The sequence below is a fragment of the Chitinophaga cymbidii genome (assembly GCF_007992715.1).
GTDB classification, from domain to species: domain Bacteria; phylum Bacteroidota; class Bacteroidia; order Chitinophagales; family Chitinophagaceae; genus Chitinophaga; species Chitinophaga cymbidii.
The window spans coordinates 1-57671 of the sequence record NZ_BKAU01000009.1; the positions used below are offsets into that span (position 1 = coordinate 1).

The window sequence follows — 57671 nt, forward strand, 5'->3', positions numbered from 1 at the left end:
GCTGGTTTTTTAGCAGCAGCTTTCTTTTTAGGAGCAGCTTTTTTAGCAGCGGCTTTCTTTTTAGGTGCGGCTTTTTTAGCAGCAGCTTTCTTAATTGTTGCCATTGTTTTTTGAATTTTGGGTTAGTAATTAAAATTGGGTATTAAAAAAAACTTTATGGCAAACACTGCATTAAGCTTCCGCCTGTGCAGTGGTGTCAAATGATTTTACGGAAACGAAAGTTTTGTTCTCGCGGCCTTTTCTGAACTCCACAACACCATCAGTCAGCGCGTAGATGGTAAAATCTTTACCGATACCTACGTTAGAACCTGCGTGATAAACTGTGCCACGCTGGCGGATAATGATATTACCAGCTACAGCTACCTGGCCACCGAAGATTTTAACCCCGAGCCTTTTGCTGGCGGAGTCTCTACCATTCTTTACACTACCTTCACCTTTTTTATGTGCCATTGTATTATTACTTTATTACTATTAGATGATGAATTTAAGCAATTTCGTTGATCTTGATCTTGGTAAAGTGTGTACGATGACCTACTTTCTTTCTGAAGCCTTTTCTTCTCTTCATTTTGAAAGCGATCACCTTGTCACCCTGAACATGACCCAGGATCTCTGCCTTGATTACTGATTTTACATCAGTGCCAACGGCGATCTTGCCGTCGGTGTCGGTCAGCAGAACTTCAGAAAATTCCACTTTATCTCCAACATTCCCAGACAATTGTTGCACGAAGATCTCCTGATCTTTCTGTACTTTGAATTGCTGACCTGCGATTTTTACAACTGCGAACATAATATTCCAAAAATAATTTCCTGCAAAGGTATTACTTTGTTTTTTAATCAACAAAGAATTTAATACTTTTTGCAGGTTTCCGGCTCCCGGGAGGGGGCGTTTGTATTGAAAAATAGCTTTTTACATATCAAAGATACGGAGTTTTTACAATTTTAGTTTTTTTTAACAATTGTTTAGCATCCTTACCCCGCCTGCCGCCGGAAACCGCCATTGGCCAACATCCGCCATAGCCGCTGCTTATAACGGTCCGCTTAAATGCTGTTATCTTGGATACAATTGTATACTTTTGTTTTTTATGTTTATCCATTAAAATAACGGGGCATGAAGTTTAAATCACTGCTGGCCAAACCATTTGCTTCAATCATTGCCAACAAGGTGAAGAAGGAAATGCAAAGGGCGGTGGAAGATCAGGAATCGATCTGGCAAGAGTTGATAAAAACAGGCAGGAAGACGGAATTCGGGAGGGATCACAAGTTCGATCAGATCACGTCCTACGAAAACTATAAACAGGCAGTGCCCATCAGGGACTACGAGCAGTTCAGGCCGTATATTGACAGGATAAAGGAAGGCAAGCATAATATATTATGGAAAGGCCAGCCTATCTACTTCGCCAAGACCTCCGGCACTACCAGCGGGGTCAAGTACATCCCGATCTCCAAAGATTCTATCGATCATCATTTTAATACCTCCCGCAACGCGGTCTTCTGCAATGTTGTGGAAATCGGCGACAGCACAGCGTTTGACGGCAAGCTGATCTTTCTCTCCGGCTCCCCCGAGCTGGAAAGGGTAGGCGGCATCCCCACCGGGCGCCTCAGCGGCATCGCCAACCACCAGATCCCCCGCTACCTGCGCACCAACCAGCTGCCCACTTACGAAACCAATTGTATCGAAGACTGGGAAACCAAGCTGGGCAAGATCGTGGAGGAAACCCTCCGGCAGGACATGCGCCTGATCAGCGGCATCCCGCCATGGATGCAGATGTACTTCGACCAGCTCATTGAAAAAGGCGGCAAGCCCGTAGGCGAGCTGTTCCCCAATTTCAACCTGCTCGTACACGGCGGCGTGAACTTTGAGCCCTACCGGGCGAAGCTGATGGACTCCATCGGCCGGAAAGTGCATACCATCGAAACCTATCCCGCGTCAGAAGGCTTCTTCGCCTTCCAGGACTCGCAGGAAACAGAAGGGCTTTTGCTCAACACCAACGCCGGCATCTTCTATGAATTCATACCGGCCGCAGAAATATTCGACGAAAATCCTACCCGCATCTCCCTCAAAGATGTGCAGGTGGGCGTGAACTACGCCCTGATCGTCAGCACCAACGCAGGCTTGTGGGCCTATAACATCGGGGATACGGTGAAGTTTTTGTCCACTTCCCCTTACCGCATTGTAGTAACAGGCCGCACCAAGCATTTCATTTCCGCCTTCGGCGAGCACGTGATAGGGGAGGAAGTGGAGCACAGCCTGATGTCCGTTGCAGCGGACAGCGGGGTGCGCATCACCGAGTTCACCGTGGCCCCGCGCATCCAGGTCAGCGGTGAGCTGCCCTACCATGAATGGTTCGTGGAGTTCGAGCAGGTGCCGGAGAACATGGCAGCCTTTGCCGGCGAAGTGGACCGCCAGCTGCGGAACAAGAATATTTATTACGACGATCTGTTAACCGGTAATATTTTGCAGACACTCAAGATCCGCCCCGTACGCAAAGGCGGTTTCATCGACTACATGAAGTCCATCGGCAAACTGGGAGGCCAGAACAAAGTGCCCCGCCTCAGCAACGACCGCCGTATTGCCGATGAAATGGAAAAGTACCTGGACGGGCGCTGACCGGGACTGCTCCTTCGCAAAAGGCTTTCCCGCAAACGGGAGAAGCCGGTTTTCGCACGCATAATTGAAAAATCTGTTTAAATTTAATCGCAGGAGATATTCTGTTTGATCATGAGTAAAAAACGAATTGGCATATTTGGTTCTACCGGCTCCGTTGGCCGGCAGGCACTGGACGTGATCGCCGCACATCCGGAGCGGTTTGAAGTGGAAGTGCTGACCGCGCAGCAGAACGCGGACCTGCTCATAGAGCAGGCGCTGATCTTTAAACCCAATGCAGTAGTGATCGGTGATGAAGGGAAATATGAAGCTGTAAAAGCAGTATTGTTCGATAAAGGTATCAAGGTGTTTGCCGGCGCTGCCGCCATGGTGGAAGTGGCCGCCTGGGATTCCATAGACCTGGTGCTGGCCTCCATTGTGGGATTCGCCGGCCTCGCGCCCACGCTCTCCGCGCTCGAACAGGGCACGCCCGTGGCGCTGGCCAACAAGGAAACGCTGGTAGTAGCCGGTGACATTGTGATGGCCACCGCCCGCAGGAAGAACGTGCCCATCATCCCGGTGGACTCCGAACATTCCGCCATCTTCCAGTGCCTCCGGGGCGAGCCCGGCGCCAGCCTGGAAAAAGTGATACTGACCGCCTCCGGCGGGCCTTTCCTCGGAAAGAAGACCAATTATCTCATCAACGTAAAAAAAGACCACGCCCTGCAACACCCCAACTGGAGCATGGGCGCCAAGATCAGCATCGATTCGGCCACCCTCATGAACAAAGGGCTGGAAATGATCGAAGCAAAATGGCTGTTCGGCCTGGATGCGGACCAGATCGAGGTGATCATCCACCCGCAATCCATCATCCATTCCATGGTAGAATTTACCGATGGCTCGCTGAAAGCCCAGATGGGCCTGCCAGACATGAAACTGCCCATCCAGTATGCCCTGGGTTACCCCGACCGTTTGTCCAACGATTTTCCCCGCTTTTCTTTCAAGAATTACCCCTCGCTTACTTTTGAGCAGCCGGATACCAAAACATTCCGTAACCTTGCCATCGCTACAGAGGTGTTGAAAAAGGGCGGAAATGCAGCCTGCATCATGAACGCAGCCAACGAAGAGGTAGTGAACGCTTTCCTGAAAAACCGTATCGGCTTCCTGCAAATGACGGAAGTGATAGAGGAAACGCTCGCGAAGATCCCGTTTGTGGAAAAGCCCACCCTGCAGCAGTATTACGAGGCAGATGCCACTGCCCGCGAACACGCCGCAGAGCTGATCCATAGCTTAACCTGACCAGTAATAACAATATATATCCAATAGAAATACATGACAACACAGGAAATATTAGTAAAAGCAGGGCAATTGATTTTGTCATTGTCGATTTTGGTGGTCCTGCACGAATTGGGGCATTTTATCCCGGCCAAATTGTTTAAGACGAAAGTAGAGAAGTTCTACCTGTTCTTCGATCCCTGGTTTTCCCTCTTCAAATTCAAAAAAGGCGATACAGAATACGGCGTAGGCTGGCTGCCGCTCGGCGGATATGTGAAAATATCCGGCATGATCGACGAAAGCATGGACCGCGAGCAGATGAACAAACCGCCCCAGCCCTGGGAGTTCCGCGCCAAACCGGCCTGGCAGCGGCTGATCATCATGATCGGCGGGGTAACGGTGAACCTGATCCTCGGTTTTCTCATCTATACCATGATCCTCTGGCATTACGGCGAAGAATACCTGCCCACCCAAAGCGTGAAATACGGTATCGCAACAGATTCGCTGGCGCAGAGCATCGGCCTGCGGGACGGTGACAAGCTGCTGGCCGTAGCAGGCAAGCCCGTGGAAAACTTTGATGCGTTCCCCGGAGAGATCATCCTCAGCGAGGCCAAGACGATACAGATAGAGCGCGACGGGCAGCCGATGGATATTACCATCCCCGCCGGATTCGTAAATAAAGTGATCAAAAGAAAAGGCCATTTCGTGGACCCACGCATGAATCCCGTGCTGGACACCGTACTGCAGGAACGCGATGGCTATAAAATGGGCTTCCGCCAGGGCGACCGGGTGGTAAGCTTTAATGGCGCCCCGATTTCCTACATGCACGAATTTTCCAAAGCTGTCAAGCAGGACACCGGCAAAGCTTTCACCGCACAACTGCTGCGTGGCGCGGACACCGTAGTGGTGAGTGGCACCGTCCCCTCCAAAGGGTTTGGCGTGGCGGCGCTCATGTATAAACAGCTGGAAATCGCGAAGCGGGAATATACATTCGGACAGGCCATCCCCGCCGGTTTCAACAGGGCGATATCCACCCTCGTAAAATATGTGCAGCAGCTGCGCCTGATTTTCGTATCCGAAGAAGTAAAAGCCAGCGAGTCCCTCGGCGGCTTCATGACCATCGGCAACCTGTTCCCCTCCGTGTGGGACTGGCAGAGCTTCTGGACGCTGACGGCCCTGCTGAGCATCATCCTGGCGTTTATGAACATCCTGCCAATACCCGCGCTTGACGGCGGTCACGTTATATTCCTCAGTTATGAAATGGTCACCGGGCGCAAACCCAGTGAGAAGTTCATGGAGTATGCGCAGATCGTGGGCATGGTGATCCTGTTCGCCTTACTGCTGTTCGCGAACGGTCTGGATGTATGGCGTTGGATTACCTCGAAATTTTAGCGTATCTTTGCGGAGCAAAAATACCGGGGCTGACCGGTTTTGACAGCATAGGTCTTTGAAAGTGTAAGCATGTCGTGCGTTGGATAATTAGCACGTAAATCTGAATACCCGAACTTTAATTGGCGAATCTAACTACGCCATGGCTGCCTAATTAAATTAGGTACCCATTATAGCCGCCTGAGTTGTGACCCGCTACGACTCTCGCCGCTGAATCAAAACCATAGCGGGATAGGTACACATGGTTTCTGTGAGTGTGTAATGAAAATCTAAACGGATACGAACGAGGTTGGTTTGTTCTGCCCCTGCCGAGTTCCGACAAATCAATGCAGAAATAAACATGTAGAAAGCTTTTGGAGGATGTGTTTGGACAGGGGTTCGACTCCCCTCAGCTCCACATAGGAAAATCCTATATTTTTCCCAGATGGGAGAAATATTAACAGCTACCAGGTTTCTGGTAGCTGTTAGTGTTTTATGGATAACGGGTTTGTAATCATGGCATGGCAGTCTTCCTGATTGATTATGTGTATTTCTGATAAGCCCAGCTTTTCCTTTTTAACTAGTTGATTGTACGCGAAGCTTTCTGCTGAGCAAGGCTACAGTTATTCCGCATTGGTTTTGCGAATATCTTTTGTCCTGTTAAAAGCTGCCAGACAGCTATCCAGCGATTTGCCTTCTTTATAAATACAATCGCAAAACTCGCAGGCCCCGGGGACTTTATCACATTGATTTCTGCACTCAGCTTCAGAGTTGCCAGGTCCAATCTCCCATAAATAGGAAGTACCAATTATTACAAAAGCCAAAAGTGCGAAACAAGCTCCAAAGAACATGACCCGAAGACGGACTCCCAAGGGCTTTGGTAACGCAGGAGGTTCGATTTTAGGCTGCTTGAAAGGCAAAAGAAATTTTAAACGGTCATAATTCCAAATTAATAAAAACAAACATGCTAACAACAGCATAGTATTTGCCCGGGTGCCTGCAAAGCGAGTAGCATATGTCAGCACACATATATTCACTATCATGGGAAAATACATAAGCACACCAAGAAAAGAAGTTCTTGGAATCAGAATTAATATTGCAACTATGACTTGAGCAATTCCGATAAATGTATAGTAATACCCGGTTAAACTTAATGCGTCGAAGTAATGCCCCAAGGGATTATTAGACGGCAATCCTTCAGCGAAACGCTCACCCATGATTTTGACTAAACCAGTCGGAATAAAACTTGCAGCCAATACTATACGACAAAAAAAGGCGAACCCCTGAAACCATTTATCAGACTTTGCTTCATGATATATTTCTTCAATCCTAGTCATATCGTTTATTAATAATGCTTACACCAGGCATTTGAATTAACTTTTAACTGATAAAACTCATGCTTTTTTACGGTTGGATAGGAGACCGAGCAAAAAATGAAGAACTAAAGCAATGGCAGTCCAGTAAATAGCAAACGCAACCAACGGTACGGGAGGTGCCCCATCGGGGTCTTGCGCTAGAAATGACAATGGTTCCACCAAAATGTATTTGACGGGGTATATAATAGCGCCCACTATGTTTTTCCAGGCTATTGGCGAGCCAACCCCCGGATACCACTCACCGTTATGCGGAAAGAGCCCAATTTCAGTTCCTAATACTGAATTGGAGATAAATTGAAAGGCAAATGCTGAAATTAGGAAAGTAATGACAAATTTTTTTCTTGAAATCTTCATACTGATAAGTTATATGATAGATTAAAAGTACTTTGAAACACAAAGTAAAATCAAATATTTTGAATTTCAAAACATTTAAAGTAAAATCCTGGCCAGTCCACGCAAGGGGGGACCGTTCCCGACAAAGCCGTTTCACTAGCAATAGCAAAACGGGTTGCTTTTGTCATGGAATTTACTTGGAAAACATTCAGGCTAAGCGGACATCCACCACTTTATAAGAGCCTTGTGAATACATTGGGTTTGGAATTTATCACCAGTGGCAAAAAGGCAAGACAAGAACCCGGCTGCAAGATATTTATATCCATAGAACAGGGATTATTGCAAATGAAAGAATAAAGAACTGCTACTATCGCCAATACGCGCTGATCGGCCAGGACGGGCCTGCCGGTAAGTATTTCAGCGAAGAACATTTCCGGGCACAGTTTGCCCTGGTAATCAGCTAAAAGCCTGACGAAATTCCAGCGGCGATAAATTCGTCTTCTTTTTGAAAAGCGAGCTAAAAGATTGCGCATGCTCAAAGCCCAGGGCATAGGCGATCTCGCTGACTGAAAGACTGGTCGTGGAAAGTTTTTCTTTGGCTTTCGCGATCAGTTTTTCATGAATATGCTGCTGTGTGTTCTGCCCGGTATGAACCCGAAGCAGGTCGCTCAGGTAGTTCGGCGACAGGTTCATTTGCGCAGCAATATATTGTACCGTGAGCAAACCCTGTACGTCGCTGTTAAAGTAGTCATCGATTAACTGTTCCAACCTGGTCAGCAGCGCCGAATTATTATTCTTGCGGGTCAAAAACTGCCGCTCATAAAAACGGTTGGAGTATTTTAGCAGGCTCTCGATCTGCGTCAGAATGATCTCCTGGGTATGCTTATCGATATGCTGGCACTCCTTATCAATTTTATGGAGGATCGTGATCAGGTCATCTTCTTCCTCGGCCGACAGGTGCAGCGCTTCGTTAACCGCGTAATCGAAAAAACCGTAGCGATGAATGCTGTTCGCCAACGTATGCTTTAACAGGAAGTCCGGGTGAAAGATCAGAAGATAGCCGGACCCGCATTCCATATTTTGCAGGTCCAGTTGTTGTACCTGGTTAGGCGCGGTAAAACTTAGTACTCCTTTATCGTAATCATAATGCTGCTGTCCGTACCTGATCTTGCCTTTAGCTTCACGTTTGAGCGCCACACAATAAAAGCGGTTAACGAAACCTTTCCATATCTGGTCTTCCAAAAAAACACTTTCCGCCAGATTGATCACACTCACCAGCGGGTGGCGAGGTTCGGGCAATGACAGCAACCGGTGAAATTCTGATATGGAATTGATGGCGTTCATAAACAAAATTAATCAATTAAGCCCATACTGAACTCATCATAAGGCGCGCCCGTGTCCGTACCCAAAGGCACGATGCTTTCCAGTTGTGAAAGATCCGCCTTTGTCAACTCAATGGTAGTCGCCGCAAGATTTTGCTCCACGTACTTTCTGCGTTTCGTTCCCGGGATCGGTACAATCCCCTTACTCATAATCCAGGCCAAAGCCAGCTGTGAAGAAGTGACGTTCTTTGCTTCAGCCATCGCTTCAATCGCCTTAACCAATTCAATATTCTTGTTAAACATTTCGCCCTGGAAACGCGGGATCGCTCTGCGGAAATCGTTCTCCGGCAGGTCATCGATGCTTTTGATCTGTCCCGATAAAAACCCACGGCCCAATGGTGAGTAAGCTACAAACCCGATATTCAGTTCATTTAATGTTGCTAACACCCCGCGTTCTTCCACCGTTCGCTCAAATAAAGAGTACTCGCTTTGTACTGCGGTGACCGGGTGCACGGCATGCGCCCGCTTAACCGTTTCAGACGATACTTCCGACAGACCGATATAACCTACTTTACCTTCTTTCACCAGCTTGCCCATGGCTTCAACTGTTTCCTCAACCGGCGTGTTTTTATCCAGGCGGTGCAGGTAGTACAGATCGATGTAATCGGTATGGAGGTTCTTTAACGAACGCTCTAAAGATTTCTTTACATAGTCCTTTTTACCATTGATGGCCCAGGTCACTTTATTGTTGTCATCGATTTCCCAGCCAAACTTGGTGGCCAGAATATACCGATCGCGTTTACCGCTGATCGCTTTCGCAATGAGCTGCTCATTTTTCAGCGGCCCGTACAGATCGGCAGTGTCCAAAAAATTACCGCCCAACTCGAGCGAACGGTGAATCGTGGCGATGGCTTCCCGCTCATCCGCCGGGCCGTACATATGTGCTTCTTCAAAACCCGTCATTCCCATACAACCCAGGCCGATCATGGGCACAACCAAACCCTGGTTGCCTAATGCTATTTGTTTTATTTCCATGATCTAAAGGTCGGTAAACCCGATCGTGCGCATGTATGCAAACCTCTGAAACTTGTAAGCGAATCAGGAATGATTTTTTAAATATCTATCGTTTCGCCTTATGGAAGGGCCTGGCTTACCTTTCTAAAGCAAATGTGCCGCAATACTTTGCGGGCATAGCCTAAAACCTGGCTTTGAAAAAAACATGCGATAAATCCCGGACTAAAAATAACCTGCTGCGCAGCCAGATCAGGATTAATTTTTAGGATTATTTCTTAACAATGTGCAGTTATAGCAGGACGACACAGACGGCTATTCCTTCGCTCCGCCAGTGAAAATTGACTGAAAAAGCGAAGGATGAGTATACGATCAGGCAGGAAACAGGCATTTCGTATTCCTCTTTTTTCTTCTATATTTGCCTCAAACGACCAAAATCTCTTTGCCCGCTAACCCGCCATATGAAGAAGCAATCAAGGTGCAATTGATAGCGGATGGTGACGAAAAGACCTTTTTTGAGTTTTATAACCACCATGCCAACCTCCTTCGCCCTTTCCTGCTGAAATACAGCCGTTCTGAAACGGATGTGGAGGATATTATACAGGAAACCTTCATCAAAATATGGCTTCACCGCGACCAGCTCCCTGAAATTGTAAACATCCGGGCCTGGATCAACCGCATCGCTTCCAGGATCTACCTGGATCATATCGACCGCGACCTGCGGAGCCGGGAACGCCGGGAGTCCGTCAGCCACGACTGGTACGGTGCGGGTGAGGTGGCTTCCGAAGAGCGTACCCGCCTCCTGGAAATCCGCCAGAATATCCATGATGCGGTAGATGGGCTTTCGGAGCAGAAAAGAAAAGTCTTTCACCTCAACCGCGAACTGGGCATGAAGCCGGCCCAGATCGCTGAAATGCTTGATATCCCCGTCGGCACCGTCAAGAACCAGCTTTCGGCCGCGCTCCGCCAGGTCCGGGATCAGCTGATCGCTTCCGGATTAGGACCGTTGACCTTCCTGTGGCTGATTTCCCCTTTTTTATAAAAAAATACAGTTAGGCCGTGACGTTTTGCCGCCGGCTCCGTCTTCTTTATACAGGGCCTCCCGAAAGCGGCCATCATTCCCCATGGATCAGCATCGTATCAACCAGATATTGAAACAGTACGCCGCCGGCGCATTGACAGAAGAAGAAAAAAAAGAACTTGAACAGCTGCTTGCGCAACCGGGCAGAGACGCGCTGGCGGAACGCATCGCCGCGCTGATGGGCGAGGAAAGTGATACATCATACACCATCACAGCAGGAAAAAACCTGGAAACATTTGCCCGCATTATGGCGGCGGACAAGCCCCTGCGCCCGAAACTCAAACCTGTGGCCCGCTGGTGGTGGGCCGCTGCGGCTGCGGTGTTCCTGTGCCTCGCCGCCGGCGCTTATTTCCTGCTGAACCCCGGCAGGCAGTCCGCGCAAACGGCGCAGCAGCAACAGGTGACGCCGGAGAAAGACCCCGGCCGCAACACCGCTGTGCTCTACCTGGAAGATAACTCGGCCGTGGAGCTGGACAGTGCGGGCAACGGCTTCCTGACCAACCAGGGCGGCGCCCGGGTAACGCTGGCCAACGGCGAACTGGCCTATGAGCCGCAACCGGCGGAAGGCCCGCTGGCGGTCACCTATAACCGTATTGCCACGCCACGTGGCGGGGAATTCTCCATCGTACTGCCGGACGGCACGAAGGTATGGCTGAACGCCGCTTCTTCCCTGCGGTTCCCGACCGCATTCAACGGGGAAAAAAGGGAAGTGGAATTGACGGGGGAAGCATATCTGCAGGTGGCGGAAGACAAGGCGCGTCCTTTTGAAGTAAAGATCAGGGACGTTAACATCGCCGTACTGGGCACGCAGTTTAACATCATGGGTTATGAGGATGAAGCGGGTATTGTTACCACGCTGGTGTCCGGCTCGGTGCGCGTAACCGCTCAGGGACACCCGTCCCGGCTGCTGGTTCCCGGCCAGCATGCGGTGGTGGAGAACAAGACCGGCGCGTTGTATGTGCAAAAGGCCGATGTAGCGGAGGAAATTGCCTGGAAAAACGGGAGCATACACTTCGAAAGTGTGAACATCCGGCAGATCATGCGGCAGGTCTCCCGCTGGTATGATGTGGACGTGGAGTACCGGGGGAATGTGGCCGATATGGATTTTACCTGTACCGTTTCGCGGAGGGACAAGCTGTCCAAACTGTTAACCCTGCTGGAAATGACCGCAGCTGTGCATTTTACAATGGAAGGAAATACGATCATCGTTCAACCATAAATCTAATACATGCTACAACACTGACAATGAGCCTTCTCCCGGCACATAGGGAGCCTGGTCCCTGAATAAAAAACCGGTGATGTTGGCGCATCACCGGTGGAAAATATCGGATCAACATTCGCATTACACATTCGGCAAACATTAAATCCAACAACGCTAAAGTATGAAAATTACTGCTTATGGGAGCGTCCCACCTATGCGCGGCCGGTTTCCCGCCAAAAGTTTTTTGATTATGAGACTCATTTTTTTGTTGACGGTCGTGGCCACCCTGGAGAGTAGTGCTTCGGGATTTGCGCAGCTTGTTACGATCAACGTCAGAAGAGCACCGCTTGAAAAGGTGTTTTTTGAAATGAGACGGCAAACGGGCTGCCATTTCGTATTCAACTCGCAGATGTTGGACAAGGCTGGCAAAGTAACCCTTTCCCTGAAAGATATTCCCCTGGAAGAAGCGCTGCAACGCACCCTCGCGGGTCAGCCGCTGACCTACCTGATCGTGGACAGCAATGTGGTCATCAAACCCGCTCCGCTGTCACCCGCCCGTGCTGCGGCCGTTAAAGCCGATATCAGCGTAAGCGGTATCGTGCGAAGCAAGGACGGCACGCCGCTGGTAGGCGTTTCCATTCTTATCAAAGGCACCGGCTCGGGAACGATCAGCGACGGCAACGGCCGCTTCACGTTGAAAAATGTCAGCGAGAACGCAACGCTGGTGTTCCGCTATATCGGCTTTGCGGACAAGGAAGTGAAACTTTCCACCACCACAAAAGAGCTTACCATCACCCTGGAAGAATCCGAACGCAACGTAGCGGAAGTGGTGGTGACGGGCTACCAGAATGTAGACCGGAAACTCTTCACCGGCGCCAGCTCGAAAGTGAGCGCGAAAGATGCGGAGCGCAATGGCGTGCCGGATATCTCCCGCATGCTGGAAGGCCAGGTGGCGGGCGTGTCCGTACAGAACGTATCCGGTACTTTCGGCGCCGCGCCGAAGATCCGCGTACGGGGCGCAACTTCGCTCTCCGGTGAGAACAAGCCGCTTTGGGTAGTGGACGGCATTATCCTGGAAGATGTGGTGAACATCTCCAACGAAGCGCTCTCCACCGGCGACGCCAACACGCTCATCGGCTCTTCCGTGGCCGGCCTCAACCCGGACGATATCGAATCCTTCACCATCCTGAAAGATGCCGCGGCTACCGCCATGTACGGCGCCCGCGCGATGAACGGCGTGATCGTAGTGAACACCAAAAAAGGCCGCAACACCGATGGCAAAGCCCAGGTGAACTATTCCGGCACCTTTACCACTTACCTCAAACCTTCCTACGATCAGTTCGATATCATGAATTCGGCTGACCAGTTGTCCGTATTACTGGAACTGGAAAATAAAGGATATTATAACCACAGCTCTATCTCCCGCGGCAAGGACGGCGGCATCTTCTACAAGATGTACAACCAGATGTACGAGTACGATCCGGCTACCGATACCTACGGCCTGAAGAACACGATGGCGGACCGCCTGAATTTCCTGGAACGTTACGCGAAAGCGAATACGGACTGGTTCGACATCCTTTTCCGCAACTCCCTGCTGCAGGAACATTCGGTGAGCGTGAACTCCGGCTCCGCCAACTCCCAGACCTACTTCTCCACTTCCATGATGAAAGATAACGGGATGACCCTGGGCGATGACGTAACCCGCTATACCGCCAAGTTCCGCAACAACTTCCGGCTGAACGACAAGCTCAGGGCGGAAGTAATGGTGAACGGCTCTATCCGCGACCAGCGCACCCCCGGCACCCTCACCCGCAACTCCGACCCGGTGTACGGCGTCTACTCCCGCGATTTCGACATCAACCCCTATTCCTACGCGCTCAATACCAGCCGCCTCATGACGGCCTACGACGCGGAAGGCCAGCCGGAATATTTTGTAAGGAATTACGCGCCTTTCAACATTATCAATGAACTGAACACCAACTTCCTGACCCTGAAAGGCATCGACCTGCAGGTGCAGGGCGGCATCAAATACAAGATCATTCCGCAGCTGGAATACTCCGTAGACGGCGCTTTCCGTTACGCCAACACCACCCGCGAGCATCATGTGAAAGAAGGCTCCAACATGGCGGAGGCTTTCCGCGCGGACTATGACGCCACCATCGCCGCAGGCAATATCAACCTCTACACCGATCCGGATGATATCAATTCCCTGCCGGTGGTTGTACTGCCTGAAGGCGGGTTCTACAATACCAACATCAACGCGCTGAAGAACTATTACTTCCGCCAGAACCTGGAATACGACAATACCTTCAACACGGTACACCGGTTCAATTTCTTCGGTTCGATGGAACTGCGCGGCACGGACCGCCGGAACTCCAACTACGAGGGCATCGGCTACCAGTACGAGAACGGCGGGCTGGTGAATCCCAACTACCGTTATTTCAAGAAAATGATCGAAGGGGGCGACCCCTATTTCGGGATGTCGTACGGCGCCGAACGTTTCGCTGCTTTCATGGGCCGCGCGGCCTATGCATTCGGTGAAAAATACAGCGTGAACGCCACCGCCCGGTATGATGGTTCCAACAAAATGGGTAAATCAAAAGTTGCCCGCTGGCTGCCTACCTGGAATATTTCCGGCGCCTGGCATATCGATAGCGAGCCTTTCTACAGCGACGGTATCAAGAAGATACTTTCCGGCGCCACGCTGCGCGGCACTTACGGGATGACGGCCAGCATCGGTGACGCCCGCAACTCTTCCGCCGTATTTTACAACCGGGTGACCTACCGCCCTTATGAGAACGAAAAGGAATCAGGCATCTTCCTCAGCGGCCTTGAAAATTCAGAGCTGACCTGGGAAAAGATGTACGAGCTGAATATCGGCGCCAACCTTGCTCTTTTTAACAAGATCGATCTTACGATCGACTGGTACCGGCGTAATTCTTTCGACCTTATCGGCAGCCTCAACACTTCCGGTATTGGCGGCCAGTTTGTGAAAACAGCCAACTATGCGGACATAGAAGCGCACGGCGTTGAATTCACCATCGCGGGCAGCCCCGTAGCTTCGCGCAACTTCCGCTGGAGAACGCAGTTCAACATCGCCATGAACAAAAACAAGATCACCAATCTGGAGATCAATCCGAATATCTGGGCGAATGCCAAGGCCGAAGGCGGGATGCGTGTAGGATACGCTCAGCGCGGATTATATTCCATCCCCTTTGCGGGGCTTGATCCCGAATATGGCTATCCCACTTACAGCACGCCGGACGGCACCGCTGCAACCACCTACATCCGCCTGCAGGATGAAGATAAAAACTACCTGTTCTATCATGGCCCGACCGATCCGACGCTTACCGGTGGTTTCTACAATAATTTCTCCTACAAACGTTTCTCTTTATCCACCCTGCTGACCTTTGCGGCCGGCAACTGGATACGTTTGCAGCCATCCTTCTCCGCCGTGTATTCCGATATGTACACTTTGTCCGACCGGATGAACGACCGCTGGCTGCAGGCCGGCGACGAAACCCGCACCAATATTCCTTCACTGCTTGGCGTGTACCACATCATCAATGGCGTGGTGAACGGGCCTACCGGTTCTGTGGTAGACGGCATTTATGCGTACAACGCCTATAACTATTCTACAGAGGCGGTAGCGAAGGGCGATTTTATCCGTCTGAAAAGGATCTCGATAGATTACACGCTGCCGGACCGGCTGATGTCCCGCCTGGGCATCCGCACGGCGCAGCTGTCACTCGTAGGGAATAACATTGCGCTGCTGTATTCGGACAAGAAGCTGTACGGCGCGGACCCCGAGTTCTTCAACAACGGCGGGGTGGCGATGCCTATTCCCAAACAGTATACGCTGGCTATCAAACTGGGGCTTTAACAGAAACCACTAAACCGACAACAAGCAATGAAACCGAGCATAATACAATTAATGCAAGGTTTATCTCGGGCACGTTAAAATCTTATTGGCCTCGATGCATCTGCGATGTCATCTGGCCCGTAAAAAATAAATATTAGACAGATGAAAAGATATAAATTCATATACGGCCTGCTGCTACTGGGAACACTCCTGTCGCCTTCCTGCAGCAAATACCTGGAAGTGACGCCGGACAACAGGGCCGAGATCAACACTGTGGAAAAAGTGGCGGGACTGCTCGTGTCCGCCTATCCGGACAGGCATTACCTGTTTACGGAAACGGCTTCCGACAATTCCGAAGACCGCACCCGCCCGTTATCTTCCCATCAGTCGCAGCCCTATGTAGATCTCTACTTCTGGCGTGATCCGGAAGGCGCGGGCAACAGCACGCCGGCGGAATACTGGAATGCCTGCTATTCGGCCATTGCCGCCGCCAACCACGCGCTGGTAGCCATAGCGGAACATGACCTGGGAGAAAAGGCGGACCCATACAAAGGCGAAGCCCTGATCGCCCGCGCTTATTGCCATCACATGCTGGTAACGCTCTTTGCGGAGGCTTATGAGATCGGCGGCGCCAATGCGGGAATGGGCATTCCGTATGTGACGGAGCCGGAAACTGTAGTGTCAAAGCACTACGACCGCGGTACCGTGGCAAGCGTGTATGAGAACATTGAAAAAGACCTGACGGAAGGACTGGCATTACTGCCCGGCGGTACCTGGCAGGTGCCGAAGTATCACTTCAACCCGCAGGCCGCCAATGCATTTGCCGCGCGTTTTTATCTCTTTAAAGGAGAATGGGACAAGGTGATCGAACATGCATCGGCCATCTACCCGGAGAATAATTACTACGACAACATCCGGCAGTATGTCGGTAATATGAGCAACCTCAACTCCGATGAGCTGGTGCAGGAATATACAAAGGCGGAAAGGTCTTTCAACCTGCTGCTCGCCAACACCTACTCCGTGTACCAGCGCAGCTCCGGCGCAGGCGCCAGCCGTTATGGTTTTGGTGAGCAGGTGAAAACGCACTACGGCGGCGTTACCGTTTTCGGGAAGTCATTCAGAACGAACCTCCGCAGCTACGGCGCGCCCAACTATACCCCGGGAAAGTTCACCGAGTATTTCCACTACACGAATGTAGCGCAGGGCATTGGCCTGCCTTACATCATGATGCCGCTGTTCACGGCGGACGAAGCGCTGATGAACCGCGCGGAAGCCTATATCCGCAAGAACGATTATCCGAATGCGCTCAACGATCTCAACGAGTTCGCCCGCGCGCGCATCGCCGGTTTTTCCCTGGCGGCTAACGGGCTCACCGTTGCCAAAGCGCAGGCTTTCACCGGTAAATCAAATGAAGAGGAAGCCATGCTGGACGCGCTGCTGGATACCAAGAAAAGGGCTTTTATCCTCGAAGGCATCCGCTGGATGGATATTCTCCGCCACAAATTAACAGTAAGGCATAACCATATCGACGAAACCGGCACGGAAACATTCCAGACGCTGGAATATGGTGATAACCGGAGAATGTTCCAGCTGCCGCAAGAAGTAAAACTTTCAGGAGTACCCTTAAATCCCAGATAATCATGACGCTCAAACATATATTTTATATCGGTTTTACCGGGCTGCTGCTTGCCGGCGGCGGGTCTTGCCGGAAAACTGAAACACTGGACGTAGATATGTCCAGGTACAACGTAGACAACCCGCAACAAACCGAACTGGATAACTGGATCACCGGACAGCTGACCGATCCTTACAACATCCAGCTGGTATACCGGTTTGAAAGGAACCTGACGGATGTGAGCCGCGACGTTTCCCCGATCAAACTGGAACAGGTGAAACCCACTGCGGAAGCCATCATCAATATCTTTCTCAAAACGTACGAGAAAGTGGCGGGCCCTACGTTCATCAAAACTTATACGCCAAAGCAATTTGTACTATATGGTTCTCCTTCCTACAACTCCAACGGCACCATCACGCTGGGCACCGCGGACGGAGGACGCCGGGTGGTGCTGTATGAGCTGAACGACCTGGATTTCAACAATGCCGCGCAGGTAAGCCGGAAGATGCGTACCATCCATCATGAGTTCACGCACATCGTGAACCAGATCGTGGCCATTCCGCCGGAATTCCGCAAGGTGACCAACGCTGATTATTTTGAAGACTGGACCTCTTCGGATAATACCGCGGGGGATGCACAGGCGCTCGGCTTTGTATCCCGGTACGCGAGAAGTCAATACACGGAAGACTTTGCGGAGATGACCGCGCACCTGCTCGTGGAAGGGCAGCTCTGGTTCGATGCCTACGCGAAAGCAGGAGGGGATGATGCCTATGAAAAGCTGAAGCGGAAAGAAGCGCTGGTAGTGGACTACTTCAAGCAGTATTTCAACATCAACTTCCGCGACCTGCAATATGAAGTGGCGAAGGTGCTGCGCGAAGAATATAACGATAATTCCAAATCCTTTCTCTACGCGCTTCAGAACAACCTGATCGCCAACCCGCTCGTAGTGGACTTTAACGCAGGTATCCATTATACCGAGTTTGGACAGTCTGAACAGTTCGCGGAAGTATGGGACGCGGTGAAAAGCGGGCTGGGCGTCAACGGCCGCACGCCGGTCAACTTCAACATTGTATTCCTGTCGTCTTCCGTGATGCAGATCCGGCACAGCTACACCAACGCCGCCGGTTCCAGCTTCTCTGCCTGGTACGATTTCAACATTACAGTAGATGCCAATGGCGACATCACCTTCGAGCGGTTCGACGACGGAACCAACCGGGCGGAATACAACAATGGCCGTAACTCCCAGGTGGCAGCAGGCTTCAAGCCGCTTAACGATTACCTGGACGGCCACGTTTTCCGTGGCGACTGGATACCGGAATCAGCCGGGCCCCGGAACTATCTCAAGTTCGGCGGTTTTTATGTGAAGGATGATCCCGCTAATTACTTCTATGGTAAATTTTAAATGAACATCTAATGAAACCGAGCATGATGCGAGGTTCCATCTGCCCGTAAAAAATAAATATTAACAGATGAAACAACTGCTCTATATACTTTCCGCGGTTTCCCTCCTTTGCGCCTGTAAAAAGGATTCCGCCAGGGTTTTTGAAGAATCGCCGGAAGAAAGAATGTCCGCCAGGATCAGCGAGCTGGAATCCGGCCTGCTCAGCGCCGAGCATGGCTGGAAGGCATCGCTCACCACCACTGCCCGCGGAGGGTATGGCCTGTACCTGGATTTCGATGCCGGGCAAACGGTGTTGATGGTCGGCGATATGAACGAAGAAAGCGCCACCAACGCCAGTACCTCTTCTTTTCGTATCAAATGGGTGATGAACGCTACCCTGATATTCGACACCTACAACTACATCACGCTGTTGCAGGACCCTTCGCCTTCCTCTTTCGGAGGAGCTTCCGGCTCCGGCTTGCAGAGCGATGTGGAGTTTGAATACCAGCGCACCAGCGGCGACACGATGGTGCTGCGGGGCTTCAAGTACAAGAACGAGATGATCCTGGTGAAAGCTACAGCGGAAGAAAAAAGCCGCTTCCTGGGCACGGCTTATAAAGCCAATATCGATGCCGTGAACGATTTCTTCACCGTCAATGCCAACAATTATATCACGATGGACGGCATTACCAACAAGGTGGAGTTCGTTCTGGACAAATCCGGCAAGAAAGCCAGCCTTCAGTATGTGGATAATGAAGGTCTGGTGAAGCAAATTGCCGGCAAATACAATTATGAAGATGTGGGCATCAATTTCGCGCCGGGCTTCACGCTGAACGGGATCACATTTGTGAAAGGCAAGCTGGAGGATGATATATTCGTATTGTATGGCAGCGATGGCAGCCGGTATGAAATAAAGCAGAACGATCTGCCCATTCTGCCGATGCCTACCTTGTTCGCCTACAACGGCACTTACCGGGAGCTGTACATCGGCGGCAGCCTGCCCTCCGGCGTCACTTCCGGTTTCAACGCGGCATACCAGGCCAGTGTAAGCAAATTCGCAGCGATGAACCCTACCCGCACACTGGTGGACCTGCGCTTCATCCTGTCCAATTCCACCACCGCCACGGTAATCGCCCGTAATAATAACGGCACAACTACGTACACCGCCAATGCAACCTTCAAATACACTTATGAAGATGGGGTGATCACCCTCACCGAGCCTTCTTACGATGGTAACTGGACCGCCCGCAGGGCCCAGTTCATCGATATAGAAGAATACATTGAGAACGGCGGCCCTTTCCGTGTGGATTACGTGCAAAGCGCCGATCCGAATGTTACCAACCTCGGGGGGCTTTACCGGACTGAGGATAATACCTCGTTCTTCTATGGAACGTTGAGGAAATAAAAAACAGAAGGAAGGCCGTTTGCGCCTTCCTTTTATTTTCCGCATACCTGCTGTTTATCAGCATTTTCAGGCCACATGCCGGCACATTACCGGATTTCCATCAACAGGCTCATCCCCGGAAAGAACGGATATCGGGGAACTACTTCGGCAGCAGCGCCTGCCCTTCAAAAACCACCCCCGGCCATCCATGTGCCATGAATTGCCGGATGTTCTGATGATCGGTTCCCTCCGGATTATTCAATACTGATTGATAGTGTTCCGCAAACAGGTGCAGGGTGTCTTCCTTGCCGAGATCATGCAGCTGGGCGAAGGCAAAGACCCGGGCGCTACCCTGGTTTTGGATAGCTTCATTATAGGCTTCCCCGTTTTTGAAGGCTGTTGGCTGATGTTGATAATGAGTATCGATAAATTCCGTCACCTCTTTGAACGGGAGGGAATTGTCTTTCAGTTTTTGGATCAGGGTGATGATTTGCGCTTTCATTCCACATTTTATTTAGCGGGTAAAGATAGAAATTTAAAGATGAAGTTCGAAAAAAGTAATAGTACAATTTGTTGATAGTCAATATGTTTTTGATATTTCATGGATTTGGGTGATTATTGCATAAATGATCTCATATGAAATCCGGGAAAAACTTCAAAATATCGTTAGAGGAGCTGTCCTTAAAGGGGAAGAAGATCATTGCACAGCAACCCGAAATTTCCTTATCGAAAGCTTTGGCTCAAATCCGACTGTTAAAAGAGAATTCGAAAGTCGCTCAGTTCTCAAGAAGAGCAGGCTCGCTTCTTAAAACTTCACACTGAAAATACTCCGCTCTGGATGTCTGCTTTACCAGAAGGTGGGCAATACCTGACCAGGGGTGGGGAATCCGAAATTTATCTCGCACCGGATTACAGGCATGTTATCAAAGTCAATGATGCTGTATACTATGCCACCTGGGCCGAATATTTTAATAGCCTGGTGATTCACAATTTGTTGTTTCCTAGTACTGCCTATGAATTGCTGGGCTTTACCGCCGGTAAGGATGAGGCACTTTGTGCTGTTCTCAGGCAACCTTTCATCGAAGGCGGGCAGGCTGATCTTGCCAATATCAGGGAACTTCTGACATTTAACGGTTTTCAGAATACCAGGCGTCAGGACTACTTTAATGAAGAGTTTGGATTGTTACTGGAAGATATGCATGATGAAAACGTGATTGCCAAAGATGATGTCCTGTTCTTCATTGATACTGTTTTCTACTTACTGGAAGCGCAATAATAAGGCAGTCAAAAACGGGCTGACCATTCCGCCAGCCCGTAACCCCTATTTCTTCAAATAATGATCCGTCGCCTCCCGGATGAAAAGCGCCAGCTCCCTGTCCGGCAGCACATCCACCTCATGCAGTTCCCCCATCTTCCGCAAATACTCCAGCTTATGCGGTTCCACTTTGCCACCCGTCAGCTGCAGGATGATCTGGTAGCGGCGGGCGATGCATTGCTGTACTTCGCTGCCCGCGGGATCGCCGGACATCAGCGCCGTCAGGCGCGCGGTAATGTCTTTCAGCTCCGTTTGTATCGCTTCTATTTCAAGGCTGCGAAAAGTATCTTCCATCGCCAGCACGCTGCCTTCGCCCCATTTGGCCGCGGCTTCCTTTCTGTAGGCCGCCATCTTTTCCTTCGGGATGCCCTGGTATAAATCTTCTGCCTGTAACATAGTTTTGTTTTTAAGTGTTACCAATGTTTTTTCTATGGTACCAACCAATGTGTTTATCCTTTCCTTCCGGGCCAATAGCGCTTTTTTGTGCCCTTCCAGCGCCTGCTCCAGATCGAATGCGGGATCATCCAGGATATCCAGGATGTCTTTCAGCGGGAAATCAAGTTCCCGGTAAAAGAGGATCTGCTGCAAACGCAACAGCTCCTTTTTGCCATACAGCCGGTACCTGGCCTCGGTACGGACGGACGGCTTCAGCAAACCGATCTTGTCGTACAGGTGTAAGGTGCGCACGCTGACACCTGCCAGTTGAGCGAGCTTTTTTACAGAATAGTTGTCCATCGTTTGGATTTATACCTTTCGGGTACAAAGGTAGGGTATGACCTAAGGGGAGAGTCAAGACCCCAGGCAAATTTTTTTTTATTGATCCGCTAAAAAGTGTAAGTTAGCGCCCATTCAGAGAGGAATAGCAGTTTTTCACGTGATGGAATAACGGAACATCAGCCAAAAGTTCACATTTTTATAATACGGCATTTAAAGCCAGATTTGCGAAGGTTTTTAATTTTGCCCTTCTGCTTGGCAATCAAACTGGTTTCAAAATCTTGCATTTTTCTATGGATGAGCGTTTACTCTTGCGCCAGATCGCATCAGGGAATGAGCGGGCCTTCCGTATCATTTTTGACAGATACCGGACAACCATCTATACCTACGTTTTGAAAATCATCAAATCAGAACAGAAAGCGGAAGAAATTTTACACGATACATTTCTCAAGCTCTGGCAGCAACAAAATACAACGGAAATAGAGAACCTGGAAGCTTACCTGCGGGTGGTAGCCCGGAACGCCACGCTTAAAGCGCTCCGGAAAAGCGCGCTGGACGCGAAAATGGCCCTTGCCGTTCAAGCGGATACTGTCAATGCTTACAGCGAATCCGAAGAAACCATTATCGGCAAGGAAGCGGAACAAATACTCGCCCAGGGCATCAGCTTGCTGCCGCCCCAGCAAAAGCTGGTATACGAGCTTTGCCGCTTCAACGGCCTGAAATATAACCAGGTAGCCGAGAAATTATCCATCTCCCCCCTGACCGTAAAAACACACATGCAGCACGCCCTGCGCTTTCTCCGGCAGTATTATCTTGATAAGCAGATCAGCATTATCCTGTTGCTGTACCTGTTATCGTAGCATGCGAAAAAAAAATTTCATTTCTCACTACTCCATCCGTATTTCCCGGGGATCTTTATAGTATACAGGGAAATATATACCCTTAAAATATTCAGAACAAAGATGAGCGAGCGGCTGAAACTCCTTTATCAACGATACCTTGATGACGACTGCACACCGGAAGAACTGGATGAGCTGCGGGACATGATGGCCTTGCCGGAGCACCAGCAACAGCTGGAAGCGTTGATGGACCATACCTGGGAGGAGGTAAAGGAAGGCGTTCAGCGGGATTTGACGGAGGAGAAGGCGCGCGGCATCTTTTCGGACATCGTGCGGCAGAAGAAGCGGCGTCCCGTAGCGCGGCTGTGGCTGCAGGCGGCTGCATCGGTTGCCATTCTATTATTCGCGGGTTATTACATACTGCAAAGAACAGGGCAAAACCCCTGGCAGCAAGGCTCCACAGAACAGATTTTGGCGAACGATGTGGCGCCGGGCTCCGACAAAGGAAAGCTGCTTCTGGGAGACGGCTCCGTCATCGACCTGGAAAATGTGAAAGAAGGACAGATATGGAAGGATCCCACCGTGGAGGTCATCAAGAAAAAAGGCGAACTGGTATTTGTAGCCAACAAGAACGCCTCAACAGACACCACCTGGAACGTGATCACCACGCCGAATGCCGGCAAATACATGGTAGTGTTGCCGGACCAGACCAGAGTATGGCTGAATGCCAACTCCTCCCTGCGCTTCCCGTCTGCTTTCTCCGGCAGGGAAAGAAAAGTGACGCTCACCGGCGAATGCTATTTTGAAGTAGCAAAGAACAGGCACGCGCCGTTTAAAGTCCATGTAAGGAACACCGTTGTGGAAGTGCTGGGAACGCATTTCAACGTCATGGCTTACGAAAATGAACCATCCGTAAATACAACACTGCTGGAAGGCTCCGTGAGAGTGAGCAACGGCCGGCAGTCCAGAGTGATCGTACCCGGCCAGCAGGTAGCTTCCACGGAAGAAAGCCTGCAGCTGTCTACTGCGGACACCGAAGAAGTGATCGCCTGGAAGAACGGCCTCTTCCAGTTTAACAGCACTGATCTGGCATCCATCATGCATCAGCTGGAACGGTGGTACGACGTAAAAGTGATCTACAGGAACAACCTTGCCGGTAAACGGTATACAGGGTTGATATCCCGGCAGACCAATCTCTCGCAGGTACTTAAAATGCTGGAACTGGCGGGAGGCATTCATTTTACCATAGAGGGCAAAACAGTTATTGTTTCATCATAAGTAGACCGGTTTCTAAAGACGGCCTGATTTCCAAAAAATAATATTTATACAAAATGAAGCTTTTGATCATGTCATTAGCCGCTATGTGCATGCTGTCACATACCGCCGCGTTTTGCCAGAACATTACGCTCGGGAGGCAAAATGCAACGCTTAAAGAAGTATTCAAAGACATTCGCGAACAAAGCGGCTATTTCTTTATCTATGATGATGCGATCCTGAAAGACACGAAGCCGATATCGATCCGTGTTGACAACCGGCCGCTGGAAGAAGTGCTGAAGCAGTGCCTGGAAGGGCAGCCGCTGACCTATGAGATCGTGGCGAAGACCATCGTAGTGCGGCCTGCCAAAAGCAGTTCGGCCACGCAGCAAAAAGGCGTGCTGAAAGGAAGGGTTACGGATGCTGAGGGGCATCCGCTCGCCCGCGCTACAGTAGCGGTGGCCGGCACCACCACGGGCGCGCTCACGGATTCCAGCGGGTATTACAGTCTTGCTTTGGAACAAGGCATTTACGATATCATCGTCAGCTATGTGGGGTATGACAAGGTGACCCGCTCCCGTGTGCAGGTCAGCAGCGTGGTGCAGGTGCTCGATATCAGCATGAGCAGGAACACCCAGCTGCAGGAAGTCGTGGTGTCTTACGGCAGGCAGCGCAGCCGCGAAGTAACAGGCGCGATCGCGCAGGTGAATGCGGACCAGTTGCAGGATATGCCGATAACGCAATTCTCGCAGCAGCTGCAGGGCAAAGTGGCCGGCGTGCAGATCAACCAGGTGTCCGGCCAGCCGGGCAGGGGAATGGCCTTCCGCATACGCGGCGCCGCTTCCTTAACCGCCGGTTATCAACCGTTATTTGTAGTGGATGGTATTCCGATTACAGGCGATATCAGTAATATCAACCCGGCGGAGATCGAAACCTTCACCGTGTTGAAAGATGCGGCCGCGGCGGCGCTGTACGGCTCGCGCGCAGCGAACGGCGTGGTGCTGATCACCACGCGGCATGCCAAACCGGGCACGATGCAGGTGGATTTCAACGCCAACTACGGCATTCAGACCATCCCCATGGGCAAGGTGCCGAAGATGATGAACGCCAGGGAATTTGCTACTTTTTATAATGAGTTGTATGAGGACAAGCGGAAGTATGAGAACTCCAACGCCCAGGTACCCGAGATCTACACCAACCCCGAACGCTATGGCGAAGGCACCAACTGGTTCGATGTGGTAACGCGGCAGGCACCCATCCAGAACTACGACATCGCCGTGTCGTCCGCCACCGCCAGGTCGCGTTCCACCGTGATCGCCGGGTACCAGCGGCAGGAGGGCGTGATGGTGAATACCGGTACGCAGCTGTTTTCTTTCCGTATCAACCAGGACTTTCATCTGAATGATGACAAGCTGAAGATCGGGTTCGGCCTCGCGCCCAGCTACCGCTTCGATCATAATAACCGCATGAGCACGGACGGCCTGGCCGGTTTGTTCCAATGGGCGCTGGAAGCCAGTCCGCTCGCCCCCGCCGTGAACCCTGACGGCAGCTATCCCATTCACGCCAACACCGCCGGCATGGTCACCAACGTCAACCCTTACGCGCAATTGATGCTGGTAAAGGACGACTATAAAACCAGCCGCCTGCTCGGGAATGCGTATCTTGATTATGAGTTCCTGAAAGGGCTTTCTTTGAAAACGAACATCGCGGTGGACAAAGGCAATGAAACCAGGAACCGCTTTGCGCCATCCACTATTTCCACCACTTCCATTGCCACCGGCAACAGCAATTCCTGGGACAATTATTCCTGGACGGCGGAAACCAACCTGCAATACCGGCTGTCGCTGAAAGACCATTCCTTTGAGGCGCTGGCCGGCTATTCGGCGCAGAAGTATGAAGGAGAAAGCAGCGGCATCAGCGCGCAGAATTTCCCGGATGATGATATAGAATGGATCAGCGTGGCCACCAATATCACCGGCGCCACCAGCAACTACACCGCTTATTCCCTGCTGTCCATGATCTCCCGGCTGAATTACGCTTATAAAGGAAAGTATCTGCTCTCCGGCGCCATCCGGCGTGATGGTTCCTCCCGCTTCGGCTCCGCCAGGAGGTATGGCAACTTCCCGTCCGTATCCGCCGGCTGGATCATCAGCGATGAAAATTTCATGCGGAAGGCTTCTTTCCTGAACCTGTTAAAGCTGCGCGGCAGCTACGGCATCACAGGAAATAACTACTTCGGTAACTACACGCATATCTCTACCATCGGACAATATAATTACGTGGTGAACGGCGGCGTTGATTTCGGCGCCACGGTGAACAAGCTGGGCAATTCGGAACTGGCCTGGGAAAGGAACAAACAGTTCGATATCGGGCTGGATGTGATGGCATTCGACAACCGCGTTTCTTTTACATACGACTACTACCGGAAAACATCGGACGGCATGATCCAGGAGCGGAAGATCCCGCGTTCTTCCGGCTTTACTTCCATCAACTTCAATACCGGCGTGTTTGAGTTCTGGGGTCATGAGCTGACGCTCAACACCGTTAATCTCGATGGCAGGCTGAAATGGACTTCCAACCTGAACGTCGCCTTCGAGCGGAACCGGATAAAATCGCTGGTAAGTCCCGGGTTCATTGCCTCCAGCTCCAGCATTACCGGCGATTATTACCGTCACCAGGTAGGGCGGAGCATTGGCGAGTTCTATGGTTTCGTGAACCTCGGTTTCTATAAAGACGCAGCAGACCTGGGCAGCTCCCCGCAATACCAGACCGGCAATTTCCATTCTGATGTGGGAACGATAAAGATGAAAGATATTTCCGGGCCTGATGGTGTGCCGGACGGTGTTATCGACAATATCAACGACCGTACGTTCATCGGAGATCCCACGCCGGATTTCAGCTTCGGCTTCACCAACAATTTCACTTACGGTAACTGGGACCTCAATATTTCCATGGCGGGCGCTGTGGGCGGCAAGATACTGAACGTTGCCAAGTGGACGCACATGGCTAACCTGGACGGTGCGCGTGGATTGCTTGCGGATATAAAGGACCGCTGGCGCTCCGAGGAGAACCCCGGCGCCGGCATGTACCCGCGCACAAAAGCCAATACCACCGTGCTGGCCCGGTATGCCAATTCCCAATGGGTGGAAGACGGCACTCACCTCGCGATAAAGAACATATCGCTCGGCCACACCTTTGCGCTCGGCAACCAGCTCCTGCTGAAGAACCTGCGCGTATACGCTTCCATTCAGCAGGCGCTCGTATGGTCCGCCTACTCCGGCCTGAACCCGGAGATCAGCCTGAGCGGTCTGGACGCCACGCGCGGGCTGGGTGTGGACGTGATGGCCTACCCGGTGCCCCGCACATTTTCCCTTGGTATTAATGCAAGTTTCAAATAAAGTAATATGAGAAAGCTGTATATTCTCTTTATCGCGCTTACATTGGCAAACGTAGCTTGTAAAGATGATTTTATTAACCTGGCGCCTGAAGACTCGCCGTCAGGAGCAACATATTTCAAGGACGAAGCAGGATTGCGGCAGGCGCTGCTGGCCACCTACAACGCATTGCGCGGGCTGGCGAACGTTGATTACAATATGGCCGAGATGCGGTCGGATAATACGCATTATGAAGACTATACCGTGAACCGCGGCGATGGCTACGTGCACCGCGAGAACATCGCGGACTTCCTGGACAATGCCGGCAACTCCTATTCCGCCAACACCTACTTTGCTTGCTACACGGGCATTGCGAGAGCCAATATCGTGCTTACAAGGGCCAAAGCCGCATCGATAGACGAAGCCGTAAAAACGGATATCGAAGCACAGGCAAAATTCCTCCGCGCCTATTTCTATTTCAAGCTGGTGCGGTATTTCGGCGGTGTGTCGCTGCACCTGAAGGAAGTGGAAAAAGCAGACGATGCTTTCGTGGCCCGGTCATCCGCCGAAGAAGTGTACGCACAGATCATTGCGGATGCAGGCGATGCGGTGGACCAGATGAAGCCGCCCGCCAGCTTCCCGCAAACCGGGCTGGCTACGAAGGGATCTGCTACCATGCTGCTGGCGGAAGTATACATGACCCTGAAGCGGTACCGGGATGCGGAGCTGCTGTTGAAGACGCTGCCGGGGATGGGATACCAGCTGCTGGGTAATTATGAAGATGTGTTTTCAACATCCAGTAAGAACAGCCGTGAGTCCATCTTTGAAGTGCAATACCTGCAAGGCATCGAACAGGGCCAGCAAAGCAATTTTATCTACCAGTTCCTTCCCCGCTCGATGGATACACAGATCATCACAGGTGTGAAGACCAACAACGTCAACACCGGCGGCTACAATATTCCCACGCAGGACCTGATCGACGCCTATGAACCGGGTGATAAAAGGCTGGAAGCTTCCATCGGCATAGCGGAAGGCAGCTACAACACCAGCCTGATCTTCACTTTTTCCGCGAAAAAGAGCGTCATTGATTATACGCCCGCGCCGGGGAAAGTAGGCGTGCCCTACATCAAAAAATTCCTCCACGCGCATAGCAACGCCAACAATACGAATGACAACTGGCCGGTTTACCGGTATGCGGATGCCTTGCTGCTGCTGGCCGAAGCATTGAATGAACAGAACAAGGCGCCTGAAGCGTTGCCTTACCTGAACCAGGTGCGGGTGCCGCGAAGCGGGCTGGATGCCATCACGGAAGCAAATCCCGAACTGCTCAGGCCCATTATCGCCCGTGAGCGCCGCGTGGAGCTGGCATTTGAGAACCACCGCTGGCACGACCTGGTGAGGACCGGCACGGCCATGGAAACCATGGAAGCGTTCGGTAACGACCTGAAGCTGCGGCTGTCCTATTTACCCGCGAATGCCTTCCAGCTCGAATCGTATATGCTGCTGTTCCCCATTCCGCAATCAGAGCGGGAGCTGAACCCGGCATTGACACAGAACACCGGTTATGAGCAATAAAGAAATTTAAAACCTGTCCCCATGAAAAAGCAAACAAAAATACGTTGCAGCGGCCTGGTGATAGCCATCTGCATGATGGCGGCCGTGCAATGTAAAAAAGCGGCCGGCCCGGAAGCGGATACAAAATCCGGCACCGGCAGCGAAGAGAACACCACGAATGACATCACCACCTGGACGCCCTGGATCGCCATCAGCAATACGGCTGACAAGACGATCGAGATCTACCGGTACAACCACACTACCTGGGATGCTACTACGCGCGAGTGGTCGTTTAAGCCTACCACCGCGCTGGGATATTCTTCAGGTGCTGTGTCCGCCATGGGCGTAGGTGTGGGCGACATGCGGCTGCACTATGTCAGCGGCTTTTCCGGTAAAGCGGAATCCGCGTTCGCCATACAGGGCGGGCGTTACCTGGCGATCGGCGCTTACATTCCGTCGGGAAGTTATGTGAAGGGGCAGAAGCTGTGGGAATATACTTTTCCCACCAACCAGAACCCGAATAACCACGCCATTGAGCTGTTGCCCAACGGTAACCTTGTAGTGGCGGGCTTTGGTGACGGTACAGCTTCCAGCACCTATGGCAACTGGGTGCGCATTTACAACACGGCGGACGCTACCGGCGCCAGCTACACGCAGGTCAATATCCAGGGGCCGCATGCCTTGCTGCTGGATACGATCTACCACCGGCTATGGGTGGGCGCGGAGATCAATATCGGCGGCGTGCGGCATCAGGGGCTTTTTGCTTATATCATCGGCGGCACCAGAACAAGCCCTACACTGACAGAAGATGTCAGCCTGCGCGCCGTGTTGCCGTTCGGCCATCCGTCCAGCATCCTGGCTGATGCCAACCGTTTGATGTATCCGCATGATCTTACCGCGGAATATGACAATGATGATGTGCTCATTTACGGCGACCATACGGGCGTGTACCGGTTCAACAAACAAACGAAGGCATTCACGCCCACGCCCGGCGCTTCCCATTTGTATACGGGCAGCCAGGTGCGGCTGAAGTCCGCTTCCAAAATGCAGGGAGGATATTACGTCACCACCCATGCCTATAATCCCACTGTTCACGAATATCACACCAACAAAGTGGATTTCTTTGATGCGTCTACGGGTGCGATCGCTTTTTCGAGATATGTGCCGGGATACACCATTTACCGGGCAAGGGTATGGACGCATGTTTATCAATAATCAACTGATTATGTACAAGATCATCATCACCATATGCTGTATCATCACGTTACAGCCGGCGCTGGCGCAGCAGTTTGATGCGCAGGCCCACAGGGGCGGCCGCGGCATGATGCCGGAGAATACCATCGCGGCCATGAAGTACGCCCTCGACCTGGGCGCCACGCTGGAAATGGACCTGTATTTCAGTAAGGACAACAAGATCATCGTATCGCATGATGCATACATCTCGGGCATATTCGCCCGGCACCCGGATGGCCGCCCGGTGCTGAAATCCGAAGAAGCCGGCCTTAAACTCAATCAGCTCACTTACGACGAGATCCGGAAATTCGATGTGGGCCTGCGCCCGCACCCGGAGTTTCCGCAGCAAAAAAAGATGGCGGCTGTTATTCCGCTGCTGGCGGAGCTGATCGATTCCGTGGAAGCGTATGCAGCAAAGAAAGGCGTACAACCTTCCTACAATATCGAAGCGAAAGTGCCTTCTCCCGCCAGCACCGCCACGAGTGAATTTCGCGAGCAATTCATCAAAGCAACGATGGAGATCATCCGGAACAAAAAGATACAAAGCCGCGTAATGATCCAGTCGTTCGATCCCGGCATGCTGGAAATCGTGCACCGGGATTATGCCGGGGAAGTAAAAACCTCGTTCCTAACGGCCCGGAATGATGTGGAAACAAACCTGCGGCGGCTAACGTTCGTTCCGGACCTTTATAGTCCGTATTACAAGCTGGTGACGGCGGAAATGGTGGAAGCATGCCATCAGAAAGGCATGAAAGTGCTCCCCTGGACCGTCAACACCAAAGAAGAGATCAACAAACTGAAATCGATAGGGGTAGATGGCATCATCTCCGATTACCCCCACCTGTTTTAACCATTACGTTATGAAGCTGAAAGCACTGTTGGCGGCATCCCTGCTGGCCTGCCTGGCCGCATCCGGACAGGACGTTCATCAATTTAAAGATCCATCCGATGACTACCGCCCCTGGATATTCTGGGACTGGATCAATGACATGGTAACGAAAAAAGGTATTACGTCCGACCTTGAACAGTTCAAAAAATTCGGATTGAGCGGCACGCTGATCATGCTGGTGGGCAGTGAAACAAACGACCGGCAGATGTGGAGCGATCATCACATGCCGAATCCCATCATCTCACAAACACCCGCATTTTTCGATGCCTGGAAATTTGCCGCGCAGGAATCCGCGCGTGTGGGCCTGACCATTTCCTCCCAATGCGGGCCGGGATGGTGCCATAGCGGCGGGCCATGGGTGAAGCCGGACCAGGCGGTGCAGCATATTGCGTATACTGAAACAAAAATAGCGGGAACGGATCGTACGGTTACTTTACGGGTGGATGATCAGCCTGTTGGAAAAGCGAAGGCGTTTCATTCGGCATTTTCTATTGATGATCTTCCCGTTGAAGTGCGGATCGATCTTGAGCAGGCTGTTCCGGTAGATGCGATCTATCTTCATCCTTTCGACAACAACGATAAAAAGCGGTTTGGCATGCCGGCAGCGTTTAACATTACCGTTGCCGGGAAAGAAGATTTTTCAGACAGTGTTACTTACACGCTGCGGACGGGAGACGCGGTGCCGGCGCTTTTCCTGAAGAAAAATAACAAGAAGATACAACACATCCGCATCACAACAGCGGGCAACTATTCTGTTTTGCGGGAAGGTAAAACACAGTACCTGCTGGCGCTGGAAGAGATCGTTGTGATGTCTGGCGGCCGGAACGTGGCGCGGAACGCAGCGGTACATACCTCCGGTTCAATCGAGGCTTTCGGTTACAGCGCCGGCGCCATCAACGACGGATTTGGCATGACCTTGTTCAACCGCGTCAACGATAACACCTACATCCTGCTGCGCCCGGGATTTGATTACTATACCAGTGATATTGCCATCGTTGCTTTTCCTGACAAAACGCAGGTATCTCCCGCGGAAGTCATTGATCTGACCAGCAAAGTGCAGCAGGGAACGATCACGTGGAAGGCGCCCGCGGGCAACTGGGTGATCAGGCGTTATGCCATGCGCAATGCGCTGGCATATAACCGCCCGCCGCCCGTTGGCGGCAAAGGGCTGGAATGCGACAAGCTGGACAAACTTGCGGTGAACGCGATGTTTGACAGTATGGTGGGGCGGTTCATCCGTGAATCGCCGCAGCTTGCCGGCAACACCATCCGGGCCTTTGAAGCGGACAGCTGGGAAGTAGGCAACCCGGAATGGACGGTGCACTTCCGTGAAGAATTTATCAAACGGAGAGGATACGATCCCGCTCCCTGGCTGATCACGTACAAGAGTGACCGGGTGCTGGGAAATGAAGACCTCGGCAAGCGCTTCGCGAATGATCTTTACCTCACGCAGACCGACCTGTTCGCGGAGAACTTCTTTTCAAATCTCTCCGGTAAAGCGGACTCGCTCGGCATGCAGTTCATGACCGAACCTTACACCGCGCCTTTCGATCCTGTGCGCATGGCCGGAAGGGTGCAGGTGCCGATGTGCGAGTTCTGGGTGAGCACGGAAAGGATGCACACGGCCAGATGGGCCGCCAGCGCGGCGAATACTTACGGCCGCAAGGAAGTAGCTGCGGAAGCTTACACAGGCCGCTGGAACGATGGGAACTGGAAGATGGACCCTTATGCTATCAAGCGCGTGGGCGACCTGGCTTTCTGCAACGGCGTCAACAAAATGGTATTGCACGGAACGGCGCTGCAACCCTGGGGAATGGACCAAAAGCCGGGCATGAACATGTTCTTCTGGGGAACGATGTTCGTTCCCGCCCAAACCTGGTTGCAATCGGGCAGGGCATGGACGAACTATCTTTCCCGGTGCCAGTACATGCTGCAGCAGGGGCGTAATGTGGCGGATGTAGTAGGACTGCTGCCTACGCTCGACTGGGAATATACCATGCCGATGGGCTTGCATAAAAAATATAATTACGACCTGGTGTCTGAAGAGCTGCTGTTAAACAAAATGGATGTGAAGGATGGTTACTTCACGCTTCCTTCCGGTGCAAAATACCGGGTGCTGCTGCTGCCGGAAACGAAAGGGAAAATGGCGCCGGAGATGCTTCGCAGGATCGGTTATCTTTTGAGAAAAGGAGGGACTATTGTGTGCAGGGACAAGCCATATCACGCTCCGGGACTGCTGAACTATCAGCAAAACGACAGCCTGGTGCGGCAACTGACGGATGAATTGTGGGGACGGATGGATGGCAGCACCATAGTTGAAAATAAAGTGGGCGCGGGCAGATTGATATGGATGAAGGAGGTATGGAAAGATGAATTTGATGCGGAACGGGATTATTTTTTGCAGACCCGTACAAAAGGATGGGAATTCTGGGAAGAGCCGGCGATGACCACCAGGTGGTCACCTGCTTTCATGAAACTGCTGAAGTCTGTTACGCCTCCTGATGTGGAGGTGTTGCATGCCTCCGGTAAGGCCATGGGCTGGGGTGGTTTTCCTGAAACCGCCGCCGGCGTCCGTCAGGGTGAAGATGCGGTAGCATGGACGCACCGCCTGCTGGGAAACACGGATATATACTTCGTATCCAGCCAGGTGGCCACGGAGCAGCAGGCGGAGCTGATGTTCCGGGTGAAAGATAAAATACCGGTGATATGGGACCCGGAAACCGGGAAGCAATACCGCTGCAAGGAGTGGGCGCAGGAAGGTGACCGCATCCGTGTTAAAATTCCGTTTACGCCTTTTGGCGCTGTTTTTATACTATTCCAGCCTGCAGGAAATCTCCCTGCGGGATTGTACGGTATGCCTGAAATAAAAGATAGCATGCCGCTGAACCTGGCGTGGGACGTGCGCTTTCCGGAAGGCTATGGCGCGCCGTCGCAAGCCCGTTTGACGGCAGGCTCCTGGTCTGACAGCAAGGAGTTTGGCATTAAATACTTTTCCGGTACGGCAACGTATCAGGCGAATATCAACTGTACGAAAAAGCAGCTTCAGTCCGGTGTGATCCTGTCGCTCGGAACCGTGAAGAACCTGGCGGAGGTCATCATCAACGGTTCGGTGGTGGATACGCTGTGGAAGCCTCCTTACCAGTCGGATATCAGTGATTTCCTGCGTCCGGGAGAGAACAGCATCACGCTCAAAATAACCAATACCTGGTGGAACCGCATGGTGGGAGATGAGCAGCTGCCGGCGGACCTTGAATGGCGCGAGAATCTCCGCTATGCCGGCAACGACTTCAAAGGATATGAGTTAAAAGAGTTCCCGGCATGGGTGTGGACGAATGAAACAAGACCGTCCAGCAAGCGGGTGACTTTTACGCCGTGGCGCTTTGTGGAGAAGGATTCGGAATTGCTGCCTGCGGGGTTGATCGGGCCGGTGAAGTTGTTGTTCTATGAGCGGTAAGCAGCAGGGGAAATAAGTTTCAACTGGCTGCCCTTACTGTCCCCTGAAATATTTTCACGCCTGCCAACGCTGTAAGGACGCTGGAATCCGTCCCGCGAAGCGCTCCATGCCCGGCCCCCTGCGATGGAGGTGAACCCCTTCATGGCTAAACCCGAAGATCGGATAAGATCCCTTTTCGCACGCGGCATTTTTCGTGGTGATGATAAAGGGTATTTTCCTTTGCCTGGCAAATTCCATCGCTTTATCCAGCGACACAATGGAACCACCGGGATCGCCGCTGATATTACAGCTTGTGCACAGCGGCGCGCCGTAATTATTCCCGCTCCACATATCATCCGAAGGATAATCTTCGAATGCATTTTCGATGGAGATGAACAGTTCCCTGAACGCACCGCTTAGCAGCAGACCCTGATGTGTGCCGTTGCGGAGGGTTTGGGACTGGCAATGCCGCTGCCGGAATTGCAGGCGGATGAAAGCGCCTTCCATGTTGCTGAAATGCCGGGCGGTATTGAAAGATGCCGGCAGGGACGCAGGCTGCGCCTGCGCGAGGAACTTGTGCAGACTGCCGATGGCCGTGCCGTAATTTTTGCCGGCAAGCCTCATTTTGCAATTATCCAGCTGCCGCGCGCCTTCGGAAGTGGGCGCTGCCAGTAACGCGAACACGGTGGGAAGCTGAACAAGAACGGGATGATGACGGACCGCTGCTGTTGCCAGGGCAATAGCGGAAGGCTGCGTGATGTCTATCAGCCGCACGGCCCGGCTTTTTTGAGGTAACGTAATGTGGATCGCTTCCATGATAAGAGGATTGATAGTGCTAAAACTACGTTCTCCCTGAACGATAACGCCCATCCTTTAATGGACGGGCGCTTCCGGTTTATGGAACGGATGTTTTGTTTAATTGCAGCGGTTTATGAAAGAAGTTGCAGCGTTTCCCTGACACCCGCTTCCTCGAGGAAACCGGTATCATGCGATATCACCAGCAGCGTTCCTGAGTATTCTGCGAATATCTTCGCCAGCATCTGGATATTGCTCAGGTCGAGGTTATTCACCGGCTCGTCCAGGAAAATGATATCCGGCGTTTTGTTTTGCAGCACCATGCAGCAAAGCGCCAGCCGTAACATTTCACCGCCGCTGAGCACCGCGCAGGGCTTGTTCCAGCTTTCCGGCGTAAAGAGGAAGTTGGCGAGCAGGGTATGCACCGCCGCCGTTTCCAGCCGCGTTTCATTAAAGGAGAGCGCTTGTTCCAGCACCGTTTTCTCCCGGTCTATCAGGCTGTAATCCTGGTCCAGCAGCAGGGTAGTGCAGGGCGCGATCTGTATATCACCCTGTGCCGGCGATATTTTACCCTGCAGGATGCTGAACAGGGTGGACTTGCCGCTGCCATTGCCGCCGGCAACGGCCAGCCGCGCGCCGCTGCGGATGGTGAGCGTCAGCGGTTGCGGCCATAACGGGGCGCTGTTTCCGTAGGCATGGTTGATGTCCGTAGCCTGGATGAGCACTTTGCCTTTCGGGAGGGCCGGGTTGCCGAAGTATCCTTTCATGATGCGCTGCAGCTGTACCATGGCCGCTGCCTCCTGCAGGTCCGCACGCAGCTCGTTCACGCGGGCGCTGTGCACTTCTTTCAATTTGCCGGTACTGCTTTCGGCGGCGTTCTTCCATATGTTCTGCATGATCTTCGGTTCTCCGCCGCGGCGGCTGCTTTTACGGGCCTGCGCGTCCGCATGCTGCTTGCGTTCCAGCGTTTGCTGCTGCTTTTGCTTCGCTTCCTTCAACGCCTTCTGATGATGCGCCAGCTTGTGCTCCCTGGCGGCGTTTTCCGCGGTTTTCTGCGCGGCATAGAAATCATAATTGCCACCGTATGCCCGGATGCCGTCCGGCTGCAATTCCCAAACGGGCTCGCATAAACGGAGCAGTTGCCGGTCATGGCTGGTGAGCAGTAACGTGCAGCTGGTATTTTCCATCCATTCGTACAGGCGTTGCCGGGCGGCCGTGTCGAGGTGGTTGGTAGGCTCGTCCAGCAGCACGATATCCGGTTCAAAAATATCGATGCCGGAAAGGAAGAGCCTGGTTTTCATGCCGCCGCTCAATTGTTGCAGCGGCTGATCCGGGGTGATGCCGGTGATGCCCCAGCGGGCGAAGGCTTCCTCACAGCGGGCGCTGATGTCCCAGTGATGTTCCAGCAGATCATAATAATGCTGGTCGGTTGCACCATTTTCTATGGCCTGCAGAGCGTTCAGCAGCGGGGCAATGCCCAGGGCGTCCGCCACGGTGAGGTGGTTGAAGTGGCCGTAGTGCTGTGGTACATAATAAATGCTTCCGGCGACGCGGAGGTCGCCCGTATAGTTTTTTTCCTGCCCGGCGATAATGCGCAGCAGCGTGCTTTTACCCGTGCCGTTGTTGCCTGTGATGGCGGCCTTCTCACCTTTTTGCAGGGTGAAATTCAGGCCGGAAAAAAGCAGTGCGTGATGGGGCGTTTGATATGTGATATGTTGTGCGTTGATAAGCATGTGATGTCTGTTGTGGTGGTTGGGAAAATGAATGGAACGGTCCGTTGGCAGGATGTAAGTTTCATGTCGGTAAATTTTTGTGAACAGTAAATGAATCTGATAAGTGTTACAAAGCCGGACGGCTTGCGGAAGAAAGCAGCGGGAGCTGCGCGGATGTGTGGATTATGATCACATGATGACGCAAAGATACGCATTTATTGGTTTCGGTCAGCAGTTGCAGGTATATGAAAATTACCGTTGTCTTATCGATCCTTCCGTTCTTCGTATCTTTGCAGTATGAAACGCTCCGGCTCCGCGGACCTTCCGCTGCACTACGGTTATGTGCCCAAATGGCTGGCAGAACGCATGGCCAGACTTGGCCTGGCGATCACGGAAGCCATTATCACGGAATATGGGAGGGAAGAAGTGCTGCGCCGGTTGTCCGACCCGTTCTGGTTCCAGAGTTTCGGGGCGGTGATGGGGATGGACTGGCATTCTTCCGGTATCACTACCTCGGTAATGGGCGCGTTGAAAAGGGCGGTGAACCCTTTTGCGAAGGAGCTTGGCATTTACATTTGTGGCGGCAAGGGGAAATTCTCCACGGAAACCCCTGCTGAACTGCTGCGGCTGGCGGACAGTACCGGCCTCAATGGGCATGAGCTGGTGCGTTGCAGCAAGCTCAGCGCGAAAGTGGACAATACCGCCGTGCAGGACGGATTCCAGTTATACACCCATAATTTCATCGTCAGCAATACCGGGCAATGGACGGTGGTGCAGCAGGGCATGGACCCGCTTAGCAAGACCGCCCGGCGGTACCACTGGCACTCGGATGCTTTCCGGTCTTTTGTGGAAGAGCCGCACACCGGTGTTTGCGGTCGGAACCAGGGGCCGATACTGAATCTGACCGATACCGCCGCCAGGCCCGCGAGGGAAGGCATTCTGACCATCACGCAGGATGATCCCGGCGCTTTGATAAAAGACTTTCAGCGGCTGATATTGCCTTCGCACCACGATGTGCGCGCGGAAGATGTGAATCTCAAGCGCCTCGGTTCCGTATTATGGCTGGCGCATGAACAGCAGCCCGGCAATTTTGAGGACCTGTTGTTGCTGCAGGGCGTGGGGCCGAGAACATTGCAATCGCTCACCCTCGTCAGCGAAGTGATTCACGGCACGCCTTCCCGCTTCAAGGACCCCGCGCGTTTTTCATTCGCCCATGGCGGGAAAGACGGTCATCCTTTCCCTGTTCCCGTAAAAGTATTCGATGAAACCATCCAGGTGCTGCGCACCGCGGTAGACAAGGCGAAGATCGGGCAGACGGACAAATCCGCCGCTGTTAAAAAGCTGCACGAGATCGCGGCGCGGGCGGAGCAGGATTTTGAACCGAATGCCAACTTTGACCGGCTGATAGAGAAGGAGCGGGAAGATGCATGGAAACATGGGGGGAGAACGGTGTTCGGGAGATCGAAGCCGCTATCATCTGAGCAGCTGAAACTTTTTTAAGCAGTTCCCCGCCGCGCCGGCAATGCATATCTCCGGGGCCTGCTTGCCGTCATTCCTGCCTGACCGGCAATTCCGCAACATTTATTTCTTCCCGGCTTTCAGATCGCTGACCGCTTTTTCTATCCTGCGCTGCCGTGTTTCTTCCGTTTTTGCCTGCCCGATCGGCAGCACGTACCGTTGTTTCGCGCTGTAAGACAATCCTTCAAAAAACTTCAACGCAGCTTTATCCTTGTTCAACGCCTTTTTGAAATCTTCCGGAAGTTCCACCTCACGCGGCGCCGTATCCAGCTCCAGCGTAACATCCAGCTTGTCGCCGCCCTTCACCTTCGCGTCTGTTCTGCGTTCCGCGCTGAGCGGAATGAGGTACTGGCCCCCCATAACGGCAACGGTACTACGATAAGTGAAACCGTTCAATGTAACCGTCACCGCCGGGCGTTTGCCGGCGCCTAACTTTTCCACAACATCTTCCGGCACCTGTATGCCGGTGTTGTTGCCTGACTGGAAGATCGTGGTGTTGAATTTTACTTTTGCAGCCATCGGATGATGTTTTATTTACCTCAAATGTATCCATAAATCTATTGTCTGTACCGGGTAAGGTGCGACAATAACAGGGTGATTTACACAAAGAATCCCCGGCTTTTTAGTACTTTCATGCGCTTTTTGCAGCTAATTATGAGTTTATTACAAGTATCAGATATCCGCAGGCAGGAAGGAAATTTTCAACTGCAAGGCATCAGCTTTACCCAGGAAAAGTTTGAGAAGATCGCTATCGCGGGAGCTTCCGGCTCCGGCAAGAGCACTTTGCTGCGGATCATTGGCGGGCTGATTCAGCAGGATGAAGGACAGGTGTTGTTCGAAGGAGAAAAGATAAAAGGGCCGAATGACAAGCTGATACCGGGGCATCCGGGTATCGCCTATTTGTCCCAGCACTTTGAGCTGCGCAACAACTACAGGATGGAAGAGCTGCTCGGCTACGCCAACAGGCTGCCGGATGAAGAAGCGGCCACCCTCTATGAAATATGCCGCATCAGCCACCTGCTGAAGCGCAAGAACGATCAGCTTTCCGGCGGTGAAAAACAGCGGATCGCCCTGGCGCGGCTGCTCGTTACATCCCCACGGCTGCTGCTGCTGGATGAGCCTTTCTCGAACCTCGACCTCATTCACCGCGGCATACTGAAGCAGGTTATTGAAGACCTCGGCGAAAAGCTGAAGATCACCTGCCTGCTGGTATCGCATGACCCTACGGACATGCTGCCCTGGGCGGACCGGCTTTTTATCATCCACAATGGCCGCTTCATACAGGAAGGACGGCCGGAGCAGGTGTACCTGCAGCCGGTGAACGAATATGCGGCGGGATTGTTCGGTACTTACAACCTTACCGATCCCGTGCTGGCTGGGAAAAAAGCGGTGGATGCCAAACGGCTGTTCACGCGGCCGGAGCAGTTCAAAATCGTGTCGGGCGGACAACTGACGCTGGAAGCGACCGTGCGGCAGGTTTACTTTTACGGTAATTATTTCGAGATAGCCGCGGAAGCGAAGGGGCAGACCATCATGGTCAGGGCCGGACGCGGTAATTTTGCGAAGGGAGATACCATCTGGCTGTCCCTCTCAGGTGAAGGCTGGTATCTTTGATCTGCCGGCGCTTTTGCGGGTTTCGTTACAAGGTGCCCGCTGCTGATCTACTCTGCGCCTTTTACGGGCATTTTAACGATGTATACGCTGGTGGACGCTGTGATGAAAAGAATGTTCCGGTCTTTTCCCCCGAAGCAGGCATTGGCGGTCCATTTCTCCGGTACTTTGATGTGACGGATCTTTTTGCCTTCGGGGTTGTACACGTTCACGCCGTGGCCGCAGGTGTAGAGATTGCCTTCCGCATCCAGCGTGATGCCGTCGGCCAGTTCATCCGCAAACAGCTGGCGGTCGCCCAGCGTACCGTTTTTCTGCACTTTGTATTTGTATATTTTGCTGGCGCCGATGTCCGCCACGTAAACATGTTTACCATCTTTCGTACCCACGATGCCGTTAGGTTTTTTGATGTCTTCCGTAGCGATGACGGGTGTTTTTTTGCCTTTGCGCAGGAAGTAAACCCTTTGCGCTTCGATCTCGGGTTTTTGCCGCGTCCAGTAGTTGCGCTGGTAGTAGGGATCGGTAAAATAGATAACACCTTTCGGGCTGATCCAGAGATCGTTCGGGCCGTTCATTTTTTGTCCGTTATAATCCGCGAACAGCACGGTTTTTTGTCCGTCCGGCGTAATGGACCACATTTCATTGTGCTCGTCCGCGCAGGCGATAATGTTACCTTTTTTATCGACATACAGGCCATTGGAGCGGCCTGCTTTATCCATGAAAAGAGAGAGCTTGCCATCTGTATCGTACTTCCATATCTGGTCGTTCGGCTGGTCCGTGAAGTAGATATTGCCCTGTTTATCCGGCGCGGGCCCTTCGGTAAAGGAAAACTGGCGGGAAACCAGTTCCGCCTGCAGGCTGGTATCTACCTGCGCCTGTGTCTGCAAACCGCAGATCATGCATAAAAAGACGGTGGACAGGATGTATCTCATTTTCATCGTGGATAAGTGATAGTTGAGGGGCTGAATATAATACAAATAATATTGCTTTACCAGCCGATGCCGTAATCTTCTCCGTGGTTGCTGCTGCCGCCCCACAGGCTGCCATGTTCGCGGTCGATGTAGATCGCGTTGATGGGGCCGCTGGTGCGTGCTCTGAAATACATGTTATATCCCATTTTTTTCAGCGCTTTTCTTGTTGCCTCTGGGGTGTTGCTTTGCAACAGGATGCTGCCGGGGCGGGGGCGGCGGTCTTTCAGCGCGGTGCCGCCGAGGGACAGCCACAGCTGGTCGCTGTTGATGTTCGCGGCTTCCGAGGCTTGCTGTACCGTCATGCCGAACTCTACTACATTCAGGAAGAACTGCAGCAGGTTCTGGTCCTGCGTATCACCGCCCTGTACGCCGAAAGCGAGGAAGGGTTCGCCGTTTTTCAGCGCGAGCGACGGGGTGAGCGTCACGCGGGGGCGCTTGCCCGGCGCTACCACGTTGAACGGGTTGAGGGCGGAATCCAGCACAAAGCTTTGCAGCCGCTGGCTCATGCCAACGCCGGTGCGTCCTGCGATACAGGCGGGTACCCAGCCTCCGCTGGGCGTGATGGATACTACCCAGCCTTCTTCATCCGCTGCTTCCACGGTGGTGGTGCCCCGCCAGAGGCGGTCGTGCCAGAGGCTGTCTGCGGTGGATGAGGTTTGCAGCAGGGCTATTCCATCGTTCGCGGGCGTTGCTTGTTCCATTGCTGATGTGGTTTGTGACGCTACAGCCTGCTGCATTGGTGTTGCTTGTTCTGCTACAGATGTGGTCTGCGACGCTGCAACTTGCTGCATTGGTGTTGCTTGTTCTGCTACAGATGTGGTCTGCGACGCTGCAACTTGATGCATCGGTGTTGCTTGTCCCGTTGCTGATGCGGCCTGTAACGCCACCACGTCATGTTTGGGTGTGGCCTGCCCCGGCCTGTCATCATTAGCAGAATCGGCAAACTGCCGCCATTTTTCCAGCAGATGCTGTACCGGATTGGCCTTCCCTTCATATTTATACGGATCGCCGGGCAGCGGCGCGGGATCATTCCTGTCCGGGCGGATCAGCTTTGCCCTTTCCTTTGCGTATTCCTTGCTCAGCAGTCCCTTGATGGGAGATTGCCTGTTAAAGCGCGGATCGCCGTAATAAAAATCACGGTCGGCAAAAGCGAGGTTCATGGTTTGATACAGCGTATGAATGTAGGCAGGGGAGTTGTACCCCATTTTTTGCAGATCGAACTGTTCGAGGATGTTGAGGCTTTGCAGCAGCGCGGGGCCTTGTGTCCATTCCTGCAGCTTGTATACATCGATGCCTTTGTAGTTCACGTGCAGCGGCGCTTCTTCCAGGGGTTTCCAGCCGGCGAGGTCTTCCATCGTGATCAGGCCGCCCTGTTCCCGGCATCCTCTTACAAATTCTTCTGCGATATCTCCTTTATAGAACCTGTCGCTGGCGGCCATAATGGCTTCTTTTCGGCTTTTGCCCTTGCGCAGCGCTTCCTGTTCGGCTTCCACCATTTTTGTCAGTGTAACGAGCAGGTCTTGCTGCACAAAGATCTCCCCGGCTTCCGGCGCTTCCCTTTTTTCTCCGGGATGGGTGAGGAATACCTTTTTGCTGTACGGCCATTCTTTGATCATGGCCTTTTGCCGTTCGATGCTGTTGGCGGTCTGTGCTTCCATGGGATAGCCGGCCGCCATTTCCATAGCGGGGGCCAGTACTTCTTTGAGGCTGAGCGTGCCGTATTCGGCGAGCATGTAACAAAGCCCTCCCGGTGTGCCGGGCGTTACGGCGGCCAGAGGGCCATATTCGGGCGGGAAATTATAGCCTTTCTGTTTGAAGAATGCCGGCGTGGCTCCCGTAGGCGCAACGCCCAGCGCATTGATGGCGATCACTTTTTTCAGCTTCGGATGATAGATCAACGCCTGTGTTTCCCCGCCCCAGCTCAGCACGTCCCACATGGTGCAGGCGGCGGCGAGCATGGCGCAGGCCGCGTCTACGGCGTTGCCGCCCTGCTGGAATATCATGGAGCCGGCGGTAGCGGCGAGGGGCTTGCCGGTGATGGCCATCCAGTGTTTGCCGTGAAGCGGCGGCTTTTGGGTTTGCTGGGCAATGGCGTTGGTAAATGGCAGCGCCAGGAGCAGGAATAGTAAACGATGCATAGCAGGATGATTGTAAAGCTAATTTAATATCAAAAATGCATATGTTTGTCCGGCATGTCATACAAATAAGAGAATGGAGAATTACAGCATCGTTATTTTCATCCTTGCCATGATGATAGGGCTGTCCGCCATAGCGGACAGGATCCGGCTGCCATACCCCATCCTGCTGGTTACGGCGGGCATTGCCATCGGGTTTATCCCGGGCATGCCGCAGATCATCATCAACCCCGAGATCATCTTCCTGATCTTCCTGCCGCCCCTGTTGTACGATGCGGCTTTCAATATTTCGCTGCACGAGTTCCGGAACAATTTCAGGATGATCAGCACGCTGGCTTTTGCGCTGGTTTTCCTGACCACGGCCGGCATTGCCATAACGGCCTACTACGTTATTCCGGACATGACCTGGCCGCTGGCTTTCGCGCTTGGCGCCATTCTGTCCGCTACGGATGCGGTCGCGGCCATGAGCATTACAAAAGGGCTCGGGCTTCCGCGCAAGACCATCACCATCCTGGAAGGCGAAAGCCTCATCAACGACGCATCCGGCCTCATCGCTTACCGTTTTGCCGTGGCGGCGGTGGCCGGTACTTCGTTCGTATTGTGGAAAGCTTCCCTGGAATTTGTAGGATTGATATTAGGCGGATGCTTTATCGGTGTTGTACTGGGCAGGCTGCTGGGCATCATGCTGAAACGGACAAAAGACAACAGCATTGTTTCCATCAGCCTTACTTTGCTGATGCCTTTCGTGGCTTATCTCCTGGCGGAAACGCTGCATGTCTCCGGTGTGATCGCCGTTGTAACCAGCGCTATCATGATATCGCTGATCATGCCGAAAACCATTCCGGAACAAACCAAGGTGCAGTCCAAAGCCATCTGGAACATCATCATATTTCTGCTGAACGGCCTGATCTTCATCCTCATCGGCCTTGAATTTCCTTACGTAATTGAAAGCATCGATCATGACGACATCCTGCCGCTGATCGGCTACAGCTTCCTGATCTGCCTCGTGACGCTCATTATCCGCATGGGGAGGGTGTACCTCCAGCATTTCGATCTGCAGAAGAATTTCCGGAAGAAAAACACGCCGCGGAACAAAAGGGCGCTGCTGGACTGGAAGAACTGCCTGATCATCGGCTGGTCCGGCATGCGGGGCATCGTTTCCCTGGCTACGGCGCTGGCGCTGCCGCACCGCTTGAATGACGGTACTCCTTTCCCGGAGCGGCACACCATTATCTTCATTGCTGTTGTGGTAGTGCTGATTACGCTGGTGGTGCAGGGCATGGGGCTGCCCGTGCTGGTAAAGGCTTTGAAGCTGCACCAAAAAGAAGAAGAGGTTTTTAACAATTCTTTATAACGGGATGGAGGATGAAATCCGTACATTCATTGTTCATCAAAAAAAAGGAGGTATTCATGCAATCTACAGGATATTCATGGAAACCTTCAGTTAGTATCGCCTAACTGGGTTGCTCCATACGAAAACTGTCGACGCAAAGGCGTCAGAGGGTGTATCTGAAAGACGGTACACCCTTTTTATTTCAGCACCACGATCTTCGCTGTATGCATCACCACCTGTGTATCCCTATACATGATCACGAGGAAGTAGGTGGCGGCGGGCAGGTCCGTTACTTCAATATTACCTTCCCGGTCGATGTCATACTGCCGCAATACCTGGCCCCATGCATTGGATATCTGCATGCGCATGGCAGCGCGTACGCCGCTGACACGTACTTTGAACCGCCCGTAGTTCGGGTTGGGGAAGATCTCCACCTGCTTCAGCGGCGGCACCGGCCGTATTTCGGAGTATTCCGTTTCGCCGTTGCGCAGCACTGCTTTCAGGCGGTAATAGCTCCATCCCTGGAAGTCGTTGTTGTCGATCGTATTATAATCGAGCAGGCGCAGGCTGTTGCCGTTCACCGCTTTGGTGGGCGCTACGCCCACTTTGGTAAATGTATTTTCTGTTTCGAGCCTTCTTTCAATTTCAAAATAATCGTTGTTCACTTCAAACCAGGTGGTCCACAGCAGTCCCACCTGTGAAGACGAGAGCCGGTTGGCCTCGAAGCGTACCCATTTGATACGTGGGCCGGGATTGGCGCGGGTGGCTGATTTGGAAAAGTATTCGTTGATCTGCATGCCGGCCTCAAATTGCTGCGTGTGCATGGTGGCGGCCAGCTGCATGGAGGAAGTGCTCAGGTTACCTTCGGTAATATCGGTGGAAGATTGCGCGACCCAGTGCGGATTTTCGTAACGGTTGAGAAAGCTGTTCTGCCGGTTGTTCCGGTAGCCGGCTGTTTCATCCGCATCGGTATGTTGAAAGGTGATGGTAACGGGCGCGTTACTGATGCTGTTTTTGCCGATGTTCCATGTTTTGTTGATGAATGTGTCCGGCATGGCGGAACCGGAAATGGCGTTACTGTAAACATGATCGAATACCCTTGCCCGGAACACGTCCGTTGCGCCGCTGTTCCGGATCGCCACCGGTGAATAGCTGCCGGGCTCCGTGCCAATGGGGAACACTACGCTGCCGGACAGGTTGCTGACAGCTTCGCGATACAGTGATCCTCCCGCAACGCCGTTACCCGTTACTACAAACATCCTGTCACTGTAGCCGGTGATCTGGCCGGGCATATGATCCCCCACCACCAGGTTCCAGCCGTTCAGGAACAGGTGCCCGTCCCGGAAATGGAGCGTGTGGCGTATTTTCAGATCGTTCAGGTCGCCGAGTGCCAGGCCGTCCGGATTGTCGATCGTGAGGTTCGGGAAGCTGCTGCCGCTGTTCGTGGCGGCGTTGTACCCTCCGAACAGTAACTGGCGCCCCGTGTTGCCGTACAGGGGGTTATTACCGGAGAACCGGAATATACCACCGGTACCGCCCTCGTCCGTGAGCGTTGAACCGTTACCGTTAGTCCATCTTTTCCCGAGAAAATATAAAACAGATCCGGGCTTTGAGCCGAGTGCGCCGTCATTCTGCAAATTGAGATAGAATGTTACCGGGAGCGCGCCCGTGGCACATACCTTGCCGTCAGCGGGGATGTAGATGCCCTGCTGCGCGGAGGCTTGCCCGAAAGAACAGCATAAAAGTGCGAGCGCTGGTATAATTGATCTCATAATCAGAAGTTGCCTAGAATGATCCATCTTGTGCCTATGGATTGCACGGTATAAGAGCCGTTGTTCGAGCTGATCGTTCTGCGGTCGAATTGATTGCTGACGGATTCATCAACATACACATTTCCCCATCCGGACTGAAAATCCCTTGCGATATGATATATCCTTCCGGTGCAGTTGGCCGCATCAGGCAGGTATACCGTATAGTTGTTGCCGTTATTTGATGTTTTCCTGATGACGACGGTGGACTGGTTTGCGTCCAGCGTTACAGAGCCTGTGTAAATATTTACACTGTTGGCCTTCGATCCGTTCACCTGCAGGGTGCTGTGCGTGGAATTGGTGCCTACGCCCAGTTGCGCGGTGTTATTGTTCCAGAACAGCCTGTCCGCCCGCTGCCGCACTTCCGAGTTGCTGGTGGTCGTCTTTCCCGCGAAGATGATCCCGCCGTCGGTGAAGTTGTTATCACCGTGGGTGGTCACTACTTTATACCAGGGGTTGGGGGCATTGTTGGTAAGCGGTGCGGTAGTGCCACCCCATTCCTTCACGGCCAGTATCTCTTTATCGAAATACAGCTGCGTGGTGTAGCTGCCACCCTGGAATGATAGTACGTTCCATGAATAAGCATCGGTGCCGAGCGGGCCGTTTTGCACGGTGCCGGTGGAAGGGCTTGCCCATATTTTCATGCGGCTGTTGGCATCGGGGGCATCTGCATTGCCGATGTCATTGCCCGGCAAAGTACCGTAGGTAGCGCCGCCGTTCAGGTCCAGTCCCGGTTCCCAGGTACTGTTGGTGCCGTTCCATTTCAATACCTCTCCGTTTGCCGGTGCGGTGGCCGAGATGTTGTTGTTCCGCAGCTTGTCCGCATTCCAGAGGCTGGTGCTGTGATCGGCGGTCATCAGGCCACTGGTATTGAGCAGCAGGCCGGTGCCGAGCGTAATTTCCTGCGTAACGCCATCGCCGGCGCTGTAGCGGCCGAGCAGCGATTGTGAGCTTACGTCCTGTATCTTGTTGTAGGTAACGGCCTTGTTTGTAATCGCGGTGGTGATGGTGCCGTTGCCGGAGCCGGTGACAGCGCCGGTAAGTGTGGTAGAGATGTTGCCGACTTTTTCCCAGGCGCCGTTCCTTTTGATGTAAAGGCTTTTTTCCGATGCATCGTTGACGAATACCAGCATGCCGTCGTCCGCATTGAACAGTTTGCCGCCGGTAAGTATTTCGGTCTTGAGCACGCGGGGAAGAAGCAATCCCTGGTTAGAGCTGTTAAGCTCCAGGATCGCTTCTTTTTTTACATCAGATGGATTATCGCCCAATTTCAGTTGCTGGGCGGCTGCATGCAGGGAAAACATGCAGGAAAGGCCGAACAGGATGCCGCATCGTGCGGCCGACAGGATCTTCATAACAAATAGGGATAGGATAGTAACAAATAAGGTCGCAGAACAGCAGGAACGCCGCCATAAAAAGCGTTCCTGCGTTCATGGATTTATTTTCTGATGATGTACCAGTTAGTGCCGTCTGACTGCAGCGTTACGAAGGTCCAGTCGTTATAGATCGTATAGTTGGCGCCGCCTTCTACCTGCGCGGAGCCGTTGGGCGCGATGGTCACTTCTCTGTCGATACCGCCGTTGCCGATCTTTTTGATGGTGTAGATGCGGCCTTCCACTGCTGCCGGCAGGTTCACCGTCAGCGCCGTGGCGGATGCGTCCACCAGGATGGTATTGTCTTTATCTGTGATCGCGTAGCCGTTGGTGTTCACCGTTTTGATGGCGAGGGACATGGAGCCTGTTACCTGCAAGGTAGAATTACCGGTGGTAGTGGCGCCGATGTTCACGTCATTCGCAAAGCTTTTTGCGCCCGCGAAAGACTGGGCACCGGTGCTCACGGCGCCGCGCGCTTCGGAGCCGGCAACGCCGCTCGCATCCGGCAGGTTAAAGCTCACGGTCTTGGTGGCGCCGTCTACCGTAATGCCGAAATCGGTGTTATTGGTAGTGGTAGCGAACGTCACATCCGGCCCTACGGTGTTGTTCGTTCCGTCGGAGATGCGCTGCACGCCGTTTTCCAGCGCGGAGATATCTATCAGTCTTTTTTCGATGACGTTGCTGGCGTTCTGGATGAGCACGTTATACGGACCGGTAACGGCGGTTGCATTCACGGTGTTCAGCGTCAGCAGGCCGTCTACCGTAGCCGTGCCATTCAGGTTGGCCGCGCCGTTGAGGTTGGTGACACCGGTTACATCAATGCCGTCAGCTGCCGTTACTTTGTCCTGGAAGGTTTTTTCACCGGCGAAGGTCTGTGTGGTGACGGACACGGCGCCGGGGTTGGAGGCATCCGCCGCATGCAGGGTGATCTCGTTGTTGTCCGTACCGCCGATCGTGATGCCTTTTGCATCCGGTGTAGCGGAGAAGGCCGCGGCGATCACCTGTTTCTGGGAAGCCTGCAACTTGTTCCAGTCCGTTTCCGTCAGCAGACCGCGGGTGATGCCGGTACCTGCTGTGGGGATGTTAAAGGTGTGCACGCCCAGCAGTGTAGCCACGTTGAAGTCCGTTCCCGCATTGCCCACAGCAAAACTCTGTGTGGCTTCCTGCGAACCATTCAGGCTGGAGATGGCGTTGTTAAACGCAGCCGAAGATATCTGTCGGCGGTTCACCGCACCGGTGGCCGGATCGATCACCAATACGTCCACCAAAGTACTGCTGGTGGCGAGGTTGGAGAAGGTCACGCCATTGGCGACGGTCAGCGAATTGGAGCTGACGGCGCCGGAGAACTGGCCGGTGGATGCCGCGATGATACCGGATACCAGCAGGTCGCCTGTGATCTGGCCGTTGCCGAGCACATCGAGTTTGGCGGTGGGAGCGTTGGTGCCGATACCGATGTTGCCGTTCGCAGCAATGCGCATCGCTTCCGCATCATTCGCTTTAAAGATCACCGAAGCGTTGTTCCTTGATCCGAGGAAATCCGTTGCATCGTTCACGGTGTTTCCCGCGCGGCTCCAGTTCAGCTCGGATTCATCCAGCGTAGCGAGCTTCTCCCACGCGCCATCCTTCCGGAGGTAAAGGGTCTGGTTCTGATGCGTGGCGTTTTCCACGATCACGATCATACCGTCGGGAGCCGTGTTCAAAGGCGCTGAAGTCAGCATACCGGGCTGAACCCGCGGGAGAAGCAAACCCTGGCGGTCGCTTTCCAGTTCCAGCACGGATGCTTTGTTGATAGAGTAGGGCCTGTCACCTACTTTTAATTGGGCGTCCGCATTCAATGCTGCCATGAGCATGCCGGACGCAAGCAGTACACGCATGGCGGTACGTAAGGGTGTTTTCATAGTATCAAGGATAAATAGGTAATAACATTATATAGATCGCGGATAATAGGTAATAACACTATATAGATCGCCAGAAAAAAAAATCTAATGCGCTGATCACTATTTGTCTATCTGCTTTCGTGGAATACTATCCATATCTTTTCTTCAATCATATAGTGCAAATATATAATATTATAATAAATAACAATATAATACGAAGGTGCTATAATGAATGTTTAAATTGATTATCAATGTGTTATTAAAATAAATTCCCCATAAAGGAGTAACGCATTTCGGTAAATTGCTATGTGTCAAGCATTAAGGAAAACCGTCTGTCAAAATAGACTTTTTAATCGTTTGATATTTTATATCATTACGTTTTCAAACCAAGATGATGATTGTAAGAAGATTATGTATGCTGGTGATTTTTTTCGCAGCAACCGGCGTAAAAGCACAGCAAAAAAGCCTGGCGCAATATGCCAGCACTTTACAGGGTACGGACTCGGAATTCAAGTTAAGCAATGGCAATACTTACCCGACCACATCGTTGCCTTTCGGGATGAACGCCTGGTCTCCGCAGACGGGGAAGAACGGCAACGGCTGGAAGTATCAGTACAAAGCGGAAACGATCCGCGGCTTCCAGCAGGCGCACCAGTGCAGTCCCTGGTCGGAGGACTACGCGGTATTTTCCCTCATGCCTGTCAGCGGTGCGCTGACCCTTGATGAAAACAAACGGGCTACCGCATTCAGTCATGCTAACGAAAAAGCTTTCCCTTATTATTATAAAGTGAAGTTCAACAATGGCCTCACTACGGAAATGTCTCCCACGGAAAGAGGCGCCCAGCTTCGCTTTGCGTTTCCCAAACGGAAGGCCGCTTATGTGGTGCTGGACGGTTACATCCGCATGAGCGAGGTGAAGATTTATCCCGAAGAAAGAAAGATCACGGGCTATGTCAACAACGGCCGCTATATTCTGCGCGGCTTCCGCAACTATTTTGTGATCACCTTCGATCAGCCGTTCACGGAATACGGCACCTGGGAAAATGAAAAGAACAGCATCGCAGCCGGGGAGCAGACGCGGCAGGGAAAAGGTGTGGGCGCTTATGTCCGTTTTAAGGACGGCGCCAGAGTGCAGGTGAAGGTAGCATCTTCCTACATCAGTCCTGAACAGGCGGAATTAACACTGCGGCAGGAGCTTGGCGCGCATGCCTCGCTGGAAGACACAAAGGCCGCCGCGGAAAAAGTGTGGAACACCTTGTTCAACCGTGTAAAAGTGGAAGGCGGAACGGAAGCGGACAAAGCTACTTTTTATTCCTGCCTGTTCCGCGCCAATCTCTTTTCGCACCAGTTCTTCGAATACAATGAAAAAGGAGAACCGCATTATTACAGTCCATATGATGGAAAGATATATAACGGTTACATGTACACGGACAATGGCTTCTGGGATACTTTCCGTGCGCAGTTCCCGCTGAACACGCTCATTCATCCCACCATGCAGGGCCGGTACATGCAGGCGCTGCTGGCGGCGCAGGAGCAATGCGGATGGCTGCCTTCCTGGTCTTTCCCCAACGAAGGCGGCAGCATGGTGGGTAATCACGCGATATCATTACTCACGGACGCCTGGGTGAAGGGCATCCGCACATTTGATCCGAAACGTGCGCTGGAAGCCTATCTGCATGAAGCTACGAACAAAGGGCCATGGGGACCGGCCAACGGCCGCCAGGGTTGGAAGGAATATTACCAGTTGGGATATGTGCCGCAAACAAAGGGCGCGTACGGCCCGGTTTCCCAGACGCTGGAATATGCGTATGACGACTTTTGCGGATACCAGCTGGCGAAGGAAACGGGACATCCTTTTTATGAGCAGGTCTTTGCCCGGCAGATGTATAATTATAAAAATGTGTATGATCCCGCCACGGGCTTTATGCGCGCGAAAGACAGGAAAGGCAGCTGGCTGCCGGATTTTGATCCTTATGAATGGGGCGGGCCGTATGTGGAAGGGAATGCCTGGCACTGGGTATGGTCTGTGTTTCATGATGTGAAAGGATTGATCGGGCTGATGGGAGGCGAAGCGAATTTTGTGGCGAAGCTGGATTCCGTGTTTTCCGTGCCGAACAAGGTGAACGTGGGTTCTTACGGTTCCATGATCCATGAAATGACGGAAATGGTAAAGGCGGATATGGGCCAGTATGCGCACGGGAATCAGCCTATCCAGCACATGGTCTACCTCTACACTTACGCCGGCCAGCCCTGGAAAACGCAGTACCATGTACGCAATGTGATGCGCAGGCTCTACAATGCGTCGCCGGCGGGGTATCCGGGGGATGAGGACCAGGGGCAGACTTCTTCCTGGTACGTGATGAGCGCGCTGGGGCTGTACAGTGTTTGTCCGGGTACCGACCAGTACGTGATCGGAAGCCCTGTATTTCCTAAAGCAACGCTGACGCTGGAAAACGGGAATCAGTTCATCATAGAAGCGGTGAACAATAGCGCGGAGAATGTTTATATACAGTCCGCCACATTGAACGGGCAGCCTTATTCACATCACTGGATCAGGCATGCGGATATTATGAATGGCGGGAAACTGGTGCTGCAAATGGGGCCGGAGCCCGCGGTGCAGCGGGGGCTTGGCGAAGCGGATAAGCCTTTTTCGCTATCAAAGTAAAAAATATATTAATTTGCAGTGAATTGAATCCCTTATAACTATGAAAAAAAGATCATTTTTTGTACTGGCCGCCAGTACGGTATTATTTGCCTATGCCTGCTCAAAATCAAATGACAATCCTCCAAAAGAAGAAGAGAAGAAGCCGCTGGTCACTGCGCCGGAGGCGTCCGTTGCGCATGATGGAAAGAGTGGAGGGGTGTATAAAGGTGTGATCATCGGGTCTACCGGAACGGTGAAGATAATTATCCAGGGCGATACGGTTTCCGCGGAAGTGAGCATTGATGGTGAAACCAGAGTGCTGAAACCATGGAATATGCCTACGGGATGGGCTTCAGGGCAGGCGTTGAAAGATGTCATTTTTAAATCAGAAAACTGGACGCTTACTTTTTCTGTGACAGCGAATGGTGATCGTCCTTATATTTCTGCTGTTTCCATTCCCGGTCATACAGATGTGGCGGTGCATATCATCAAGGAAGAGTCTGACGTGCTGGCGAAGGCTTTTGAAGGAAGTTTTGGTAAAGGAGATTCCGTTTTCGGCGCAATGAACTTTGTGCTGGCTGCTGTGGAGGATACGGTGTTTGGCATTATTCAGAAACAGCCGGCGCCCAAGCAGTCCATGTACGGTGATTACGATGGCAGTCACCTGCATTTTGTCACCCGTTTCAGCAAAGATTCGCTCAGGTTTTCCGCAGAAGGAACCTTGAACGGCGATGAAGTCGAAGGAAAATGGAAGGGGTATGATTATCGGAATAGCAAAATTATCGATTCCGGCTACTGGAAAGCAAAAAGAACTTTATAAACCAATCAGTCAAATAAAAAAGGCCGTCTCACCAGTAAAATGAGACGGCCTTTTCTATTTATAGTTTTTATTATCAAACTTCTACCGGCACCGCTTCGCGCTTCTCCGGCCCATCTACTTTATTATTCTCCTTCACCTTATGCGGCACGCCGCGTATATCCCACACAATCCCCATCCAGCCGAGCATCCTCAAAACATAATACGTGATATCGATCTCCCACCAGTAAAAGCCCTGCCTGGCGGCGCTTTGATAGTAGTGGTGATTGTTGTGCCATCCTTCGCCGAGGGTTACCAGCGCCAGCACCAGGCTGTTGCGGGATTCGTCGCCGGTTTTGTAACGGGGCTTGCCGATCTTGTGCATCAGGGAATTGATGGTGAACGTGCCGTGGAAGAGCAGGATGGTGCTCAGGAAGAAACCGATGAACAGTGTGGAAAGACCAGCTGACCAGTCGAACCAGCCGGTGCCGTTCACTTTGTTGCCAATGAAATATACGGCCGCCGCGAGTACCACAGCCGGCACGAAATGATATTTATTCAGCCAGAACAGTTCTTTGTGCTTGATGTCCTTGATCAGGTCGAAGCGGGTGGGTTTATGCTCGGGGCCCATGATCCAGCCGATATGCGCGTACCAGAATCCGTAGATCTTGGCGGAATGCGGGTCATCCGGGGTATCGCTGTGTTTGTGGTGAATGCGGTGATTGGCGGCCCACCAGATCACGCCTTTCTGAAAGCTGCTCTGCGCGCCGAATGCCAGTATAAATTGAAAGAACCGCGAGGTTTTGAACGAGCGGTGCGAGAAATAACGGTGGTAGCCGCCTGTTACAAAAAACATGCGCACTACGTAAAGCACGGCGCATAATATCCAGTCGAACGCTGTCACATGGGTAAAGAATGCCAGGAAAGGAACCAGGTGAATACCTATGAAATCCAGTTCGTGCAGCCAGTTGATACTTTTTCTTGCCTTTACTTGAGTATTCATGTCCCAAAAATAAGGGAACATTACGAAGCATGCCAATGATTTTCATCACGTAATTGACATTTAATGGTCAATCCACGACGATCATATATACAAACGGCCCCCTTTTCATTGCTGACAAGGGAGCCGTCTGGATATATAAATGGATACTAAGCCATTGCTTCTTTCATGGCATGATTGGCTCTCCTGCCAGCTTTCCTGGTCAGCTTATCCATCTTGCGGTACGCATTCTTCGCAGCATCTTTCACATTTGCCAGCGCTGCATCGGCACGGTCGCGGTTGCGCATGTACATTACTACTCCTGCTGCTGCGGCTCCAATCACGGAAGCCGCAATAATGATGTTTTTCATGACTGATGGCTTTGGTTCACGGGATATAAATCAATGGTCGTGCCAAAAAAATCCCGATAGGGGGAAAGTATTCCCTACCGCCCGGCAGGGAGGCGGGGGTGTTTTTTTCTTACAATGCTTGCTGGTAAGGCATTCCGGCGGTGCAAACAACAATGGGGCAATCTGGCATTTTCATTGAGGCAGCAGTGGAAAGTCTTTGTTAAAATCCATAAAACCCACATCATGGCTAAAAGGAAGCTTAAAGGAACTCCGGAAGGAGATGTTAAAAGCCGGCAGCTCGCGCAGCATACGGAGGAGAGCACCGGTGAATTGCTGACCACCAACCAGGGATTGCTGGTCAATGATGACCAGAACTCTTTGAAGGCGGGAGACCGCGGCGCCACGTTACTGGAAGATTTCATCCTGCGGGAGAAGATCACGCATTTTGATCATGAGCGTATTCCCGAGCGGATCGTGCATGCCCGCGGGTCTGCTGCCCATGGGGTTTTTGAGGTATATGGCGCTGCCATGCAAAAATATACGAAAGCGCGTTTCCTGACCGATCCATCCATGAAAACGCCGGTGTTTGTACGATTTTCTACAGTGGCGGGTTCCCGCGGTTCCACAGATCTCGCCCGCGACGTACGCGGTTTTGCGGTGAAATTTTATACCGAGGAAGGAAACTTCGACCTGGTAGGGAATAACATGCCGGTCTTCTTCATCCAGGACGCCATCAAGTTCCCCGACCTGGTGCATGCGGTGAAGCCCGAGCCGGACCATGAAATGCCGCAGGCCGCATCCGCGCACGATACGTTCTGGGATTTTATCTCCCTCATGCCCGAATCCGCGCACATGATCATGTGGCTGATGAGCGACCGCGCCATCCCGCGCAGCTTCCGGATGATGGAAGGATTCGGGGTGCATACGTTCCGTTTTGTGAACAGCAAAGGCGCGGGCACCTTCGTGAAATTCCACTGGAAGCCCTTGCTGGGTGTGCATTCCGTGGCATGGGACGAAGCACAGAAGATCTCGGGCAAAGACCCCGATTTTCACCGCCGCGATCTCTGGGAAGCGATAGAAAACGGTGCTTTCCCCGAATGGGAGCTTGGCGTGCAGCTGGTACCGGAAAAAGATGAATTCAAATATGAGTTCGACCTGCTGGACCCGACCAAGATCATCCCCGAAGAGCTGGTACCTGTGCAGCGCATCGGCAAGCTCACGCTGAATCGCAACCCGGATAATTTCTTTGCGGAAACGGAGCAGGCTGCTTTTCACCCGGGGCACATCGTGCCGGGCATCGATTTTACCAATGATCCCCTTTTGCAAGGCCGCCTGTTTTCCTATCTCGATACACAACTCATCCGCCTCGGCGGCCCCAACTTCCACGAAATCCCCATCAACCGCCCCATAGCGCCGATCCATAATAATCAGCGGGACGGCTTCATGCGCCAGCAGATCAACAAAGGAAAGACCAGCTATCATCCCAACTCGCTCGGCGGCGGCTGTCCCTTCCAGGCAAAGATGGCGGACGGCGGTTTCACCTCTTATGCAGAGCGCATCGACGCAAAGAAAGTAAGGGAGCGGAGCCGCAGCTTCTTCGATCATTTCAGCCAGGCCACGCTTTTCTACAACAGCCAGTCACCCGCCGAAAAGGCGCACCTGGCGGATGCGCTGAGCTTTGAGCTGGGCAAGGTGGAAACGGTCGCCGTCCGGCAGCGCATGGTGGGCATCCTCACGCAGATCGACAGAACGCTGGCCGCAAAAGTGGCGGACGCACTGGGGTTACCGGTGCCATCCAAACCGGAACAGCCCGTGAACCACAGTATTCCGGCGGACGGCGACCCGAAGAAATTCCAGCCGGTAAAAGTGACCAGCTCCGTGAGCAGCTCCGCCGCGCTCAGCATGGCGAACACCGTGAAGAATACCGTGAAGTCCCGCAAGATCGCCATCCTCGCGGCAGACGGCGTGAACACCGACAGCGTCAGCGCCATGAAGTCCGCCTTCATCGTTGAGGGCGCGGTGCCGGAAGTGATCGCGCCGAAACTCGGCATGGTGAACAACACCCTGCCCGTTGATAAAAGCTTCCTGACCGCGGCGTCCGTGTTGTACGACGCGGTGTATGTGCCGGGTGGCGCGGGCAGTGTGCAAACGCTTTCCGCGAATGCGGACGCGGTACATTTCCTGAATGAAGCCTACCGTCACTGCAAGGCGATTGCGCTGGATGAAGATGCAAGGCCGGTGCTGGACGCAACGTATTTCGGAAAGGATGCGGGGGCAGGTGTGCTGGTGCAGAAAGATGTGCGCAAGCTGGCGAAGGAATTCATCCGGGCCGTGGCGCAACACCGGTTTTGGGAAAGGGAAATGCCGCGGAGAGTGCCGGCGTAAAAAGAATAAATTGCAAAGGGCAGCGATGCCCTTTGCTACATAATTATACCGCCGGTTCCTGCTGGCTCAGGCAGTGAAAGCTGCCCAATCCCCAGATGATCTCGGTGGAATCGATCCCCACCACTTCCCGGTCCTTATAACAACCGGCGATGATGCTTAGCGCCTGGTCGTCTTTACTGCAGCGGAAAGTAGGTACGATCACGTATTTGTTGCTGATATAAAAATTGGCGTAAGAAGCCGGCAGGCGCTGATCTTCAAATATCACGGCGTCCGGCATGGGCAGTTCCACCACGTTCAGCTGTTTGCCGTTCAGCAGCCGCATTTGCTGCAGCTGGCGGAGGTTCTGTTGCAGGATGTCATAGTTTTCGTCCTGCTTGTCCGTTTCCACAACGCTCAGTACGGTATCCCCGTTCACAAAGCGCACCGTATCATCAATATGCCCGTCCGTATCATCACCCACGATCCCTTCTTCCACCCACAACACCTGTTGCGCGCCGTAATACTGGTAGAGGTAGGCTTCCAGCTGTTCACGGTCGAGATGCGGATTGCGGTTTTCGTTGAGCAGGCAGCAGGTAGAAGTGAGAATAGTACCCTCGCCGTTGAACTCCACAGATCCGCCTTCCATGATAATACCGGGGTGATAGACCGGCAATGAAAAATGTTTGGCGATGAGCGTGGGGATGATATCATCCTGGTCGAACGGCGGATATTTGCCGCCCCAGGCGTTATAGTTCCAATCTACCACCACTTTTTTCTGCTCCGCGTTGGGGTTGATGAGGAAAGCGGGACCGTGGTCCCGGCACCAGGCGTCGTTCGTGGGGTGAAAGAAAAATTCCACGTTGGCGAGGTTCACGCCGGCATTCTGCAAATGCCCCGTGGCGAAGGCTTTCATGGCTTCGTTCGCCACGTTGATGCGTACTTTCTCGCTGTCCGCCAGGTATTTGACGAACTGGCTGTAGTAGGGAAAGATGGTGTGTATCTTTCCGGGC

42 protein-coding genes and 1 other RNA gene (1 of these 43 running past the window's edge) are annotated in these 57671 nt (G+C 52.6%); 24 read left to right on the plus strand and 19 right to left on the minus strand.

The window, feature by feature from the left end:
* Nucleotides 1-171: 171 nt before the first annotated feature.
* Nucleotides 172-450 carry a 50S ribosomal protein L27 gene (rpmA, locus tag CCY01nite_RS25475; RefSeq protein ID WP_146867396.1) on the minus strand — a complete coding sequence of 93 codons (279 nt, stop codon included), beginning with the start codon at nt 448-450 and terminating at the stop codon, nt 172-174.
* Nucleotides 451-484: 34 nt separating this feature from the next.
* On the minus strand, nt 485-787 hold the full coding sequence (gene rplU / locus CCY01nite_RS25480) for a 50S ribosomal protein L21 (RefSeq protein WP_146867397.1): 303 nt from the start codon (nt 785-787) through the stop codon (nt 485-487).
* A 321-nt stretch (nt 788-1108) separates the two neighbouring features.
* Between rplU and CCY01nite_RS25485 the strand changes: the two genes are divergently transcribed.
* The 4 genes from CCY01nite_RS25485 to ssrA all read left to right on the plus strand — a co-directional run bounded on the left by CCY01nite_RS25485 (nt 1109) and on the right by ssrA (nt 5648).
* Nucleotides 1109-2608, plus strand: coding sequence for a GH3 auxin-responsive promoter family protein (locus CCY01nite_RS25485; RefSeq protein WP_146867398.1), 1500 nt, complete (start codon nt 1109-1111; stop codon nt 2606-2608).
* Nucleotides 2609-2719: 111 nt separating this feature from the next.
* The gene (locus CCY01nite_RS25490) at nt 2720-3883 is read left to right on the plus strand and encodes a 1-deoxy-D-xylulose-5-phosphate reductoisomerase (protein ID WP_146867399.1); all 1164 of its coding nucleotides are present in this window, start codon (nt 2720-2722) and stop codon (nt 3881-3883) included.
* A gap of 33 nt (nt 3884-3916) precedes the next feature.
* Nucleotides 3917-5251 carry an RIP metalloprotease RseP gene (gene rseP / locus CCY01nite_RS25495; protein WP_146867400.1) on the plus strand — a complete coding sequence of 445 codons (1335 nt, stop codon included), beginning with the start codon at nt 3917-3919 and terminating at the stop codon, nt 5249-5251.
* Between the two features lie 25 nt (nt 5252-5276).
* Nucleotides 5277-5648, plus strand: a transfer-messenger RNA (tmRNA) gene (ssrA, locus tag CCY01nite_RS25500).
* A 202-nt stretch (nt 5649-5850) separates the two neighbouring features.
* On the opposite strand, the gene CCY01nite_RS25505 is transcribed toward ssrA, so the two are convergent.
* From CCY01nite_RS25505 to CCY01nite_RS25520, 4 genes are all read right to left on the minus strand, one after another.
* Nucleotides 5851-6564, minus strand: coding sequence for a DoxX family protein (locus tag CCY01nite_RS25505; protein WP_146867401.1), 714 nt, complete (start codon nt 6562-6564; stop codon nt 5851-5853).
* Between the two features lie 57 nt (nt 6565-6621).
* The gene (locus tag CCY01nite_RS25510; protein WP_146867402.1) at nt 6622-6957 is read right to left on the minus strand and encodes a hypothetical protein; all 336 of its coding nucleotides are present in this window, start codon (nt 6955-6957) and stop codon (nt 6622-6624) included.
* Between the two features lie 435 nt (nt 6958-7392).
* Nucleotides 7393-8280 (minus strand): helix-turn-helix domain-containing protein, encoded by an 888-nt coding sequence (locus tag CCY01nite_RS25515; protein WP_146867403.1) that lies wholly within the window; start codon nt 8278-8280, stop codon nt 7393-7395.
* 8 nt (nt 8281-8288) lie between these two features.
* Complete coding sequence (locus CCY01nite_RS25520; RefSeq protein WP_146867404.1) at nt 8289-9293, minus strand: aldo/keto reductase; 1005 nt, start codon at nt 9291-9293, stop codon at nt 8289-8291.
* A gap of 454 nt (nt 9294-9747) precedes the next feature.
* On the opposite strand from CCY01nite_RS25520, the gene CCY01nite_RS25525 reads away from it, so the two are divergent.
* From CCY01nite_RS25525 to CCY01nite_RS25550, 6 genes are all read left to right on the plus strand, one after another.
* The gene (locus CCY01nite_RS25525) at nt 9748-10311 is read left to right on the plus strand and encodes an RNA polymerase sigma factor (protein ID WP_186831267.1); all 564 of its coding nucleotides are present in this window, start codon (nt 9748-9750) and stop codon (nt 10309-10311) included.
* Between the two features lie 82 nt (nt 10312-10393).
* Nucleotides 10394-11569 (plus strand): FecR family protein, encoded by a 1176-nt coding sequence (locus tag CCY01nite_RS25530; RefSeq protein WP_146867406.1) that lies wholly within the window; start codon nt 10394-10396, stop codon nt 11567-11569.
* A gap of 232 nt (nt 11570-11801) precedes the next feature.
* A complete protein-coding gene (locus CCY01nite_RS25535) occupies nt 11802-15434 on the plus strand; it encodes a SusC/RagA family TonB-linked outer membrane protein (RefSeq protein WP_246130050.1) in 3633 nt (1210 codons plus the stop codon).
* Nucleotides 15435-15575: 141 nt separating this feature from the next.
* Nucleotides 15576-17051 carry a RagB/SusD family nutrient uptake outer membrane protein gene (locus tag CCY01nite_RS25540; RefSeq protein WP_146867407.1) on the plus strand — a complete coding sequence of 492 codons (1476 nt, stop codon included), beginning with the start codon at nt 15576-15578 and terminating at the stop codon, nt 17049-17051.
* Between the two features lie 2 nt (nt 17052-17053).
* The gene (locus tag CCY01nite_RS25545; RefSeq protein ID WP_146867408.1) at nt 17054-18430 is read left to right on the plus strand and encodes a substrate import-associated zinc metallohydrolase lipoprotein; all 1377 of its coding nucleotides are present in this window, start codon (nt 17054-17056) and stop codon (nt 18428-18430) included.
* Nucleotides 18431-18497: 67 nt separating this feature from the next.
* Nucleotides 18498-19814 carry a DUF4302 domain-containing protein gene (locus CCY01nite_RS25550; RefSeq protein WP_146867409.1) on the plus strand — a complete coding sequence of 439 codons (1317 nt, stop codon included), beginning with the start codon at nt 18498-18500 and terminating at the stop codon, nt 19812-19814.
* Between the two features lie 139 nt (nt 19815-19953).
* Here the strand turns inward: CCY01nite_RS25550 and CCY01nite_RS25555 are convergent, their stop codons facing one another.
* Nucleotides 19954-20295 (minus strand): HopJ type III effector protein, encoded by a 342-nt coding sequence (locus CCY01nite_RS25555; RefSeq protein WP_146867410.1) that lies wholly within the window; start codon nt 20293-20295, stop codon nt 19954-19956.
* A 261-nt stretch (nt 20296-20556) separates the two neighbouring features.
* Here CCY01nite_RS25555 and CCY01nite_RS25560 point away from each other — a divergent pair, with 261 nt between their 5' ends.
* Nucleotides 20557-21069 carry a putative polyvalent protein kinase domain-containing protein gene (locus CCY01nite_RS25560; protein ID WP_186831279.1) on the plus strand — a complete coding sequence of 171 codons (513 nt, stop codon included), beginning with the start codon at nt 20557-20559 and terminating at the stop codon, nt 21067-21069.
* A gap of 45 nt (nt 21070-21114) precedes the next feature.
* On the opposite strand, the gene CCY01nite_RS25565 is transcribed toward CCY01nite_RS25560, so the two are convergent.
* On the minus strand, nt 21115-21843 hold the full coding sequence (locus CCY01nite_RS25565; protein ID WP_146867412.1) for a MerR family transcriptional regulator: 729 nt from the start codon (nt 21841-21843) through the stop codon (nt 21115-21117).
* A 272-nt stretch (nt 21844-22115) separates the two neighbouring features.
* Here CCY01nite_RS25565 and CCY01nite_RS25570 point away from each other — a divergent pair, with 272 nt between their 5' ends.
* From CCY01nite_RS25570 to CCY01nite_RS25600, 7 genes are all read left to right on the plus strand, one after another.
* Entirely contained in the window at nt 22116-22682 is a 567-nt protein-coding gene (locus tag CCY01nite_RS25570; protein ID WP_146867413.1) for an RNA polymerase sigma factor, read from the plus strand.
* A gap of 102 nt (nt 22683-22784) precedes the next feature.
* On the plus strand, nt 22785-23939 hold the full coding sequence (locus CCY01nite_RS25575; RefSeq protein ID WP_146867414.1) for a FecR family protein: 1155 nt from the start codon (nt 22785-22787) through the stop codon (nt 23937-23939).
* 68 nt (nt 23940-24007) lie between these two features.
* Nucleotides 24008-27313: a TonB-dependent receptor gene (locus CCY01nite_RS25580; RefSeq protein WP_186831268.1), complete on the plus strand. Its 3306-nt coding sequence runs from the start codon at nt 24008-24010 to the stop codon at nt 27311-27313.
* Nucleotides 27314-27319: 6 nt separating this feature from the next.
* On the plus strand, nt 27320-28864 hold the full coding sequence (locus CCY01nite_RS25585; protein WP_146867416.1) for a RagB/SusD family nutrient uptake outer membrane protein: 1545 nt from the start codon (nt 27320-27322) through the stop codon (nt 28862-28864).
* Nucleotides 28865-28885: 21 nt separating this feature from the next.
* The gene (locus tag CCY01nite_RS25590; RefSeq protein WP_146867417.1) at nt 28886-30058 is read left to right on the plus strand and encodes a hypothetical protein; all 1173 of its coding nucleotides are present in this window, start codon (nt 28886-28888) and stop codon (nt 30056-30058) included.
* 10 nt (nt 30059-30068) lie between these two features.
* Nucleotides 30069-30926 (plus strand): glycerophosphodiester phosphodiesterase family protein, encoded by an 858-nt coding sequence (locus CCY01nite_RS25595; RefSeq protein WP_146867418.1) that lies wholly within the window; start codon nt 30069-30071, stop codon nt 30924-30926.
* Between the two features lie 10 nt (nt 30927-30936).
* Nucleotides 30937-34419, plus strand: a complete 3483-nt coding sequence (locus tag CCY01nite_RS25600; RefSeq protein WP_186831269.1) for a glycosyl hydrolase — start codon at nt 30937-30939, stop codon at nt 34417-34419.
* Between the two features lie 54 nt (nt 34420-34473).
* Here CCY01nite_RS25600 and CCY01nite_RS25605 read toward each other — a convergent pair whose 3' ends face one another.
* Both CCY01nite_RS25605 and CCY01nite_RS25610 read right to left on the minus strand, forming a co-directional pair.
* On the minus strand, nt 34474-35214 hold the full coding sequence (locus CCY01nite_RS25605; protein ID WP_146867420.1) for a hypothetical protein: 741 nt from the start codon (nt 35212-35214) through the stop codon (nt 34474-34476).
* 113 nt (nt 35215-35327) lie between these two features.
* A complete protein-coding gene (locus CCY01nite_RS25610) occupies nt 35328-36926 on the minus strand; it encodes an ABC-F family ATP-binding cassette domain-containing protein (RefSeq protein WP_146867421.1) in 1599 nt (532 codons plus the stop codon).
* Between the two features lie 276 nt (nt 36927-37202).
* Here CCY01nite_RS25610 and CCY01nite_RS25615 point away from each other — a divergent pair, with 276 nt between their 5' ends.
* Nucleotides 37203-38405 (plus strand): DUF763 domain-containing protein, encoded by a 1203-nt coding sequence (locus tag CCY01nite_RS25615; RefSeq protein WP_146867422.1) that lies wholly within the window; start codon nt 37203-37205, stop codon nt 38403-38405.
* Nucleotides 38406-38486: 81 nt separating this feature from the next.
* Here the strand turns inward: CCY01nite_RS25615 and CCY01nite_RS25620 are convergent, their stop codons facing one another.
* A complete protein-coding gene (locus CCY01nite_RS25620; protein ID WP_146867423.1) occupies nt 38487-38942 on the minus strand; it encodes a YdeI/OmpD-associated family protein in 456 nt (151 codons plus the stop codon).
* A 135-nt stretch (nt 38943-39077) separates the two neighbouring features.
* On the opposite strand from CCY01nite_RS25620, the gene CCY01nite_RS25625 reads away from it, so the two are divergent.
* On the plus strand, nt 39078-40037 hold the full coding sequence (locus CCY01nite_RS25625; protein WP_146867424.1) for an ABC transporter ATP-binding protein: 960 nt from the start codon (nt 39078-39080) through the stop codon (nt 40035-40037).
* A 47-nt stretch (nt 40038-40084) separates the two neighbouring features.
* Here the strand turns inward: CCY01nite_RS25625 and CCY01nite_RS25630 are convergent, their stop codons facing one another.
* Nucleotides 40085-40963 carry an SMP-30/gluconolactonase/LRE family protein gene (locus tag CCY01nite_RS25630; protein ID WP_246130051.1) on the minus strand — a complete coding sequence of 293 codons (879 nt, stop codon included), beginning with the start codon at nt 40961-40963 and terminating at the stop codon, nt 40085-40087.
* Between the two features lie 56 nt (nt 40964-41019).
* Nucleotides 41020-43140: a gamma-glutamyltransferase family protein gene (locus CCY01nite_RS26955; RefSeq protein ID WP_246130052.1), complete on the minus strand. Its 2121-nt coding sequence runs from the start codon at nt 43138-43140 to the stop codon at nt 41020-41022.
* A gap of 73 nt (nt 43141-43213) precedes the next feature.
* Between CCY01nite_RS26955 and CCY01nite_RS25645 the strand changes: the two genes are divergently transcribed.
* On the plus strand, nt 43214-44491 hold the full coding sequence (locus tag CCY01nite_RS25645) for a Na+/H+ antiporter (RefSeq protein ID WP_146867426.1): 1278 nt from the start codon (nt 43214-43216) through the stop codon (nt 44489-44491).
* 176 nt (nt 44492-44667) lie between these two features.
* Here the strand turns inward: CCY01nite_RS25645 and CCY01nite_RS25650 are convergent, their stop codons facing one another.
* From CCY01nite_RS25650 to CCY01nite_RS25660, 3 genes are all read right to left on the minus strand, one after another.
* Nucleotides 44668-46242 (minus strand): T9SS type A sorting domain-containing protein, encoded by a 1575-nt coding sequence (locus CCY01nite_RS25650; RefSeq protein ID WP_186831270.1) that lies wholly within the window; start codon nt 46240-46242, stop codon nt 44668-44670.
* Nucleotides 46243-46244: 2 nt separating this feature from the next.
* Nucleotides 46245-47633, minus strand: a complete 1389-nt coding sequence (locus tag CCY01nite_RS25655) for a phage tail-like protein (protein WP_146867428.1) — start codon at nt 47631-47633, stop codon at nt 46245-46247.
* Nucleotides 47634-47716: 83 nt separating this feature from the next.
* A complete protein-coding gene (locus CCY01nite_RS25660; protein ID WP_146867429.1) occupies nt 47717-49549 on the minus strand; it encodes a hypothetical protein in 1833 nt (610 codons plus the stop codon).
* Nucleotides 49550-49922: 373 nt separating this feature from the next.
* On the opposite strand from CCY01nite_RS25660, the gene CCY01nite_RS25665 reads away from it, so the two are divergent.
* Together CCY01nite_RS25665 and CCY01nite_RS25670 are read left to right on the plus strand one after the other, a co-directional pair.
* Nucleotides 49923-52193: a GH92 family glycosyl hydrolase gene (locus tag CCY01nite_RS25665; protein ID WP_146867430.1), complete on the plus strand. Its 2271-nt coding sequence runs from the start codon at nt 49923-49925 to the stop codon at nt 52191-52193.
* 40 nt (nt 52194-52233) lie between these two features.
* Nucleotides 52234-52992 (plus strand): hypothetical protein, encoded by a 759-nt coding sequence (locus tag CCY01nite_RS25670; protein WP_146867431.1) that lies wholly within the window; start codon nt 52234-52236, stop codon nt 52990-52992.
* A gap of 73 nt (nt 52993-53065) precedes the next feature.
* Here the strand turns inward: CCY01nite_RS25670 and CCY01nite_RS25675 are convergent, their stop codons facing one another.
* A complete protein-coding gene (locus tag CCY01nite_RS25675; protein ID WP_146867432.1) occupies nt 53066-53971 on the minus strand; it encodes an acyl-CoA desaturase in 906 nt (301 codons plus the stop codon).
* A gap of 146 nt (nt 53972-54117) precedes the next feature.
* Nucleotides 54118-54318, minus strand: a complete 201-nt coding sequence (locus tag CCY01nite_RS25680; protein ID WP_146867433.1) for a hypothetical protein — start codon at nt 54316-54318, stop codon at nt 54118-54120.
* Between the two features lie 222 nt (nt 54319-54540).
* Between CCY01nite_RS25680 and CCY01nite_RS25685 the strand changes: the two genes are divergently transcribed.
* A complete protein-coding gene (locus CCY01nite_RS25685) occupies nt 54541-56682 on the plus strand; it encodes a catalase (RefSeq protein WP_146867434.1) in 2142 nt (713 codons plus the stop codon).
* Between the two features lie 43 nt (nt 56683-56725).
* Here CCY01nite_RS25685 and CCY01nite_RS25690 read toward each other — a convergent pair whose 3' ends face one another.
* Nucleotides 56726-57671: the 3' portion of an agmatine deiminase family protein gene (locus tag CCY01nite_RS25690; RefSeq protein WP_146867435.1), read on the minus strand. Its footprint extends 101 nt past the window's final position; 946 of the gene's 1047 nt are visible here — the last part of the coding sequence; its start codon lies beyond the right edge, outside the window; its stop codon occupies nt 56726-56728.

Bases quoted from the DNA above. Each gene is read 5' to 3' on its own strand.
- rpmA (WP_146867396.1), bottom strand. From the start codon at position 450: ATGGCACATAAAAAAGGTGAAGGTAGTGTAAAGAATGGTAGAGACTCC.
- rplU (WP_146867397.1), bottom strand. From the start codon at position 787: ATGTTCGCAGTTGTAAAAATCGCAGGTCAGCAATTCAAAGTACAGAAA.
- CCY01nite_RS25485 (WP_146867398.1), top strand. From the start codon at position 1,109: ATGAAGTTTAAATCACTGCTGGCCAAACCATTTGCTTCAATCATTGCC.
- CCY01nite_RS25490 (WP_146867399.1), top strand. From the start codon at position 2,720: ATGAGTAAAAAACGAATTGGCATATTTGGTTCTACCGGCTCCGTTGGC.
- rseP (WP_146867400.1), top strand. From the start codon at position 3,917: ATGACAACACAGGAAATATTAGTAAAAGCAGGGCAATTGATTTTGTCA.
- CCY01nite_RS25505 (WP_146867401.1), bottom strand. From the start codon at position 6,564: ATGACTAGGATTGAAGAAATATATCATGAAGCAAAGTCTGATAAATGG.
- CCY01nite_RS25510 (WP_146867402.1), bottom strand. From the start codon at position 6,957: ATGAAGATTTCAAGAAAAAAATTTGTCATTACTTTCCTAATTTCAGCA.
- CCY01nite_RS25515 (WP_146867403.1), bottom strand. From the start codon at position 8,280: ATGAACGCCATCAATTCCATATCAGAATTTCACCGGTTGCTGTCATTG.
- CCY01nite_RS25520 (WP_146867404.1), bottom strand. From the start codon at position 9,293: ATGGAAATAAAACAAATAGCATTAGGCAACCAGGGTTTGGTTGTGCCC.
- CCY01nite_RS25530 (WP_146867406.1), top strand. From the start codon at position 10,394: ATGGATCAGCATCGTATCAACCAGATATTGAAACAGTACGCCGCCGGC.
- CCY01nite_RS25535 (WP_246130050.1), top strand. From the start codon at position 11,802: ATGAGACTCATTTTTTTGTTGACGGTCGTGGCCACCCTGGAGAGTAGT.
- CCY01nite_RS25540 (WP_146867407.1), top strand. From the start codon at position 15,576: ATGAAAAGATATAAATTCATATACGGCCTGCTGCTACTGGGAACACTC.
- CCY01nite_RS25545 (WP_146867408.1), top strand. From the start codon at position 17,054: ATGACGCTCAAACATATATTTTATATCGGTTTTACCGGGCTGCTGCTT.
- CCY01nite_RS25550 (WP_146867409.1), top strand. From the start codon at position 18,498: ATGAAACAACTGCTCTATATACTTTCCGCGGTTTCCCTCCTTTGCGCC.
- CCY01nite_RS25555 (WP_146867410.1), bottom strand. From the start codon at position 20,295: ATGAAAGCGCAAATCATCACCCTGATCCAAAAACTGAAAGACAATTCC.
- CCY01nite_RS25565 (WP_146867412.1), bottom strand. From the start codon at position 21,843: ATGGACAACTATTCTGTAAAAAAGCTCGCTCAACTGGCAGGTGTCAGC.
- CCY01nite_RS25570 (WP_146867413.1), top strand. From the start codon at position 22,116: ATGGATGAGCGTTTACTCTTGCGCCAGATCGCATCAGGGAATGAGCGG.
- CCY01nite_RS25575 (WP_146867414.1), top strand. From the start codon at position 22,785: ATGAGCGAGCGGCTGAAACTCCTTTATCAACGATACCTTGATGACGAC.
- CCY01nite_RS25580 (WP_186831268.1), top strand. From the start codon at position 24,008: ATGTCATTAGCCGCTATGTGCATGCTGTCACATACCGCCGCGTTTTGC.
- CCY01nite_RS25585 (WP_146867416.1), top strand. From the start codon at position 27,320: ATGAGAAAGCTGTATATTCTCTTTATCGCGCTTACATTGGCAAACGTA.
- CCY01nite_RS25590 (WP_146867417.1), top strand. From the start codon at position 28,886: ATGAAAAAGCAAACAAAAATACGTTGCAGCGGCCTGGTGATAGCCATC.
- CCY01nite_RS25595 (WP_146867418.1), top strand. From the start codon at position 30,069: ATGTACAAGATCATCATCACCATATGCTGTATCATCACGTTACAGCCG.
- CCY01nite_RS25600 (WP_186831269.1), top strand. From the start codon at position 30,937: ATGAAGCTGAAAGCACTGTTGGCGGCATCCCTGCTGGCCTGCCTGGCC.
- CCY01nite_RS25605 (WP_146867420.1), bottom strand. From the start codon at position 35,214: ATGGAAGCGATCCACATTACGTTACCTCAAAAAAGCCGGGCCGTGCGG.
- CCY01nite_RS25610 (WP_146867421.1), bottom strand. From the start codon at position 36,926: ATGCTTATCAACGCACAACATATCACATATCAAACGCCCCATCACGCA.
- CCY01nite_RS25615 (WP_146867422.1), top strand. From the start codon at position 37,203: ATGAAACGCTCCGGCTCCGCGGACCTTCCGCTGCACTACGGTTATGTG.
- CCY01nite_RS25620 (WP_146867423.1), bottom strand. From the start codon at position 38,942: ATGGCTGCAAAAGTAAAATTCAACACCACGATCTTCCAGTCAGGCAAC.
- CCY01nite_RS25625 (WP_146867424.1), top strand. From the start codon at position 39,078: ATGAGTTTATTACAAGTATCAGATATCCGCAGGCAGGAAGGAAATTTT.
- CCY01nite_RS25630 (WP_246130051.1), bottom strand. From the start codon at position 40,963: ATGAGATACATCCTGTCCACCGTCTTTTTATGCATGATCTGCGGTTTG.
- CCY01nite_RS26955 (WP_246130052.1), bottom strand. From the start codon at position 43,140: ATGCATCGTTTACTATTCCTGCTCCTGGCGCTGCCATTTACCAACGCC.
- CCY01nite_RS25645 (WP_146867426.1), top strand. From the start codon at position 43,214: ATGGAGAATTACAGCATCGTTATTTTCATCCTTGCCATGATGATAGGG.
- CCY01nite_RS25650 (WP_186831270.1), bottom strand. From the start codon at position 46,242: ATGAGATCAATTATACCAGCGCTCGCACTTTTATGCTGTTCTTTCGGG.
- CCY01nite_RS25655 (WP_146867428.1), bottom strand. From the start codon at position 47,633: ATGAAGATCCTGTCGGCCGCACGATGCGGCATCCTGTTCGGCCTTTCC.
- CCY01nite_RS25660 (WP_146867429.1), bottom strand. From the start codon at position 49,549: ATGAAAACACCCTTACGTACCGCCATGCGTGTACTGCTTGCGTCCGGC.
- CCY01nite_RS25665 (WP_146867430.1), top strand. From the start codon at position 49,923: ATGATTGTAAGAAGATTATGTATGCTGGTGATTTTTTTCGCAGCAACC.
- CCY01nite_RS25670 (WP_146867431.1), top strand. From the start codon at position 52,234: ATGAAAAAAAGATCATTTTTTGTACTGGCCGCCAGTACGGTATTATTT.
- CCY01nite_RS25675 (WP_146867432.1), bottom strand. From the start codon at position 53,971: ATGAATACTCAAGTAAAGGCAAGAAAAAGTATCAACTGGCTGCACGAA.
- CCY01nite_RS25680 (WP_146867433.1), bottom strand. From the start codon at position 54,318: ATGAAAAACATCATTATTGCGGCTTCCGTGATTGGAGCCGCAGCAGCA.
- CCY01nite_RS25685 (WP_146867434.1), top strand. From the start codon at position 54,541: ATGGCTAAAAGGAAGCTTAAAGGAACTCCGGAAGGAGATGTTAAAAGC.